The sequence below is a fragment of the Paenibacillus oleatilyticus genome, assembly GCF_018998565.1.
Lineage (GTDB): Bacteria > Bacillota > Bacilli > Paenibacillales > NBRC-103111 > Paenibacillus_G > Paenibacillus_G oleatilyticus.
The window spans coordinates 115,344-173,014 of the sequence record NZ_JAHNZO010000002.1; the positions used below are offsets into that span (position 1 = coordinate 115,344).

49 protein-coding genes and 2 pseudogenes (1 of these 51 only partly in view) are annotated in these 57,671 nt (G+C 54.3%); 44 read left to right on the forward strand and 7 right to left on the reverse strand.

Going from position 1 to position 57,671, the window contains the following annotated elements; all coding sequences use genetic code 11:
• The 8 genes from KQX66_RS03745 to KQX66_RS03780 form a co-directional block, all read left to right on the forward strand.
• Positions 1-695, forward strand: the 3' portion of a protein-coding gene (locus KQX66_RS03745) for a phosphodiester glycosidase family protein (RefSeq protein ID WP_216789931.1). Its footprint begins 112 nt before the window's first position; 695 of the gene's 807 nt are visible here — the last part of the coding sequence; its start codon lies beyond the left edge, outside the window; its stop codon occupies positions 693-695.
• 237 nt (positions 696-932) lie between these two features.
• Positions 933-1,484 (forward strand): RICIN domain-containing protein, encoded by a 552-nt coding sequence (locus tag KQX66_RS03750; protein WP_216789934.1) that lies wholly within the window; start codon positions 933-935, stop codon positions 1,482-1,484.
• 283 nt (positions 1,485-1,767) lie between these two features.
• On the forward strand, positions 1,768-2,454 hold the full coding sequence (locus tag KQX66_RS03755) for a FadR/GntR family transcriptional regulator (protein WP_216789937.1): 687 nt from the start codon (positions 1,768-1,770) through the stop codon (positions 2,452-2,454).
• Between the two features lie 302 nt (positions 2,455-2,756).
• Complete coding sequence (locus KQX66_RS03760; protein ID WP_216789940.1) at positions 2,757-4,022, forward strand: IS110 family RNA-guided transposase; 1,266 nt, start codon at positions 2,757-2,759, stop codon at positions 4,020-4,022.
• A gap of 437 nt (positions 4,023-4,459) precedes the next feature.
• On the forward strand, positions 4,460-5,782 hold the full coding sequence (locus tag KQX66_RS03765; protein ID WP_253956896.1) for an ABC transporter substrate-binding protein: 1,323 nt from the start codon (positions 4,460-4,462) through the stop codon (positions 5,780-5,782).
• A gap of 66 nt (positions 5,783-5,848) precedes the next feature.
• Positions 5,849-6,781, forward strand: coding sequence for a carbohydrate ABC transporter permease (locus KQX66_RS03770; RefSeq protein WP_216789942.1), 933 nt, complete (start codon positions 5,849-5,851; stop codon positions 6,779-6,781).
• Complete coding sequence (locus KQX66_RS03775; protein ID WP_216789945.1) at positions 6,781-7,617, forward strand: carbohydrate ABC transporter permease; 837 nt, start codon at positions 6,781-6,783, stop codon at positions 7,615-7,617. The genes KQX66_RS03770 and KQX66_RS03775 overlap by 1 nt, the downstream gene beginning before the upstream one ends.
• A gap of 11 nt (positions 7,618-7,628) precedes the next feature.
• A complete protein-coding gene (locus tag KQX66_RS03780; RefSeq protein ID WP_253956897.1) occupies positions 7,629-8,852 on the forward strand; it encodes a trans-sulfuration enzyme family protein in 1,224 nt (407 codons plus the stop codon).
• A gap of 24 nt (positions 8,853-8,876) precedes the next feature.
• Here the strand turns inward: KQX66_RS03780 and KQX66_RS03785 are convergent, their stop codons facing one another.
• Positions 8,877-9,743, reverse strand: a complete 867-nt coding sequence (locus tag KQX66_RS03785) for a helix-turn-helix domain-containing protein (protein WP_216789947.1) — start codon at positions 9,741-9,743, stop codon at positions 8,877-8,879.
• A gap of 253 nt (positions 9,744-9,996) precedes the next feature.
• On the opposite strand from KQX66_RS03785, the gene KQX66_RS03790 reads away from it, so the two are divergent.
• The 16 genes from KQX66_RS03790 (at position 9,997) to mle (ending at position 31,157) form a co-directional block, all read left to right on the forward strand.
• The gene (locus KQX66_RS03790) at positions 9,997-12,576 is read left to right on the forward strand and encodes a fibronectin type III domain-containing protein (protein ID WP_216789949.1); all 2,580 of its coding nucleotides are present in this window, start codon (positions 9,997-9,999) and stop codon (positions 12,574-12,576) included.
• A gap of 153 nt (positions 12,577-12,729) precedes the next feature.
• Entirely contained in the window at positions 12,730-13,071 is a 342-nt protein-coding gene (locus KQX66_RS03795) for a PadR family transcriptional regulator (RefSeq protein WP_438804166.1), read from the forward strand.
• On the forward strand, positions 13,068-13,625 hold the full coding sequence (locus KQX66_RS03800) for a DUF1700 domain-containing protein (RefSeq protein ID WP_216789953.1): 558 nt from the start codon (positions 13,068-13,070) through the stop codon (positions 13,623-13,625). The genes KQX66_RS03795 and KQX66_RS03800 overlap by 4 nt, the downstream gene beginning before the upstream one ends.
• A gap of 240 nt (positions 13,626-13,865) precedes the next feature.
• Positions 13,866-14,864, forward strand: coding sequence for a beta-ketoacyl-ACP synthase III (locus KQX66_RS03805; protein ID WP_216789955.1), 999 nt, complete (start codon positions 13,866-13,868; stop codon positions 14,862-14,864).
• A complete protein-coding gene (locus tag KQX66_RS03810; RefSeq protein ID WP_216789957.1) occupies positions 14,854-16,125 on the forward strand; it encodes an ATP-grasp domain-containing protein in 1,272 nt (423 codons plus the stop codon). Before KQX66_RS03805 ends, KQX66_RS03810 begins: the two co-directional genes overlap by 11 nt.
• Positions 16,122-17,126: an NAD-dependent epimerase/dehydratase family protein gene (locus tag KQX66_RS03815; RefSeq protein ID WP_216789960.1), complete on the forward strand. Its 1,005-nt coding sequence runs from the start codon at positions 16,122-16,124 to the stop codon at positions 17,124-17,126. The genes KQX66_RS03810 and KQX66_RS03815 overlap by 4 nt, the downstream gene beginning before the upstream one ends.
• A complete protein-coding gene (locus KQX66_RS03820; protein WP_216789962.1) occupies positions 17,116-18,000 on the forward strand; it encodes an MBL fold metallo-hydrolase in 885 nt (294 codons plus the stop codon). Before KQX66_RS03815 ends, KQX66_RS03820 begins: the two co-directional genes overlap by 11 nt.
• Complete coding sequence (locus tag KQX66_RS03825; RefSeq protein ID WP_216789964.1) at positions 18,000-19,343, forward strand: F390 synthetase-related protein; 1,344 nt, start codon at positions 18,000-18,002, stop codon at positions 19,341-19,343. The genes KQX66_RS03820 and KQX66_RS03825 overlap by 1 nt, the downstream gene beginning before the upstream one ends.
• On the forward strand, positions 19,324-20,475 hold the full coding sequence (locus KQX66_RS03830; protein ID WP_306665860.1) for a GNAT family N-acetyltransferase: 1,152 nt from the start codon (positions 19,324-19,326) through the stop codon (positions 20,473-20,475). The genes KQX66_RS03825 and KQX66_RS03830 overlap by 20 nt, the downstream gene beginning before the upstream one ends.
• A 28-nt stretch (positions 20,476-20,503) precedes the next feature.
• Positions 20,504-21,349 carry an SDR family oxidoreductase gene (locus KQX66_RS03835; RefSeq protein WP_216789968.1) on the forward strand — a complete coding sequence of 282 codons (846 nt, stop codon included), beginning with the start codon at positions 20,504-20,506 and terminating at the stop codon, positions 21,347-21,349.
• A 411-nt stretch (positions 21,350-21,760) separates the two neighbouring features.
• Positions 21,761-24,268 carry an excinuclease ABC subunit UvrA gene (gene uvrA / locus KQX66_RS03840; protein WP_216789970.1) on the forward strand — a complete coding sequence of 836 codons (2,508 nt, stop codon included), beginning with the start codon at positions 21,761-21,763 and terminating at the stop codon, positions 24,266-24,268.
• Between the two features lie 154 nt (positions 24,269-24,422).
• Entirely contained in the window at positions 24,423-25,061 is a 639-nt protein-coding gene (locus KQX66_RS03845) for a rhomboid family intramembrane serine protease (protein ID WP_216789972.1), read from the forward strand.
• Between the two features lie 759 nt (positions 25,062-25,820).
• Complete coding sequence (locus KQX66_RS03850) at positions 25,821-27,626, forward strand: ABC transporter ATP-binding protein (protein WP_216789975.1); 1,806 nt, start codon at positions 25,821-25,823, stop codon at positions 27,624-27,626.
• On the forward strand, positions 27,623-29,359 hold the full coding sequence (locus tag KQX66_RS03855; RefSeq protein WP_216789977.1) for an ABC transporter ATP-binding protein: 1,737 nt from the start codon (positions 27,623-27,625) through the stop codon (positions 29,357-29,359). Before KQX66_RS03850 ends, KQX66_RS03855 begins: the two co-directional genes overlap by 4 nt.
• 269 nt (positions 29,360-29,628) lie before the next feature.
• Positions 29,629-29,919 (forward strand): helix-turn-helix domain-containing protein, encoded by a 291-nt coding sequence (locus KQX66_RS03860; protein ID WP_253956898.1) that lies wholly within the window; start codon positions 29,629-29,631, stop codon positions 29,917-29,919.
• A gap of 395 nt (positions 29,920-30,314) precedes the next feature.
• On the forward strand, positions 30,315-31,157 hold the full coding sequence (gene mle / locus KQX66_RS03865) for an alpha/beta fold macrolide esterase (protein WP_216789980.1): 843 nt from the start codon (positions 30,315-30,317) through the stop codon (positions 31,155-31,157).
• Positions 31,158-31,258: 101 nt separating this feature from the next.
• Here mle and KQX66_RS03870 read toward each other — a convergent pair whose 3' ends face one another.
• The 3 genes from KQX66_RS03870 to KQX66_RS37760 form a co-directional block, all read right to left on the reverse strand.
• Entirely contained in the window at positions 31,259-32,920 is a 1,662-nt protein-coding gene (locus KQX66_RS03870) for an ABC transporter substrate-binding protein (RefSeq protein ID WP_216789982.1), read from the reverse strand.
• 130 nt (positions 32,921-33,050) lie between these two features.
• Entirely contained in the window at positions 33,051-34,034 is a 984-nt protein-coding gene (locus KQX66_RS03875) for an ABC transporter substrate-binding protein (RefSeq protein ID WP_216789984.1), read from the reverse strand.
• Between the two features lie 57 nt (positions 34,035-34,091).
• Positions 34,092-34,226 carry a hypothetical protein gene (locus KQX66_RS37760; RefSeq protein ID WP_284439777.1) on the reverse strand — a complete coding sequence of 45 codons (135 nt, stop codon included), beginning with the start codon at positions 34,224-34,226 and terminating at the stop codon, positions 34,092-34,094.
• 90 nt (positions 34,227-34,316) lie between these two features.
• Between KQX66_RS37760 and KQX66_RS03880 the strand changes: the two genes are divergently transcribed.
• The 13 genes and pseudogenes from KQX66_RS03880 (at position 34,317) to KQX66_RS03935 (ending at position 46,292) form a co-directional block, all read left to right on the forward strand.
• Positions 34,317-36,032, forward strand: coding sequence for an ABC transporter ATP-binding protein (locus tag KQX66_RS03880; protein WP_216790477.1), 1,716 nt, complete (start codon positions 34,317-34,319; stop codon positions 36,030-36,032).
• Between the two features lie 439 nt (positions 36,033-36,471).
• Positions 36,472-37,996, forward strand: a pseudogene (locus KQX66_RS03885) (endonuclease MutS2); the annotation flags it as partial.
• Positions 37,997-38,181: 185 nt separating this feature from the next.
• A pseudogene (locus KQX66_RS38655) lies at positions 38,182-38,460 on the forward strand (endonuclease MutS2); the annotation flags it as partial.
• Positions 38,461-38,464: 4 nt separating this feature from the next.
• Complete coding sequence (locus tag KQX66_RS03890; protein WP_216789989.1) at positions 38,465-39,637, forward strand: bis-aminopropyl spermidine synthase family protein; 1,173 nt, start codon at positions 38,465-38,467, stop codon at positions 39,635-39,637.
• A 45-nt stretch (positions 39,638-39,682) separates the two neighbouring features.
• Positions 39,683-40,141, forward strand: a complete 459-nt coding sequence (locus KQX66_RS03895) for a GNAT family N-acetyltransferase (protein WP_216789991.1) — start codon at positions 39,683-39,685, stop codon at positions 40,139-40,141.
• A gap of 21 nt (positions 40,142-40,162) precedes the next feature.
• Positions 40,163-41,221 carry an HAD-IIIC family phosphatase gene (locus KQX66_RS03900; protein WP_216789994.1) on the forward strand — a complete coding sequence of 353 codons (1,059 nt, stop codon included), beginning with the start codon at positions 40,163-40,165 and terminating at the stop codon, positions 41,219-41,221.
• On the forward strand, positions 41,218-41,496 hold the full coding sequence (locus tag KQX66_RS03905) for an acyl carrier protein (protein ID WP_216789996.1): 279 nt from the start codon (positions 41,218-41,220) through the stop codon (positions 41,494-41,496). Before KQX66_RS03900 ends, KQX66_RS03905 begins: the two co-directional genes overlap by 4 nt.
• A 120-nt stretch (positions 41,497-41,616) precedes the next feature.
• On the forward strand, positions 41,617-42,534 hold the full coding sequence (locus tag KQX66_RS03910; protein WP_216789998.1) for a helix-turn-helix transcriptional regulator: 918 nt from the start codon (positions 41,617-41,619) through the stop codon (positions 42,532-42,534).
• Positions 42,535-42,616: 82 nt separating this feature from the next.
• Positions 42,617-43,132 carry a DinB family protein gene (locus tag KQX66_RS03915; RefSeq protein ID WP_216790000.1) on the forward strand — a complete coding sequence of 172 codons (516 nt, stop codon included), beginning with the start codon at positions 42,617-42,619 and terminating at the stop codon, positions 43,130-43,132.
• Between the two features lie 116 nt (positions 43,133-43,248).
• Positions 43,249-43,818 carry a YdeI/OmpD-associated family protein gene (locus KQX66_RS03920; protein ID WP_216790002.1) on the forward strand — a complete coding sequence of 190 codons (570 nt, stop codon included), beginning with the start codon at positions 43,249-43,251 and terminating at the stop codon, positions 43,816-43,818.
• A 109-nt stretch (positions 43,819-43,927) separates the two neighbouring features.
• Positions 43,928-44,815 carry a type II CAAX endopeptidase family protein gene (locus KQX66_RS03925; protein ID WP_216790005.1) on the forward strand — a complete coding sequence of 296 codons (888 nt, stop codon included), beginning with the start codon at positions 43,928-43,930 and terminating at the stop codon, positions 44,813-44,815.
• 64 nt (positions 44,816-44,879) lie between these two features.
• Complete coding sequence (locus tag KQX66_RS03930; protein WP_216790007.1) at positions 44,880-45,326, forward strand: DUF6376 family protein; 447 nt, start codon at positions 44,880-44,882, stop codon at positions 45,324-45,326.
• Between the two features lie 312 nt (positions 45,327-45,638).
• On the forward strand, positions 45,639-46,292 hold the full coding sequence (locus tag KQX66_RS03935; protein WP_216790009.1) for a FusB/FusC family EF-G-binding protein: 654 nt from the start codon (positions 45,639-45,641) through the stop codon (positions 46,290-46,292).
• A gap of 114 nt (positions 46,293-46,406) precedes the next feature.
• Here the strand turns inward: KQX66_RS03935 and KQX66_RS03940 are convergent, their stop codons facing one another.
• The gene (locus KQX66_RS03940; protein WP_216790011.1) at positions 46,407-46,718 is read right to left on the reverse strand and encodes a hypothetical protein; all 312 of its coding nucleotides are present in this window, start codon (positions 46,716-46,718) and stop codon (positions 46,407-46,409) included.
• Positions 46,719-47,054: 336 nt separating this feature from the next.
• Here KQX66_RS03940 and KQX66_RS03945 point away from each other — a divergent pair, with 336 nt between their 5' ends.
• Positions 47,055-47,741 carry a protein kinase family protein gene (locus KQX66_RS03945; RefSeq protein WP_216790014.1) on the forward strand — a complete coding sequence of 229 codons (687 nt, stop codon included), beginning with the start codon at positions 47,055-47,057 and terminating at the stop codon, positions 47,739-47,741.
• 24 nt (positions 47,742-47,765) lie between these two features.
• Entirely contained in the window at positions 47,766-51,074 is a 3,309-nt protein-coding gene (locus tag KQX66_RS03950) for a DEAD/DEAH box helicase (protein ID WP_216790016.1), read from the forward strand.
• Positions 51,075-51,172: 98 nt separating this feature from the next.
• On the opposite strand, the gene KQX66_RS37250 is transcribed toward KQX66_RS03950, so the two are convergent.
• Both KQX66_RS37250 and KQX66_RS03955 read right to left on the reverse strand, forming a co-directional pair.
• Complete coding sequence (locus KQX66_RS37250; RefSeq protein ID WP_253956899.1) at positions 51,173-51,397, reverse strand: hypothetical protein; 225 nt, start codon at positions 51,395-51,397, stop codon at positions 51,173-51,175.
• A gap of 74 nt (positions 51,398-51,471) precedes the next feature.
• Positions 51,472-53,142 carry a hypothetical protein gene (locus KQX66_RS03955; protein ID WP_253956900.1) on the reverse strand — a complete coding sequence of 557 codons (1,671 nt, stop codon included), beginning with the start codon at positions 53,140-53,142 and terminating at the stop codon, positions 51,472-51,474.
• Positions 53,143-53,307: 165 nt separating this feature from the next.
• On the opposite strand from KQX66_RS03955, the gene KQX66_RS03960 reads away from it, so the two are divergent.
• The 5 genes from KQX66_RS03960 to KQX66_RS03980 all read left to right on the forward strand — a co-directional run bounded on the left by KQX66_RS03960 (position 53,308) and on the right by KQX66_RS03980 (position 57,617).
• On the forward strand, positions 53,308-54,240 hold the full coding sequence (locus tag KQX66_RS03960; protein ID WP_216790018.1) for a hypothetical protein: 933 nt from the start codon (positions 53,308-53,310) through the stop codon (positions 54,238-54,240).
• Between the two features lie 29 nt (positions 54,241-54,269).
• Complete coding sequence (locus KQX66_RS03965) at positions 54,270-54,833, forward strand: hypothetical protein (protein WP_216790020.1); 564 nt, start codon at positions 54,270-54,272, stop codon at positions 54,831-54,833.
• A 95-nt stretch (positions 54,834-54,928) separates the two neighbouring features.
• The gene (locus KQX66_RS03970; RefSeq protein WP_216790022.1) at positions 54,929-55,435 is read left to right on the forward strand and encodes a DinB family protein; all 507 of its coding nucleotides are present in this window, start codon (positions 54,929-54,931) and stop codon (positions 55,433-55,435) included.
• Between the two features lie 105 nt (positions 55,436-55,540).
• Positions 55,541-56,734: a hypothetical protein gene (locus tag KQX66_RS03975; protein WP_216790025.1), complete on the forward strand. Its 1,194-nt coding sequence runs from the start codon at positions 55,541-55,543 to the stop codon at positions 56,732-56,734.
• A gap of 118 nt (positions 56,735-56,852) precedes the next feature.
• Positions 56,853-57,617: an SDR family oxidoreductase gene (locus KQX66_RS03980; RefSeq protein WP_216790027.1), complete on the forward strand. Its 765-nt coding sequence runs from the start codon at positions 56,853-56,855 to the stop codon at positions 57,615-57,617.
• Positions 57,618-57,671: the final 54 nt, after the last annotated feature.

Consider the following 57,671-nt stretch of genomic DNA (forward strand, 5'->3'; position numbering starts at 1 on the left):
ATCCGGCTAATAAAGTTAATTTAAATGTCATTCAAACGAGCCCCGGTAATATTCAGTTGAAAGCTCTCAATCTTAGCGCTAACTTGGAGCATACTGGTTATATTGGTATAAATGGCGGTTTTTTTTCGGATCAAGTCGAAGGAACGACTGGTATGAAAAAAACACACAATATTGCTATAAATAATGGAAAACCGGTCATCGGCACAGATAAAGCCGGCAATAACGGATGGTACAATTCGGGAAACCAAGGCACGATTATTTGGGATGCGAAAAACAGAAAGTTTCTATATAAGGTGTTAAATAACGGTTGGGAAGTCAACAAAGCGGTAGGGCATACGAATTATTGGGCGCAAGGCGGAGTGTCGATGAGCCTTGGTTCGGCGAACTGGAAAGACACAATGAAAAAGGAAAAGCTGCCGAACCCGGACGGGTTAGCCCAACGAACGGCCATGGTTTATAGCGGTTCGGGAATTTATTTAATTGTGACAGATACGAAATGTACTGCCGAGGCATTTCGGGCGGCGATTCAACAGTTTTTTGGAATTAAGGATGGCTCGCCTAAAAATGATGTAAATGGGATATTCCTCGATGGCAGCGGTTCTTCACAAATGAGGGCCTATGACCATAATAATAAGCTAATCAACATAAAAGGGGATAGCAGACCATTGAATCAGATTATTACGGTCACCCCGTAACAACGACGAATTCAGAAGCAGGCAGGTTGTCATTTAAAGACTGCCTGCTTGTTTTTTTATTGCTTGTATTAATCCTTAAAATATATGTATAATTTTACCATAATATATGGTATAATATAGTAGTTTCCTAGAATATACAAATCAAGGTGGTTTATTTGAACGTACAGGCAGTCGATTCTGGAGATGTCTTGAACGAAATCGCAATGTTTCGAACATCAAAAATGAGGAGTGGTGAATGTGCTTAAGTCTCTGAAATCTCACAAAAATTGGGTGATCGCGTTAGGTATTAGCTTTTGCTTCGTGCTGCTGGCCATCGTAGGTACAGGGGCCAAGTCTGCGGAAGCGGCGGTCGACATTGATCCTTCGGCCATTTATAACATCATCGCCAAGCATAGCGGCAAAGCGCTGGATGTAAGGAATGCTTCCTCGGACGATGGCGCGGCCATCCAAACCTGGACTTATAATAATAGGGGCAATCAACAGTGGAGAATCGTTCCGACGGGCGACGGCTTCTATAAGATTGTTGCCGTACATAGCGGTAAAGTGCTCGATGTTGCCGATAACTCCTACGCGAACGGGGCGTATATCAATCAATGGTCCGATAACGGCGGGAATAATCAAAGCTGGAGCATCGAGCCCCTGGGCGACGGCTCTTACAAAATTACCGCCAAGCATAGCGGCAAAGTTCTGGATGTGAAAAACGGCAGGACTGAAGACCCGGCGTTTTTGCACCAATGGCCTTTTCAAAACACGGACAATCAAAAATGGTTTCTTCAAAGAGCAAATTAAGTTTGTTCGGACCTGGAAAACACCTGCCACAGGTGTTTTTCTTTTGCCGCAAAATTTAACCGGAGGTCTAAAAGATAGCCGTTAAGACGCCAGTAACGTTTGCAAAACTTTCTTTGCGCAACGGTTGGTAAAGATTGTATGATGGGGTTCATTTCCCGTGGATACTTGCTATAATGAGAGAGCAGCGCATGATCGCCGGACGTTTCAAGCTCAATTTGCTGTAGTCGGACGATTGGATTCTTGTGATGTTTTTGTTGGAGATAGGGAAAGGAAGAGTCGGAGCATGAAAAAAATCAACAAAGTCAGGATGCACGAAATGGTTTCCGAAGAATTGAAACAATATATTCGGAACAACGATCTGAAGAAAGGGGATAAGCTTCCTTCCGCGGAAACCATTATGAAGATTTTGGGCGTCGGACGTTCTTCTCTGCGGGAAGCCTTGCGTTACCTGGAAGCGTCGGATGTCATCGAGGTCGTCAACGGAAAGGGCATTTACGTGAAAGAAACGGCCCAGTATCAAATGTCTGCGAAAATCAATGTGGAGGACGAAAGGTCAGCTTTGCTGCAGCTTATGGAAGTTCGTCGCGCTCTGGAAGTGCTCGCGGTCGAATTGGCGGCTCAGCGCTCTACGGATGAGAATATTGAGGAAATGCGCCACTATTTGCTGGAAATCGAAAGGACGCGCGGACAGGCCAGCTCGATTGCCGATATGAAATTTCATCAAGCGATCTATAAAGCAACCGGGAATCCGATTTTGCAAAGCATCGTGGAATCGGTGTGGGAGTTATTTTCCGTATTCTGGAATGCTCCGTTCGGGCATCAGGAAATATTTCAAGACAGCTTTCCGTTTCACCAAACCTTATTCGCTGCCATCGTCGAGAAAGATCCCATGAAAGCGCGTGAGGAATTCAATAAAATTATGGATAGTATGGAGCAGTCGATCAAAAATTTTCAGTTTAATGTCATGTAATGTAACATAAAAAACCATTTAATTCCCAGTACAGCGTTTTCAATTTTGTTTCAAAGTGATGAAAGATAACAAAAGGTATTGACTTCCTCTCCTTCACCATATTATGATTTGGTTATCTCAACTGACTATATACCTGTCTGACAGGTATATAGGTGGATAGGATTCCACGGGAAAAGGGCCTCCGTTAGAATTCCTGTGAAACGAAAAATTTGGTCTTTGCAAAAAAACAAGCGCCTCGGTACGATGGGGTTGCGCACGAGGCCAGTAGCCTCAAAAACCCATCATCCAGGAGGACGCTCACTATGAAGTTTAAATCGCAGGACAAACAAAATCAACTCATTGAAAACATTTCCTCTTTACATCTGGTCGTCGGTGTAGATATTGCCCAGGAAGCTCACGTTGCTCGTGCGGTCAGCTATCGGGGAATTGCTTTGGGATCGTCGCTAGAGTTTGGTAGCCATGACGAGGGTTTTCAGTTGTTCGGCCGCTGGATTCGAGATCTACTCAAGTCTTACAAGCTGAGCAAAGTCATTGTCGGCATGGAACCTACCGGCCACTACTGGTTGAGCCTGGCTCGCTGGCTTTCAGGCCAGGGAATTGAGGCTGTGCTCGTAAACCCCCATCTCGTCAAAAAGAATAAGGAAAACCGCGACAATACCCCGTCTAAAAGCGACCGTAAGGACGCGCTTGTCATCGCGGATATGGTCAAAAACGGCTACTATTCGCCCGTACGTTTCAACTCGGAGGCATACGAGGAACTGCGGATCCTCATGGCCAATCGGGATACAGTTACGAAACGGCTTAACAGCGCCGTTAACCAGATACATCGCTGGGTGGATATCGTGTTTCCCGAACTTCGGCAGGTCTTTAAAATCCTTACCTGTACAAGTGCTCTTGCTACGTTAAGGCTGTTTCCTCTTCCGAAGGATATTAGCCGGTTAACGACAGAGCAAGTCATTGCCGGCTGGAAGCAGTATGTAAAGCGTCATGCTGGTTTATGGCGGGCCGAGCAACTTATTGCGCTGGCAAAGCGCAGCGTCGGTGCTACGCAAGCTCTGCACGCCTACAAGCTGCATTTGGGACAGCTTCTTGAAGAATACGACTTGGCAACGCGCCAACTTGAGCTTATTGAACTTGAACTTAAGCTCGTACTTGAACGCATCCCTTATGCACAGAAGATGCTTGCCATTTCGGGCGTAAATGCAACCAGTCTAGCAGGTGTGCTGGGAGAAGCAGGTGATCTAAGCGGGTATACACATGGAAATGCCCTGCTCCGCCATGCAGGACTTAACTTGGCTGAAGCCAGCTCTGGGAAATGGCGTGGAAAAATGGTGCTAAGCAAGCGCGGACGCCCACGTCTTCGCCGCTTCCTTTATCTTATGACGATGTGCATGGTCATGACCAATCCAGATGTGAGAGCCCTACACCACCACAATGTCCAAGTGAAAAAGCTAAAGAAAATGAAATCCATTATGAAATTATGCGGTAAAGTGGCAAGAATGCTTGTTGGTCTGGCTAAGAGCACCGAAGCATACAGCTCTACTAAGGTATTTCCTCAAGCAGCTTAAGAAAAGTTTCTTCATCAGTTGATGTATTCGCAGGATAGATTAAGAAGCACGGAGTATCGGGAGACGTTGCGCAAAAGGGCTCGGACCCGTTCCGTTAGAAATACCGACCTCCACCCCTTAGCTAGATGTGACGAAGGAATGAGAGGGCTTAGACCCGTTGAGACATGGGAGTGAGAATCTCTAAGGGCAACATGGAGACGTGCAGGATATGGAACTAATTAGGTGATATACTTCCCACCTCTGTTCCTGCATGCCCTTTCAGATGATGTAAGCTACCGGCCTCTTTGTTTCCTTCTTATCTGACACATAGCTAAAGGTGAAATCCTGCGAATTCATGAGCTAGAGTGAGATAACTAATTCATTTCGAGGGAGCTCAAAGGGGGCCTCAACAGACACAGAGGTTTGTCTGGAAAACAATTATGGTGGAGGGGTGCAGTATGAAGGGGACACAACGATGGTTGACCGTATCTTTGATTCCGGTTTTGGCGGCAGGGGCGTTAAGCGGCTGTTCGAGCGATGAAGCGAAGGGAACGGCGGGCGATGGAAGCAATTCGAAAACCGTTAATCTCAAGATGATCGAAAGCTTGACCAGCCCGGCAAGAACCGAAGTGATTAAGAAAATGATCGCCAGCTTTGAAGCGGCGAACCCCAACATTAAAGTCGAATTGATTTCTCCGCCTCTGGAAAGCGCGGACAACAAAATCTCCACCTTGCTTTCCGTCAAAGACGACCTCGATGTGCTGGAAGTAAGAGACGTTACCGTGAAGCAATTCGTGACAAACAAATGGATTGCCGATCTTTCCTCGTATACCTCCTCTTGGAGCGGCTACAAAGACCTGAATGCCAACTCGCTGGCTATGGCGAACTACATTGATCAAAAGCCTTATTACATTCCATACGGCCTGTACCAGAAAATGCTGTTTTACCGGAAAGACTGGTTCGATCAAAAAGGCTTGACGCCTCCGAAAACGTGGGACGACCTGTACAAGGCGGCCAAAACGCTAACCGATTCCGCGAACAACCGCTTCGGCTACTCGTTCCGCGGCGGGTCGGGGGCTGACGGCTATATCGTCGACCTGCTCCGCGACTACAACGGCACGAACGTCAACCCCGACGACGCGATGTTCCTGAAAAACGGGGCCACGATCTTCAGCACGCCGGAAGCCAAGCAGGGCATGACGATGTATGTGAACTTATACAAGGAAGGCTCTCCTAAAGACTCCGTCAACTGGGCATTTGCGGAACAGGTACAGGGCTTCGTCTCGGGAGCGACGGGAATGCTTATACAGGACCCCGATACGATCGATCCGGTCAAGCAGAAGCTGAAGGAAGGCACCTGGGCGACCGCGCCGATGCCGACCGGTCCGACAGGAGCTTCGCACTACAAAGTGGGCGCAGCCGGATGGGGAATGACGTCCTATTCCAAGCATCCGCAAGAAGCGTGGAAGCTGATTGAGTTCATTTCCAGTCCAGAACAAAATGCGATCTTCACCAAAGCGGCTGGCGTTATCCCGATACACAACAGCGCATCCGTTGACAATTACTTTAAAGAAGGCGCTTACAAGCCTTATATCGATATGGCCAACGATACCGCCCACTACATTCCGTACAAACCGGAGACGGATTATAAGGGCTTCGGCGAATGGAGAAAAGTCGTTCAACAGGATGCGCAGGGTATTCTCCTTGGCCAGATGTCGATCGACGATGCTTTGAAGAAATGGGACGCCTACTGGATCAATGAGAAGAAGCAAGGCAAATAAGCAAGCACAAGCGGGTGGCGGATAGGCATCCCCTGGCCGCCGCCTCTATTCTGGGAGGGACCATGCATGAAAAACCGGGAAGCGACGCCGTTACGGGGAGCGGGAAGGTTGTTCCGGCTGAACCGAACACAAACGTTTATTTTTCTTTGCTTGCTTCCGACCCTGCTGCTCGTTTTCGGCTTCACCTATTTTCCGATTCTCAAAGGGATTAGCGTAGCGTTTCAAAACTATTCGTTGTTCAATTTGACGGATGTTCATTTTGTCGGCCTGCAAAATTTTCGTACGGTGCTCGCCGGGGATCAGTTCAAAACGATCCTTAAAAATACGGCCTTATGGGTGATCATCTCGCTCGTTTTGCAATTCGTCATCGGCTTTTGCCTGGCGCTGCTGATGCGCAGAAGCTTTCGCGGACGCGGGGTTTATCAAGGCTTTGTGTTTTATTCGTGGGCGCTGTCCGGCTTTCTGATCGGCATCATCTGGCGCTGGCTGTTCAACGGACAAATCGGCGTCATCAACGACCTGCTGTTGAAGTTCGGCTTGATTACGGAGCGGATCGGCTTTTTATCCGATCCGAAGTGGGCGCTGTTCTCGGTCATCGTCGCCAACGTCTGGTACGGGGTAGCCTTCTTTGCCATTATGCTGCTGGCAGCGCTGCAATCCGTGCCGTCCGAGCTGTATGAAGCCGCCGAAATCGACGGAGCGAGCCGGTTCAATCAGCTGTTTCATGTAACGATCCCTTACATTATGCCGACCATCATTTCGACGACCGCGCTGCGCGTGATCTGGATTTTCAATTTTCCCGATCTGATCTACGGCATGACCAACGGCGGACCGGCAGGCTCAACCCACATTTTGACGACGTACATGCTCGATAAAATCGTCTTTTCCGGCGATTACGGGCAGGCGAGCGCGATCGGGATCATCTGCATCGCCATTCTGGCGTTGTTTACGACCTTCTATCTGTTTGCGACTAGAGCGGAAAAAGCGGGTGATTTTTAATGAAAAAACAGCTGGCTTTTGCCGGAAAGGCAGGCAAGGCGGCCGCTCTTGGCCTGTATTTGATCTTTATGGTATTTCCGTTGTATTGGATGGTCATTACCTCGCTCAAACCTCGCAACGAGATCTTTACACTGCCTTTGCAGTATTGGCCCGAACGAATCTCGTTTGAAAACTATATTCAGATCTTCAAAATCTCGAAGTTCCATATTTACATCGGCAACAGCCTTATCGTCTCACTCACTTCGGCGGCCGTCGTGCTGGTCGTGACCGTTCTGAGCGGATACGTTCTGGCCCGGTTCACGTTTCGGGGCAGCAAGCAGTTGATGATCGCCTTTTTCGTCACCCAGATGGTTCCGCTTTTTATCGGATTCAGTACGCTCTACCTGATGATGTCCCGCATGGGACTGCTGAATAAACAGGGCTCCCTGATCCTGATGTATACGGTCGGTCTCGTTCCGTTTTGCACCATTATGCTGCGGGGTTTTTTTCAAAGAATTCCGGCGAGCCTGGAGGAAGCGGCGATGGTCGACGGCTGCTCGAGGCTGGGCGCCTTGTTTCGCGTCATCGTGCCGGTCATGATGCCGGGGATTTCGGCCACGTTTATTTTTGCCTTCGTCCAGAACTGGAACGAGCTGTTCATGGCCATCATGTTTATCGACAAGGAAAGCTCGAAGACGCTGCCGGTCGCCATGAATTCCTTCATTACGAAATTTGATATCGATTGGGGATCGATGTCTGCCGCAACCGTGCTGTCCATTGTCCCGACGGTCATTTTATTCGCCATCTGCCAGCGATTCATCGTCGAAGGCTTGACGCAGGGAGCGGTAAAAGGATAGTCAAAAACAAGATGAAAGGACCGATTCCCGTGGACCCTAAATTGGATGGTCAAACCGACGAACGTACCCGAAAAAATATTATCGATCCGAGCACGCAGGTAGCTCACGATTCGCATGACGAACTGCACCGGGGCGCCGTGGTTATGCCGATTTACCAGAACAGCTTGTTCACCTTCGCCACGTACGAGGAGTTTGACCGTGCGTCTGCAGGCGCGAGCGATTCGTTCGTGTACACGCGGGGGAATAATCCGACGGTCCGTCAGCTGGAAATGCGGCTGGCTGCGCTTCAAGGAGGCGAGAAAGCGCGATGCTTCGCTTCGGGCATGGCCGCCATCTCCACCGCGATTCTGGCGAATGTCCGGGCGGGCGACCATATCATTTGCGTCGATCAGGTGTATGGACCGACGCGGGAGCTGTTGACAAGTTTTCTAACGCGGTACGGCGTCGAGACGACCTTTGTGGACGGCGCTTCGCTTGAAGCGATTCAGGCTGCCGTGCGGGCGAATACGAAGCTGGTGTATCTGGAAAGTCCCACCACCTTAACGTTCCAGCTTCAAGATTTAAGCGCCTGCGCCCGCCTGGCGAATAGCATCGGGGCCGTGACCATGATCGACAATACGTGGGCGACGCCTTGTTTGCAAAATCCGTTCGAGCACGGGATTGATTTCGTTCTTCATTCCATGAGCAAATATATCGGCGGGCACAGCGATATCGTCGGCGGGGTGCTGATCGGGTCCGCAGAGAACATCAATCGGATTAACGCCAGCGAATACTTGCTGCTGGGCGGGATTATGACTCCGCACTCGGCCTCGCTTGCGATGCGGGGGCTGCGAACGCTGCCTTTGCGGCTGGAGAAGCAGGAGCAGAGCGGGCTCACTGTCGCCCGCCATCTGGAAAGCCTTCCGTTCGTGAGGAAGGTGAACCATCCGGGGCTTGCTTCCCACCCGCAGCACGAACTGGCCCGGCAGCAAATGAGCGGTTCGAGCAGCCTGTTTTCCTTCGAGACCGACCTGCCGGCCGGGGAAATGAAGGCGTGGGCGGACCGGCTCGAATACTTCCGGATCGGCGTCAGCTGGGGAGGCCATGAAAGTCTGGTCACCGTCGGCCGGCTCGGACCCGGCTACGAGTCCGTTCCGGGCTCGCTCGTCCGGCTGTATGTCGGCTTGGAAAATCCTCAAGTTCTAATTGAGGATATCGAACAGGCCAGTGCGCAGCTTCCAGTTAAATCCAAATAAAGACAATAAAGGAATAACATTGGGTCACCCTTCTTCCAGACCAGCCTCCCGGTCGGGGGCCGAACGGACGGCTTGCCGGTATTCGCTGGGGGACAGCGTCGTGGACCGCTTAAACAGATTCGAGAAATAAAACCGTTCCAGCCCGATCTGGCTTGCGATTTTTTCGATGGATTGATTCGAATGGGTGAGCAGCCATTTGGCCCTTTCGATCCGGACCTTGTTAATATATTCGATCGGCGTGACTTGGAACAAGTTTTTGAAGTACCGGCAGAAATAGTTCGGACTGTAATGAAACGCTTCGGCCAGCGCTTTCGGCGTCAACGGCTCGGCGAGGTGCTCTTCGATATACTGCAAAATTTGATTCGACCGGCTGATCGCGGAGGAGGAGGACAGGCAAATCGACTGCGGCGGGAGCCGGTCCATATAGTACGTCAAAATTTCGTATAAAATCGCATTTGCTCTAAGCGGGGACGTGATGTCTCCGCTCTTTTGATTTGCTTTTGTAAGCTTCTCGAACAAATGCTGCATATAGGGCATGTCATCCACTTCGATATAGTACGGAAATTCGATTAGATGGGAGAGATGAAAGCTGCCGACGTTCGCGGAGAAATGGCACCAATATTTGTGAAAGGTGTTGGCGCTGATGATCGAGTACGCCAGAGGGGTGTCCGACGGCAAAAAATACAATTGGCCGGCAACGGGATAAAACTCCTGACGCTTGACTTGAAGCCAGCCTTCTCCGCCCAGGATCAAATAAAAGCGGTTGAAGCCGTCCGTCCTTAGCGGCCTCCGCCAATTCTGGGTGACTCTTTCGCAGTAGCTGGAGACCATAAGCTCCAATTGCAGCGTTTTGAAATAATTTTGAATGATCTCGTTTTGGTTTCCGGCCATATGGACTTCCCCTTTCCTAGCCAAGTATACCACGGAATGGGAAGTTAGGATATTCCATGAAAAAGTTACAGATACACATACTGCAGGGCGCCGGTTTTCGATACGATGGGGGTAGCCTCGCAATAGGGGCTGGCAGGCATAACGATGGTTAGCCTGCAGATATGGAAAGGAGGGGTCCCTGGAAGCATAAAGCCGTCGGAATCGTCCGGCGGAATTTACGATTGCAAACATACATGGGAAAGGAGTCGATCAAGTGAAAAACGAACGAAAGAACGGGTATCCAAAGCAAATGTGGCGCAGGACGGTATCTCTGCTGCTCGCCTCTCTGTTACTTGCGCTCCAATGGGTCGGCAGCGCAGGGGCGGAAGAGGCAGCCGACAGCCGGGTGGCAGCGGCCAAAGAAACCGTGGCGGAATGGATCTTCAAGGATAAAGGAACCGACGGCGTGTTCCCTGCCACGGGCGGGGTGTACAAGACATCATCGACGTTCCGGGACATCGGCACGAACACGGATCAATATACCTACGACTCGGGAGAGCGCAGTATCCGCAATCAAGGGTGGAACGACGGAACGGGCAAAAAATATTGGCTTGCCACGATATCCACCAAGGGCTTCGAGAACTTGACGCTGTCGTCCCAGCAGACGTCATCCAGCACGGGGCCGCGCGATTTCAAGGTGCAATTCAGCACGGACCAAACGAACTGGACCGACCTTTCCGGGGGCACTCTGGTGCTGGAGCAGACGAACTTCAACTGCAAAAACAACAGCTGTAAGCTCACTGACGCTCCGCTCCCGAGCCAAGCCGACGACAACGACCTGCTGTACATCCGTTGGGTTGTGAATTCGACAAAGAACGTGAGCGGGGGGACCGTGTCCAGCTCCGGCTCCAGCCGGATCAAGGATGTGATCGTCAAGGGCGACCGGAAAACCGGCGGACCGACTCCGACCTTAAGCGTGCAGCAGGCTCCTGCCAACGGAGCGAGCGACGTTGCGCCGAACGCGGCCGTCTCCGTCAAATTCAACAAAGCGATCGCTTTGAACAGCGGCCCGAGCGTAAGCATCGTCGACCAGAACAACACCTCCGTGGGCAATTTGTCCGTGGGTGTCGTCAACAGCGATACGCTGGCGATTAATCACCCGGATTTTGCCGAGGGCAAATCGTATACGGTCACCGTTCCGAAGGAGCTAGTCCAGGGAGCTTCAGACAACGTTCCTCTGACGAGTCCGATCGTTTGGAGCTTTACAACGAGAGGTGCTTCGGCGGCGGGCGCGCCGACCTTGTTGAATATGACCTTTAACGGGGATACGAAAACTAGCATCTCGTTTGACTGGTATACCGGGACGGACGTCACGGGGACCGTCGTTCAGGTCGTCGAAGCTTCCAAAGCTCCGGGCGGAAGCTTCCCCGAGCAGGAGGCGATGACCTTCACCGGTACGACGGAAATCGTGAAGACGCTGATGAAAAGCAGCGACCGAAGCTCGAATAAAACGACCTCGTTCGCCAATCACAAGGTGACGGCGAATAACCTGAAGCCGGGCACGAAATACAAGTACCGCGCAGGCAGCGGAAGGGCGGACAGCTGGAGTCCGGTCGGCTCCTTCACGACCGATCATGCGAACAATCACGATTTTCACTTTATTTATACGACGGACACGCAAGGCTCCAGCAAAGGAAACTTTGAGCTGTGGCAGGATACGTTCCGCAGAGCGATCGATCATATCGGTGATCCGAAATTCATGCTGCTGACAGGCGATCTGATCGATGACGGGGATCTGGAGGAGCAGTGGCAGTGGTTCTTGGGGATCCCGCAGAAAGAATTTGCGAACGTGCCATTTGCCCCGATCGTCGGCAACCATGAGATCGAGGATCATCCGAACAACAACTTCTACTACCATTTCAACCTGCCCAAAAGCGTCGGCACAAGCACCGAAGACGGCACGGTATATTCCTTCGAATACGGCGATGCGCTTTTCATGCAGATCAATACGCAGTACGAAGGCAAAGTCGATCCGTACAAGGCTGATGCCGGTTTTAAAGCGCAGGTGGACTGGATGCGCAACCAAGTGGCGAAGACGGACAAGAAGTGGAAAATCGTCGCGATGCACAAGGGGGCGTATTCCTCCGGGGACAACGCGGATGCGGAATCGGAGCGCGTGGAGTTTTACCGCAAATATTTGATTCCGGTCTTCGACGAATTGGGCATCGATATGGTGCTGGAAGGCCACGACCACCTGTACATGAGATCGCATCAGATGCTGGGCAACAAGGCGATCAAAGACGTTGTCGTAGACGGGCAGGGCAATGTGGTGAACCCGCAGGGCTCGGTGTATTTGATGGGTAATTCCGCGGCCGCCAAGTTTTACAAGATCAATCCGAACATCAAGGACTTCTTCTCCGTGAAAAACGCCCAGCCGAACAAAAAAATGTTCATGGACGTGCAAGTCACGGACGGCATTCTGAAGTTCACCTCGTATACCGCCGCCAAAAACGAGCCGCTGGCCGTTTACGACCAGTACAGCATCAAGCGGACGGACGGCAAGCCGGCCAAAGTGGAAAATGCCAAGGCCGAGCTGAAGAACCGCAGCGCCGTCATTTCCTGGAACGCTCCCGCGTCCACGTCCGAACCGGTCCGAGGCTACCGGATTTATGAAAAGAACGACAAAGCCGGCACGAACTGGAGCGTATACGTTCCGGCGGTGAAAGGGCAGAGCGCATACCAATATACCGTCAATAACGCGGATCCGGGCAAAACGTACGATTTCGTCATCAAAGCCGTCGGCGCAAGATCGAATTCCGACCCGTTGGAGGCAAGTACGTCTACGAATCCGTGATCTGAAAATCGCAGCCTGTGCCTGCGGCTTCTTCGATAACAGAGGGAGCCCGGGCACGGGTCTTTTTATGTGCCGGAAAAATACTCCACCAAGTACCTTGCAGAACAAAGTAGTGTGTGGTAGCATAGTAGTGGAAGGGGAGATCGTATGGATATGACGGAGTGGACTTCCCAGGTTCGTCGCGGAATTTTGGAATATTGCATCCTGCTGCTGGTTAGCAAGCAGCCGCGATACGGCTACGAGCTGGTGACGTTGTTAGACCGATGGGAGCCCCTGGCCGTGACGGAAGGGACGTTGTACCCTCTTCTGCGCAGGCTGCTTAAAGAAAACTATATCGAGTCCTTCTGGAAGGAATCGGAAGCCGGCCCGCCGCGCAAATATTACAGCCTGACTGCCGACGGACGCCTCCTGCTGGAGGCGATGTCCTGCGAATGGAACAAGCTGGACGCGGCAGTGTATCAAATTCAATTGTATCGGGGAGAGGAACCGTTATGAGTCCGAAGACAAGAGCGTACTTGGAGAAACTGTATCAACTATTGGAGAAAATGCCGGAAGACGAGCGGCTGGACGCGATCCGGGAAATCGAGAGCCATATTGCGGAAGGCATGGCGGGCGGCCAGTCGGAGGACGCCATTTTGGCCCGGCTCGGCGACCCGCGCGTGCTGGCGAAAGCGTACCGGAGCGAATATATAATGGAAAAGGGCCCGGCGAGATCGTTCAAAGACGTCATGATAATGGTCGGCTTTTATTGCACGACCGGGCTGCTGAGCATCATGGTCATCCCTGTGCTTGCCACACTTGCCGGCGGGTTTGGGTTTAGCGCGGTTCTCGTCTTCATAGCCGGATTACTCCGCACACTCGGCGTCACCGGGATTCAGATGAATCTCGGACCCGTAGAAGTTCCGACCGAGTGGAGCATGGTGGTCTCCACTATCGTCGGGGGCATCGTTGGGGGGATTGCTTACGTAAGCTGGAGAGGCCTGCGCCTATATATGAGCTTCCTTTCCGCGAGCTACAAAAAAGTGCTGCCAGGCAGGAGAGCGATGTAGCGCCGTACGACGAAATGTCCATAGTGAAGCGGGGGAGTACCGCAGTGCAATGACCGCATTCCGTGTCGGAATATGCGGTTTTTTTGCGTTTCGAAAAAGGGATACGACGGGGCTGTCGCGAATGGATAATAGGCCTCAAGAGGTATTAGACAAAGTTAGTACTATGTTCCGGCCGATTTTTCTTTACAATAAAAATATGGCTTGAATCATACACGCACACACGGAAAGCAGAGGATACGTATGCAAACTCGTCATGTGAAAATTATCGGAACCGGTAAATATATGCCGAAGCGCCGGGTCACCGATTCGGAGATGGATCGGGCTCTGGGCGTGCCGGAAGGCTGGGTAAGGAAAAAAACAAATGTCATTCATCGCCATTTCGTTGAGGACGAAACGGCTTCTTTGATGGGGGCAAAGGCGGCCTATGCTGCCTTGGAAGCGGCTGGATTGACGTTCGACGATATCGATTGTCTGGTATGCACGAGCGGGACGATGGAGCAGCCGATTCCTTGTACGGCCGCTTTAGTTCAGGAAGCGATGGGGCAGCAGCATTCCGGCGTTCCTGCCTTCGACATTAACTCGACGTGCCTGAGCTTTGTTGCCGGCCTCGATGTAATGTCCTATATGGTAGAGGCTGGGCGATACCGCCGTGTACTTCTGGTGTCGACCGAGATCGCCTCCAAAGGCTTGAACTGGAAGCAAAAGGAAAGCGCGGCTCTCTTCGGCGACGGGGCGGCGGCAGCCGTCATTGCGAAGTCCGGGCCGGAAGAGCGCTCGCGCATCCTCTCCGCTTGCATGGAAACGTACAGCGCCGGGGCGCATCTCTCGGAAATTCGGGGAGGCGGCAGCGGCCGTCCTGCAGGGGCTTTTGCTCCGGAAACAGCGGAGCATTATTTGTTCGACATGCAGGGAGAGCCTTTGTTTCGGATGGCCTCGAAGAAGCTGCCGGGTTTTATGAACCGCCTTCTTGCGGGGGCAGACTGCTCCATTGCGAACATCAAGCTGGTCATTCCGCATCAAGGCAGCGCGATGGCGATGCGGCTGCTCAGCCGCAAGCTGCGCATTTCCGAAGAGCAGCTGCTGTACATTACGCCCGATCATGGCAATACGATATCCGCTTCGATCCCGATGGGCCTGCACGAAGCGATCCGTCAAAGAAGAATCGAGCGGGGAGACCGCGTGCTGCTGCTCGGCACTTCGGCCGGACTGACGCTGGGAGGCGTTGTGCTTGATTACTAAAATGCGCGTCTCTTCGGCCGAGCGCCTTAAGGTGTTGATTACCGGCGGCCGCGCTCCGGCAGCTCTGGAGCTGGCTCGGCTGCTCGCTGCCGCCGGCTGCGAGGTGCATGCGGCCGAAAGCGTGCGGCATCACCTGTGCCGCGTGTCGAAAGCGGTCGCCCGCAGCCATATGGTGCCGGGCCCGGCACGCGAACCCGAGCACTTCGTTGCGGCGCTCGAAGAGATCGTGCGGCGCGAACGCATCGCATGGTTGATCCCGACCTGCGAGGAGATTTTTTACGTGTCGGCCGGATTGGAACGGCTCAGCTCGTTATGCCGCGTCGTCGCTCCACCCCTGGAGCAGCTCCGGCGGCTGCACAGCAAATGGGAATTCATCCGCCGGGCTCAAGAGCTCGGCTTGTCTGTTCCGCATACAGAGCGGGTGAGCACTCCGCAGGAGTGGGCCCGATTCACGGGGCGGATCGCCTCTAGCCCGGAGGAAGTATACCGGGACGGCTATGTCGTGAAGCCGGAATTTTCCCGCTTCGCTTCCAAGGTTCGCATCGTGAAGCCAGGCGGCCGGGAAGCAGGGGGGGCAGCGGAAGAGAGGACCCGGATTACCGGGGAAACCCCCACCGAAGTCCGACTGGAAGCCGAAAGCTATCCGTGGGTCGTTCAGCAGTTCATCCCCGGGCGAACCCTGTGCACCTACAGCATCGCGCATGAAGGCAGACTCGCGGCTCATGCCTCCTACGCCGCCGATTACGCGGTCCGAGGCGGGGCCAGCGTATATTTCGAGCCGCTGTACCATGCCGGCCTGCTCGAATGGGTACGGGAATTTGTCCGGATGGAACGGTTCACCGGGCAAATCGCGTTTGATTTTATCGAGACGGAGCGGGGAGAGCTGTACGCCATCGAATGCAATCCGCGGACGACAAGCGGCATCCATCTGTTCCGGCCGGAGGACAGGCTGGCCTCGGCCTTGCTGCATCCGGAAACGCTCGGCGAAACGATGATCGAGCCACAGCCGGCCTCGCGGGGGATGCTGGGGGTGCCCATGCTGGCTAGCGGGCTTACGGAAAGCCGCTCGTGGCGAGCCTTTGCGGCATGGCTATCCAAGTATGCCGGGGCCCGGGATGTCGTGTTCCGCTGGAGCGACCCACGGCCTTTTGCAGAGCAGCTTTTTCTGCTCTTGGAGCTGCGGAGAGCCGCAGCTGCCCGCAAGCAGACGCTTATGGAAGCTTCGACCGGCGACATCGAATGGAACGGAGGGACATCATGAGCAGGAATGCCTTAGTGACGGGAGGAACAGGCTTTCTGGGCAGACGGCTTGCTCTCCGGCTCCGGGACGAGGGTTGGAACGTTACCGCATTGGGCAGACAACCGGCGATCGGGGAGGAGCTTCGGCGGCAGGGCATCCGTTTCGTGCAGGTAGACCTACGGGAACGGGAGCGGATAAACGCTGCTTGCGCCGGTCAACAAGCCGTCTTTCACTGCGGCGCGTTATCGGCATCGTGGGGGCCATACAACGACTTTTACGATAGCAACGTACTGGGGACGGAACATGTGATCGCCGGCTGCCTGCAGCATCAGGTCGGCCGGCTTATTCACGTGTCGACGCCCAGCGTGTATTTCGGCAGCACCCACAGGCTGGGCGCCCGGGAATCGGACCCGCTGCCGCGCCGTCAAGCCAGCCCGTACGCCGCGACGAAGCGGCTGGCTGAGGAGGCCGTAGCGCGGGCCGGGGCGGCAGGGCTGGAGACCGTTATCGTGCGGCCGCGCGCCTTATTCGGTCCGGGCGACGCTTCGATTTTGCCGCGGCTGATCGAAGCGAATGCGGTGCAGGGGATTCCGCTGATCGGAGGCGGGAAGGCGCTCATCGACTTGACGTATGTCGACAATGCCGTCGATGCGCTACTTCTGTGCCAAGCGGCGCCAGCCGCTACTGTGGCGGGACGCGTCTACAATATTACGAACGGGGAGCCGATGCCTTTTGGCGAGGCGGTAAGCAGGCTGCTCGGGAAACTGGGCATTCCGGTCCGGTTCAAACGGCTGCCTTATGCTGCGGCCTACGGCGTAGCTGCGCTGATGGAGCTATCCGCCCGGCGGCTTCCCGGCCGGGGCGAGCCGATGCTCACCCGGGCGGTGGCGGGCATGATCGGGAGAAGCCAGACGCTGGATATTAGCGCAGCTCGAAGGGAACTTGGCTATTCGCCTAAGATTTGCGTGGACGAAGGAATGGAAGCTTTTGCTCAGTGGTGGAGGAGTAAGCATGACTTATAGACAACAGAGAGAAGACAGAGGGTTACCGATCCCCAAGGTCAAGCTGCGTTTGTTTGCGGCAGGCTATTGCACCCATCCGGAATGGGTGACGCTTCGGGGCGGCTCGCTGCGTTCGTGCCGCATTCCGGCGATATTTGCCTGCATCGAGCATCCGGCGTTCGGCGCGATTGTCGTCGACACCGGATATTCGGAGCGGTTCATCCAGGAAACGAACCGGCTGCCCGAGCGGCTGTACCGTATGATTACGCCCGTCGTATTCCGCGAGGAGGAAAGTGCGGTGCGGCAGCTTGCCGCCTGCGGGGTGGCTGCGGAGCAGGTGCAGACGGTGATCGTGACGCATTTTCATGCCGATCATGTGGCCGGACTGCGCGATTTCCCGAACGCCACATTTTTGTACGTGCCGGAGGCGTACGACGCGGTGAAGTCCTTGCGCGGATTGGCGGCACTCCGCAGGGCGTACCTGCCGGGGCTGCTGCCGGAATCGTTCGAACGACGCTCGCAGCCGATTCTCCGGGACCGGCAGATCGAACTGCCGGCGGACTTCCCGTTCTCCAGCGGCATCGATGTGCTAGGAGACGGCAGTCTGCTTGCAGTCGACCTTCCCGGGCATGCGGACGGGCAGATCGGGCTGCTGCTGTCGACCGAGCGTCACGATTATTTGCTCTGCGCCGATGCGGCCTGGTCAAGCCGGGCGATCCGCGAGAGCCGACCGCCGCACCCGCTTGCCGGGGTGGTCATGCCGAACCGTCGCCAATACCGGGATAGCTTCGAACGGCTCGTTCGGCTGCACGAGCGTTACCCGGCATTGCGCATCGTTCCCTCACACTGCCCGGAGGTCTGGGAAAAGTGGATTCAAGGAGGGGAACCGCTGTAATGCTTACCGATTCGCTGCGCATTTTATCCCGTTATTGGCTTACCCGCCAAGGACGCCGGTGGACGGACCGGACTTCGCTCGAGCGGTGGCAGGAAGCGCGCATCCGGAACCATTTGGACCGGGTACGGCGGCAATCCCCCTTTTACCGCGAATGGTGGGGGAATCGTCCGCTGTCGGAATGGCGGGAGTTTCCGATGATCGACAAACAAATCATGATGGAACAGTTTGACCGTCTGAACACGGTGGGTATCCTGAAAGAGGAAGCCTTTGCTCTGGCGCTCCGCGCGGAACAAACGCGGGATTTCACTCCGATGATCGGCGGGACGACCATCGGCTTATCGTCCGGAACGTCGGGACACCGGGGACTGTTTCTTGTCAGCCGGGAGGAACGGCTGGCCTGGGCGGGTGCCGTGCTGGCCAAGGTGCTGCCGGGATCGCTTTTCGGCAAGCACCGCATTGCTTTTTTTCTGCGAGCCAACAGCAACTTGTATGCTGCTGTAGGCAGCCGGCGGCTGCAGTTCCGGTTCTACGATCTGCTCGATCCTTTGGAACGCCATCTGGACCGGCTTCGGGAGCAGCAGCCGACTTTGCTCGTCGCGCCGCCTTCCATGCTTCGCCTGCTTGCGGAGCAGCAAAAAGTGGGGCGGTTATCGATTGCGCCCGGACGCATCGTGTCGGTGGCCGAGGTGCTGGACCCGCTCGACCGCCGGTATATCGAGGAAACGTTCGGCCGGACGCTGCATCAGGTTTACCAGTGCACCGAAGGTTTTCTTGCCGCCACATGCGCTCACGGTACGCTGCATATGAATGAAGATATCGCAGTTATTCAGAAAGAATATGTGGATTTTGAGCTGCGGAAGTTCATTCCGGTTATTACCGATTTTTCCAGAATGGCGCAGCCGATGATCCGCTACAGGCTGAACGACGTGCTGACCGAACGTACGGAGCCTTGTCCTTGCGGATCGCCGTTTACGGCGATTGACACAATCGAAGGGCGCTGCGACGACTTGTTCTATTTTCCGGATCGGCGTGGGGAAGGATGGGTGCGCGTATTCCCTGATTTCGTCAGCCGGGCGCTGCTTGCCGCCTCCGGAGACATCGAAGCGTATCGCGCCGTGCTCCATGCTCCGAACCGGCTAGAGGTTTCTCTGCAAGTCTCGGACGGCAAACGGGCGGAGACCGAAGCGGCCGTGGCGAACGCCTTGACCGGTCTGTGCGATCGGGTCGGCTGCCGCACGCCGGGGTTCGAATTTACGGTGTATGCCTTCCAGCCGGGAGACCGGAAGCTTCGGCGGGTGGAGAGGAGGTTCGGTCTTGACCTCGATGCTGCGCTTATTCGATAGGGAATCCATCGGACAACTCGAATGGCCTGATACGGCTGACGGCGGCTATGCCAAGCGTTACTTGCTTCCGCTGCTTCAACAGCCGGTTGAAAATTTCGTGCCGAACTTGTCTACGGCTCTGCATGTGCTTCAGTTGAATGACAACGTATTGCCGTTAACCGTCAATGAGACGGAGTACGATAATTCGTACGTCTGCTCTCCATATACCCACTACGTCAGCTATGCGAAGCAGGAGTTGTACCTGCTGAAGTCACGCCCGGTACAGCTTGCGCTCGGCGGGCTGCTTTCCGCCATAGGCTGGCTGCTGAAAGGGAGCGGCTTCAACCGTGCGGTGCACGTCAACAATTGGCTGCTGTCGACCAATTTGTATCCCGAGCTGTCTGACGAGGAAATGGAGGATACAGTCCGTTACTTGCTCCGTTCGTTTCCGCAGCATACGCTGATTTTCCGGTCCCTCAACCGGACGACGAACGCCACGATGATAGATGCGCTGGAGAAGCTGGGCTTCCGCATGGTTCCGAGCCGGCAGGTCTATCTGCTCAAGCCGTCGGACGATGCCTGGATGAATGCCAAAGCCCGCTGGCTTCTGAAGCGGGACTACGGCCTGCTGGACAAACACGGCTACGAAGCCGTTGGTCCGGAGGAGCTGACGGAAGCGGATATGTCTCGGCTGGCGGACCTGTACCGGGCGCTTTATTTGGATAAATATTCGTATCACAATCCGCAGTTCGGAACGAGCTTTTTCAAGCTGGCATGGCAGGAAGGGCTGCTGGAGCTTCATGCGCTTCGTCACAAGCCGACGGGACGCTTGGATGCGGTGCTCGGCTTCTTTTGCCGCAATGGAGTCATGACCACACCGATCTTCGGCTACGATACGTCACTTCCGCAGGAGCTCGGTTTGTACCGCATGCTGTCGTCGGTGCTGATCGGCATTGCCCGGACGAACGGCCATCTGCTCCATGAAAGCTCGGGGGCCGCGCAGTTTAAGCGCAACCGCGGAGCGGTCGCGGATATCGAGTACAGCGCCGTTTACGACCGTCATCTGCCCTTCCGCCGGCGTTCCGGCTGGATGCTGCTGCACAAGACACTGAACGGCATCGGCATCCCGCTTATGAAAAAATATAAATTTTGAGACAGGAGCAGGGGAAGGAGGGATTTCGATGGACAACGTCCAGCCGGTAGCCTTGGTCACAGGCGCGTCCAGCGGCTTCGGGTTGTTAACGGCGGTCGCGCTTGCGCGCGCTGGCTACAGAACCGTTGCGACGATGCGCAATCCGGACAAATGCGAAGCGCTTCAGGAGCATGCGGAGCGCAGCGGGGTGCAGGAACTGATCGATATCATGCCTCTGGATGTTACCGATCATGAGGCGATCGGCCAAACCGTCGGTTCGATTGTCAAAACGTATGGCCGGATTGACGTGCTCGTGAATAATGCCGGTTTTGCCGTCGGCGGTTATGTCGAGGAGGTACCGATGGAGCAGTGGAGACAACAGCTAGAGACGAACGTTTTCGGCGTGATCGCCGCGACCCAAGCCGTGCTTCCGCATATGCGGGAGCGGAGATCCGGGTACATCGTCAACGTCAGCAGCGTCAGCGGACTCAGCGGCTTTCCCGGCTATGCGCCTTACAGCACGTCCAAGTTCGCCGTGGAAGGCTTCAGTGAGTCGTTAAGGCTCGAAATGAAGCCCTTCGGCGTTAAGGTCGTACTCATCGAGCCGGGCGCCTACAAGACGGACATTTGGCAAAAAGGCTTCGCCTCCATGTGTACCTCCGAAGCTTCGCCTTACCGGCATTTGCTGGAGAAGGTGCTGCGGTACTCGAAGCAAGCCGCCGCTACCGCCCCGGACGCGACGGAGGTTGCGGATACCATTGTCCGCGTCATCCGGTTGAAGCATCCCAAGCTGCGTTATCCGCTCGGCAGAGGGGCTAAACTGAGCCTGGGGAGCAAGGCGCTGATCCCTTGGCGGTGGTACGAATCGATTGTGCTGCGTCTGCTCAACAAATGAAGCGCATAAAGGACATAAGACAAGGCCGTTCCTGGTCGGAGACGAATCCGCGGGAACGGCCTGTTTGTTTGCCGGCATCTGTTCTGGCCTAGATTCCGCGTTCAGGGTGACCCACTCCGTATACTTCATTTAAAACTCTAAAGCACGTGTCGAATGTTTGGAGTGAAATAGCTTATTTAAAGGGGATATAAACTCTTAAACCTTTGCATTTGCATCAATGTAGTATGATGGGGTTGAAGCTCGAATGAGGAAAGGAGTCGAACGATCATAAAGATAACGATCGCAGCCTGTCTTGCCGGTGAGCCTGTATTAAATGGGGAGAGAGCATCCGTCGGCAAAGGCGCTGCATGGAGCGGCGCGTTTGTAAAAAAAGATACTCGCCTGCAAGATCAACCTAAAGGAGGATTATAGTTGAAAGAAGCCATCTTGATCCAAGGCGCCCGTGAAAATAACTTGAAAAACATCTCGCTGACGATTCCCAGAAATCGATTGGTCGTCTTGACCGGGCCATCCGGGTCCGGGAAATCGACGCTCGCGATGGATACGCTGCAGAAAGAATGCCAGCGGCAGTATATGGAATCCATGGGCATGGTCACGGATTCCATCAGCAAGCCGAAGGTCGATTCCATCGCCGGATTGTCTCCGTCGATCAGCGTAGGGCAGCACGTCACGAACCGCAATCCGCGGTCGACGGTGGGCACCGTAACGGACATCTATACGTATTTGCGGCTTTTGTACGCCAAGCTCGGGGAGCGGCCGTGCCCGTCGTGCGGCGCGACCGTTCCGCCTTCGTTCGAAGAGGCGGGCGGCTTGAGCGAGGAGGACGAAGCGTCCGGCCAGCCGCAATACGTTCGCTGCCCGAACTGTACGGCCGAGCTTCCCAGGCTGACGATGGGCCATTTCTCGTTCAACAAGCCGGAGGGCGCCTGTGGAACATGCGACGGACTCGGCAGCGTAGCCAGCCTGAACCAGGAGGCCGTCTTCGACGAAGAGCTGAGCCTGCGCGGGGGATGCGTGACTTTGTGGTACGAGTCCCTGATCGATTACCAGAACAGCATTCTGCAAGCCGCTGCCAAGCATTACGGATTCGTCTTCGATCCGGATCAGCCGTTAAAAGAGTACGGCCAGGTTCAGCGCGATTTGTTGTTCTACGGCGTGGAAAGCGAAGCCTTCCTGCGGCACTTCCCGAACGTCCAGCCGCCTAAAATGGTCGGCAAAGGGAAATTCGAAGGCGTCGTTACGAGCTTGTGGCGCCGCTATCTGGAAAAAGACGGCAACCCGAACGGCTCCGCGTCCGTAGGAGCGTATTTCCATCAGCAAACGTGCACCGAGTGCCAAGGAACTAAATTAAACAAGGAAAGCCGCCGGGTGACGGTGCGCGGAGCGTCGATTGCCGAGGTATCCTCTTGGTCGCTGGATGACGTGCTGTCGTGGCTGAACGGTTTGCCGGGAAGTTTGCCGCCGGCCGGACGAGAAATGCTGGAGCCGGTGCTGAACGATTTGCCGGAGCGGCTGAAACGGGTGATCGATGTCGGCTTAGGATACTTGTCGCTTCATCGGCAGACGGTGACGCTGTCCGGAGGGGAGGCGCAGCGAATTCGGCTCGCTTCCTTGCTCGGGTCCGGTCTCACCGGGGTGCTGTATATTTTGGACGAGCCGTCGGCAGGGCTACATCCGCGGGATACGGAAGGGTTAATACATGTCCTGAAGCAGCTTCGCGATCTGGGAAATACGGTGCTTGTCATCGAGCACGACGTCGAGGTAATGCGTGCGGCCGATCATGTCATTGACATGGGTCCTGGGGCGGGCACTATGGGCGGAACCGTCGTCGGCGAGGGTCCGCTGGAGGCTCTGAAGCTATGCGAGAGCTCGGTCACGGGCGCTTATTTGCGGGACGAGAGCCGCTTGGCCCCGGGGCGGGTCAGAAGGCGGGGCAACGGGAGCTTCCTGAAGATCCGGGATGCCTATGCGCGGAATTTAAAGCACATTACCGTTTCGTTTCCACTCGGCTGCCTGATTTCGGTGACCGGCGTGTCCGGTTCGGGAAAGTCGACGCTCCTGTTCGACCTTCTTGCGCCGGGCGAGCAAGCGGGAAAACGCGAAGGCTGCGGAGCTATTACCGGTCTGGAGCATATCGGAAACTGGATTACGGTAGACCAATCGCCGCTCGGGCGGATGCAGCGTTCGAACATTGCGACGTATACCGAAGTATACACCTCGATTCGGAACCTGTTCGCCAGCTTGTCGGAAGCGAGACGGAACAAGCTGACATCGAAGCACTTTTCGTTCAACACGCCGGGTGGACGCTGCGAGAACTGCCAGGGACTCGGCGTTTTATCGCTGCACATGCATTTTCTTCCGAATCTGGAAGTGCGGTGTCCCGCCTGCCGTGGCAGAAGGTTCCAGGAAGAGGTGCTGCGTGTTACCTACAAAGGCTATACGATATCCGATCTGCTCGATATGACGGTTCAAGAAAGCCTGTCCATCCTGAAGGATCAGGACAAAATGTCCAGAACGATTGAGCTGCTCTGCGAGGTGGGGCTCGGATATTTGCAATGGGGCCAGTCCGTCGCGACGCTGTCGGGCGGGGAGGGGCAGCGGATCAAGCTGGCCAAGGAGCTGAGCAAAAAAACGAAGACCCACACGCTCTATTTGCTGGATGAACCGACTACCGGCCTGCATCCCGGCGATGTGCGGCAGCTGCTCGTTTTGTTGAATAAACTGGTCGATGCGGGCCATACGGTGATGGTGGTCGAGCATAACGTGGACGTCATTCGCGAGTCCGATTGGGTCGTCGATCTCGGCCCGGAAGGGGGAGAAGCGGGCGGCTCGCTTGTCGCAGCAGGCACCCCGGAGGAAGTGGCCGCATGCGAAGCTTCCCACACCGGCCGCTTTTTGAAGGAAGCGCTGCGCTTGTAAGGTGGCAGGCAGGACGTCCCGTCACAAACCAGACCGTACAGGAGGAGGTGCCGTCGTTCGGGCATCTCCTTTTTTTATGCCCGATTTCACAATATGCACAGAAGCCGCTATAATTAGGAGATACTTTTGCATCGCAGGGAAGGGAAGCGAGTACATGTTTGCGCGTAGGGAAAGCTTAGGTCAATACGTTCGGCTTTATCCGGTGACAACGGCCATCATCTTGATTCAATTGCTTGTGATGGCGGCGATGGAGTGGTACGGATCGTCCCAAGACAGCGAAACGCTGCTCCGTTTCGGCGCCATGTACGGCGTTCCAGGCATTGAGCCGGCACTGTGGCGCTATGTGACGGCCATCTTCGTACATATCGGGTTCCAGCACTTGCTTTTTAACAGCTTCGCCTTGTACGTGTTTGCCGCTCCGCTTGAGCGTATGCTGGGCTCCTGGCGCTACGCGGCGTTCTATCTTGCAAGCGGAATCGCCGGGAATGTGGCGAGTGCCTGGTTCCATTCGGACCCCTATATTGGAGCGGGGGCGTCCGGAGCGATCTACGGCATATACGCCGCTTACTTGTACTTATCGGTATTCCGGCGCGATCTGATCGATTACCAGACGAAACAAACGGTATGGACCATTGTGATCATCGGCTTTGTTTATTCCTTTGTCGTCCAGAATGTCGACGTTTATGCTCATGCCGGCGGCTTCGTCGGCGGTTTGGCCGTATCCGCACTGATGACCTTGTTCGTCAAGCGGAGACGGCGCAGAGAGAGCTGGGACGAGCCCGGAGCGGAGTAATGCAGCGGGCTCGAAACCCTGGAATAACCTGAATTGGTTTGGGAATAGAGGAACGCCGGTGCGCTAAACGGAGTTTGAAGAGGGCGATGGAAGTATAGCGGAACTGGGGAGCATTTAAGTGTGTCGAAAAATGTTAATGCTCCCCATGATTGGCCTAATAGCGCATCACAGGTTATCTATTTTGAGCCATTCGACGATTTCGGCCGGTATAGCGCATCTCAGTTCCCCTAAGCTTACGAGCCTCGCATCAAAGACGGAGCTTCGTGCACCGTGAAGTGAATTTGCCTCTCGGGGGGCACACAGGCCCACCGATTTAGACCGCTAGTTCAATCCAAAAGGTCAATCCCAATAGTCCCCCCTCTAAAATCAGTCTTCTCACATCAATCTCCGAAAATTTAGAATCCCCAGCTTCTTCAACCTTTCACATTAACCCGAAAATAACGGCTTCTGAGCACAATACAAGGTTTCTTGGCAAATTAGAAGAACTATAGATCATTTCGGGAGCTACGCAGGTGGCTCGTTAGCTTCTTCGATCGAATGCGCTTACATATACTACGCTGCAGCTCTTTTTCACCGTTTACTTTACACCCCCCACGAAAAACGAATAATGATTTGCCTATACGCCTTCCTCGTACTCCGCTTAACAACTTTGCGAGTTATCCGTAGAACCGCATAAATAATCCGTCCTCCGGGAGACAAAGAAAAGCCCCGGTGATAATCTTTATCAATGAACGGGTTCAACGAAGGGGAGGGGTACATGTGAAGCAAAAAAACGGAATCGCAAGACTGCTCGAGATTGCGGGCGAGAAGCGTGGGCTGCTGATCGTTTCCGGCATTTTGTCGGCTCTGAGCGCGGTCTGCATGCTGATTCCTTACGTATCGGTATATTTTATCATCCGCGAGCTGTTGGAGCATGCGACGAATCCGGCTTCCTCCGACGGACCGTGGATGATCCGCTGGGGGATCATTGCGCTGCTAGGGCTGCTGGGAAGCCTGCTGCTGATGTATGCGGGAGGGATGTTCTCCCACATGGCGGCGTTCCGGATCTTGTACGGTCTGCGCGTCAAGCTGTCCAACCATATCGGACGGCTGCCGCTCGGCTGGCTGAACGGCACCTCGACTGGCGTCGTGAAGAAGACGCTGGAGCAAAACGTGGAAAAGGTGGAGACCTTTGTCGCGCATCAGCTCCCGGATCTCATTCATGTGGCGGTGACGACCCTTGTACTGATCGTCGCGATGTTTGCCTTGAACGTATGGCTGGCGCTGGCTTGCCTCGTTCCGATTGCAGCCGGTTTCACCGTACAGATCCTGCTCTCGACGGGAGAAAAGTCCAAGAAGAACGTCAAGCTGTATTACGATTCTTTGGAACGGATGAGCGGCTCGGCGGTTCAATATGTACGGGGGATGCCGGCGGTGAAGGTGTTCGGACAGACGGTCCATTCATTTCGCAAGTTTTACGACGACATGATCCGTTATCGCGATTATTGCGTCAAATTTACTGATCAATTTCAGAATGGATTCCTGATCTTTAAAGTCATTCTCAGCTCGTTTGCGGCGTTTATCCTGCCGGTCGGCGTCTATCTGCTGGCCCGGGACCCGGGCAGCGTGGCGTTCGCTTCGGTCCTGCTGTTCTTTCTGATCATGGCCCCGGGCATCTCCGCCCCGATGTTCAAAATTATGAATATCAGCTCCTCGCTCCGCGATATTAACGAAGGGGTCGAGCGGATTGACCGCATCTTGGCGGAGGAGCCGGTAAAGGAGCCGGCGAACCCGAAAAAACCGGACGCGTACGACTTGACGTTCCACAGCGTCTCCTTCTCCTACGGGGCGGAAGGCAAATCTTCCCGGAGCGAAGCATTATCCGATCTTTCGTTCAACGCACGGCAGGGCAAGGTAACGGCGCTGGTCGGCCCGTCAGGCTCCGGCAAGTCCACGGTCGCCAATCTCATTCCCCGATTCTGGGACGTGAGCCAAGGAAGCATCCGCATCGGAGGCGTAGACATCCGGGAGATAGCCTCCTCCGATCTGATGAACACCGTTGCTTTTGTTTTTCAGGAAACGTTCTTGTTTTACGATACGCTTTACAACAATATCGCCGTCGGGCGGCCCGGAGCGTTGCCGGAGGAAGTGTACGCCGCAGCGAAGGCGGCCCAGTGCCATGAGTTTATCGGCAGGCTGCCCCAAGGCTACGATACATTGATCGGGGAAGGCGGCGTGTACTTGTCGGGCGGCGAGGAGCAGCGAATTGCGGTGGCCCGGGCGATTTTGAAGGATGCGCCCATTCTGGTGCTGGATGAGGCCACTGCTTTTGCCGATCCCGAGAACGAGTACGAGATGCAGCTGGCGCTTAAGCAGTTGATGCAGGGAAAAACGGTCATCGTGATCGCGCACCGGCTTTCTTCAATCCGGGATGCCGATCAAATTATCGTGCTGAACGCCGGCCGGCTCGAAGAGCGGGGAACGCATGAGGGACTCGTTGCCGCGAACGGCTTGTACTCCAGAATGTGGAAGGCGTACACGGATGCGGGGCAATGGCAGATCGAGACGGGAGGAGTGAGGGCATGAGTCTGCTTCATAACATTACGGCGGGCCAACCGAAGAAGCTGATCAAGCCGGTACTGTATACCACGCTCGCCAACCTGATGGCGATCGCGCCTTTTGCCCTGCTGGTCGGAGGCGCGAGACTGATCTTCGAGCCGTTCGTTCATCCGGGCGCGCCACTGGATGTAGCGGGGCTTTGGTGGGTGTGCGGGGGCATGGCGGCTGCGCTGATTGTTTTGTTCTTGTGCGAAGTGCCGGCATACCGTGCCCAGTTCCGGGGTGCTTACGAGACGGCGGCCGAAGGTCGCGCTCAGCTGGCCGAGCATTTGCGGAAGCTTTCCCTCGGCTACTTGAACCGACGCGACCCCGGCGATTTGGCGAACATGATGATGGGTGATTTTACGCTGGTGGAGCACGGCATCTCGCATCTCGTACCGCAGATGCTCGGCGCCCTGGTTATGCCGGTGCTTGCCCTTTCCGGGCTCTCCGTTCTGGACTGGCGCATGGCGGCCGCCATGTTTGCCGCTTTTCCGGTGGCGATTGCGCTGGTGCTTCTCACCTCCCGCATTCAGCGGAGGCTGGGGGCGAACCATATGCGGGCCAAGATCGACGCCGCGAACCGTCTTCAGGAATATTTGAACGGCATCCGGGTCATGAAAGCTTACAATATCACGGGCGAGCGTTTTGTCCGACTGGAAAAATCGTTCAAGGAACTGATGCGCCACAGCATCCGGATCGAAGGTCTGCTTGGGCCGATTGTCCTGAGCGCCATCGCACTTATTCGCGCCGGACTGACCCTGATGGTGATCGTAGGGGTTCATCTGCTGCTGGGCGGCAAGCTCGACGTCATGACGCTTGTTACGTTTTTGCTCATCGGAACGCGGATTTTCGATCCTCTCTCGACCGCGCTCGTGAACTATGCGGAGTTCCGCTATCATGAGCAGGCCGGCGAGCGTATCGTCCAATTGTTGAAAGAACCGGGTATGACGGGCAGCGAGCTTCCTCCCGAAGAGCACGACGTCGAGCTGCGGCAGGTCACCTTCGGTTACAACGAGCAATCCACGCTCAAAAACATCAGTGTCCGGATGCCTGCCGGTTCGTTCACTGCGTTGGTCGGCCCGTCGGGAAGCGGGAAGAGCACGATTCTTCGGCTGGCCGCCCGTTTCTACGATCCCGTCGAAGGGAAAGTCCTGCTCGGAGGGCAGGACATGCGGAGCATGGACCCGGAAGCGCTGCTGCGCAAGGTGTCGATGGTGTTTCAGGACGTCTATCTGTTCCAGGATACGATCGGCAACAATATCCGCTTCGGACGGAGCGACGCGACGCAGCAGGAGGTGGAGGAAGCGGCCCGGCTGGCCTGCTGCCACGAGTTTATTATGAAGCTGCCGCGAGGCTATGATACGATGGTGGGCGAGGGAGGCAGTACATTGTCCGGCGGGGAAAAACAGCGGATTTCCATCGCACGGGCGATTCTGAAAAATGCGCCGATCGTCCTGCTGGACGAGGCGACGGCTTCCCTGGACCCGGAAAACGAAGTGGAGATTCAGCGCGCGATCGATCATCTGGTTCAAGGGAGGACGGTGATTGTCATCGCGCATCGTCTGAAAACGATAAAGAATGCCGACAACATTATCGTGTTGGACAACGGCCGTGTGGTCGAGCAGGGTCGGCATCACGACTTGCTGCAGCGTGAAGGCTTATACGCCCGGCTCTGGCATTTGCAGCAGCAAACCGGAGGCTGGAGCATCTCTTCTTGATGGGCGACGTAGTTCAAGCTTGTGGATAAACCCGAAGAATGAAGTAGGGGGATAGTCGTTAAGAATGGAAATATGGAAGAAGAGAGGGGTACTGGAATATTAAAAAGATGGTAGTCTATGGGAGTTTAGGCCAATCCTTGTAGCTGGTACTTAAATATTTTTCAACCAACCATTTTCCATTGTCATAAATCATTATTATAGTATCTGTGTAAGTTGCATTTTCGCCAGTTTTTTTAACTGTTTGCACAGTTCCGGAAGGGAAGTACCTTTTGCTGCAGACGCTGGCCCATCCGCCAAGCCTTCTTGCCTTATCGCGCAAAATCAGCCTCAACGACTACAACCTGAAGATCGGCTTTAAGGAAGTGTTCGGGATGACCGTCTTCGAATTCGTCCGCCAGCAGCGGATGGAGAAAGCCATGCTGCTGCCGGAAAACGGCACGCTGAACGTCAGTCAAGCCGCGTCTCTAGTAGATAACTTCCGCCATTTTGCCGCCTTCTTCAAGAAGACGTATGGCGGGCGTAAATCCAAGCGATTATGCAGAGATGTTGCAAAAACTTGAATGCCGTGTTACGATAGGATAAATTTAGCAGAACGGAGGGTTACGTATGTTAGACAATTCCAATTCCGGCGTACTTGGGTTCACTAATTGAATAGTGCTCAAAGGCTCTGTCTGTGTACAGAGTGATCGGGATTGGTCTGCCTGCATATACGGGTAACCCTGTTTAGTTATACGCAATATGGCTATCAGAGGGAGGGACGAATCGGCCCTCTTTTTGTTGTGCCCGCAAATCGTAATACAAAGGCCAATAATCCAGTCGTTGAAGACTCCCCTGATTTGACGTACGTCGGAACGGGGAAGGTTCTTCTTGAGGGGATAAGTACGTCCTTTTCCGATGACTCCTGCACCGGCAGCAGCCTGTGTTTTTATTTTTAAATCTTGGGAGGAATCAGACTATGAGCGAACAGATGCTGCGAATAGACGGAATTGAATTGTGTGCCGAAAGCTTCGGCAATCCAGACGACCCGGCCGTTTTATTGATTATGGGAGCCACCGCATCGATGATTTGGTGGGAGGACGAGTTTTGCCAGCGTCTCGCGGATCGGGGAAGGTATGTGATCCGCTACGATAACCGCGATGTCGGGCGTTCGACGACGTATGAACCGGGGCAGCCGGGATATACCTTGGAAGATATGGCGGACGATGCGATTCGCGTTCTCGACGGGTACGGGATTTCGCAGGCACACTTTGTCGGCATGTCGCTCGGCGGACTGCTTACGATGCTTGCGGCGGTGCGGCACCCGCAAAAAGTGTTGACCGCTACGCTAGTAATGACGTCGGCTTTCGCGCCAGGTTTGCCGCCGATGGAGGAAAAGGTGGAAACCTTCTTTGCGGCTGCGGCCAATGTGGATCTGACGAACGAGCAGGCGGCCGTCGATCAGACTGTAGAAAAATGGAAAATCTTAAAAGGCTCCAAGCATCCGTGTGATGAGGAGAGAATCAGACGTCTGGCTATCCAGGAAGTCAGGAGAGCGAGCCGCTTGTCCAGCATGTTCAATCACGGCTTGTTGACAGGCGGGGAATCGGATATCGCCCGGGTTCACGAGATCGAAGCTCCGGCACTGGTCATTCACGGAACGGAAGATCCGATTCTGCCTTACGAGCATGGAGTGGCTCTTGCGAAGCAAATTCCGGGAGCCGTCCTGCTCACGCTGGAAGGGACCGGGCACGAGCTGCACCGTGACGATTGGGAGCGGATGATCGACGCGATCATCAACCACACGGCGAGAGCGCAATAATTAGGAAGCGGCAGTTTGGAGCTGGATTTTCGGCTCCGGACCGCCGCTTTTTGTTTCATATGCTCGGCACCGGTACCCCACTTGCGTCGGTCGGGCTGATCCTACGAGGTTTTGTTAAGCCACCGGGGCAGCACTTCAAGCAGCTTCGCTCTGGTGAAGGCATCGCCGAAGTTCCATTGCGCGGCATCCACCAGATGGACGCGGCCGTTACGAACGGCGGGCAGACTGCGCCAAAGCGGGCTGCGCATCAGCTTCTTCGCCGCTTGTTCCGACTCCGGGCTTGCGGGAAGCAGCATGAAAATACGGTCCCCGGCATATGCGGGCAGGCTGGCTTCGGTTATTTCCGAAAACCCTTGGCCCGCATTCAGCACTTCCTGAATGTGACCGGCAGGTCGAAAGCCGTAAGGGTGATAAAGCGCCGACGAAAGACCGACGGCTCCCATAACGAATAAGCGCTTGCCATGATCGTAGATAAACACGGAGGCCGTTTCTCCTGGTTCGATGGTGGAGCGAAGCTGCTGCCACATGGCGGCTGCTTTGGTGTTGTAGGCTTTCAGCCACCGCTCCGCTTCGCGCGTTTTTCCGAGCCAGCGGCCGAGTGTCTGCAGACGATGATCGAGCGGCGCAAACGAATTAAACGTCAGCGTGGGAGCGATCTTCGCAACGCGGGCATACTGCGCTTCGTCGGAGCTGGCCAAGATGATCAAATCCGGCTTCAGCGCCGCAAGGATGTCCGTCCTCATCGGAAATCCAATGTCGTGCACGTCCCGCAGCTTGTTTTTGAATAAGGATTGTTTATAGAAAGAAATGCCGCCGCCGATCGCTTTAATACCTAGCGCCAGAAGGTCCCCGAACGTTTCCCCGTAATAAATGATCCGCTCCGGCCGCTCGGGAATTTCGACCTCGTGCCCCGTCCAATCCCTGACCAGAACGGTACGGCTCGCCAGACGGGCATACTGCTTCGGGGTGATGCCCGTCGTTTGACGAAAGCGCCGGTTGAAATAGTACTCGTCCCGAAAGCCGACTTGCTGGGCAATTTCCCTTAAAGGGGCTGTCGAAGCGAGCAGCAATTGCTTGGAGCGGTTAATCCGCAGCTCGGTCAAATAATCGAGCGGCTTCCTGCCGGTCAGCTCCTGGAAAATCGGGGTGTACTGCCAGTGCGGTACTTGCGCCAGACGAGCCAACTGCTTGACGGTGATGTTATCCATGTAATGGTTCTGTAGGTAACGGACCGTGCTTTCGACCGCCTGCGTCGGGCTGAGCGGCTGCTCTGAATGGAGATTGTGCTCGATGACAAAGCCCAGCAGCTCCTGAAACCTCAGCTGCTGCTTGAACCAAGCGATATCGCACGGATCGGGCCGGCCGGCATACAGCTCTTCCGTTAGCCGGACAAGCCGGGAGAATGGATACGCGGTCAGCTCGCGGCGCTCCGGAAAAAGCTCCCCGGCAAACGTTTCGTGCGAAGTGCTCCCAAGGCGAACGGCCGTGAACGTGATCTTGTAGAAGCGGAGCGCGTCGTCATATTCGTTCTCCAGTTGATACGAAGCTCCGGGAGCGAATAAAAAGCACCTGTCCGGAGTGAAGTGATAGCGGCTGTCGTCCGCATCCAAGCGGCCTTGTCCGGCAGTGATGATCAGCATCGTATGGTGAGCGGCCGTTTGTGTCCCGGATTTCCATCCGACCGGCCGATAGATTTGCTCGATATCTGATAGGTGAAACAGCAGGGAGCGCAGGGGAAAGGCGTTCGCCGATTCGCAGCCCAATCGTTCATTCCTCCTTCCTAAATTGAGAATGATAATTATTATCAATTAAATCTATTGTATAAAAAAAAAAAGAAGCTTTTCAATGACAGCTTGAAAAGCTTCCGGGAACCTTCCGCATAAATCGGTGATCTTATTTCCGAAGCATTCTAGGCAGCTCCTCCAGCATCCATTCCCTTGTCGAGGCGTCGCTGTCGGATTTTGAAATATCGATCGAGTAGACGCGGCCTTTCTTGACGGCAGGCAAATCGAGCCAAATGCGGCTTTTCATCAATTCGTCTGTCGATTTGCGCGCGTCTTCCAGACCTGCCGCCGGAATGAGAATGAAAATCCGATCTCCGGCGTACTGCGGCAGAAGCTCCGGCGAGATATGCATGAACCCTTGGCTGCCGTTCAGCACTTCCTGGATCATCGGGGTAGGCTTGAAGCCCTTGGGATGATACAGCATTTGCGGAAGCCCGGCGCGCGCCATGACAAACAGCCGGTCGCCGGGATAATACGTAAACACCGAGGCGGTTTCACCGTCTTTCATGCCATCCTCCCGGAGCTGCTTCCACATGGCCTCCGCTTTTGCATTGAAATCGGCAAGCCACTGCTTGGCCTGCTGCTGCTTTCCGAGCAAATCCCCCAGCAGCGCAATACGCTCGTCCAACGGGGCGAACGTATCGAACATGACGGTGGGAGCGACTTTGGAAAGCTGCTCGTATTGCTTCGCGTCGGTGCTGGCCACAAGGATCAAGTCGGGCTTCAGCTCCAGCACCTTTTCCAGATTGATTGGAAAGCCGACATCTGCGGTAGGCTTCACCCGGTTTTCGAAGACGTGATCTTTGATCGAAGACAACTGTGCGCCGACGGCGTCAACGCCAAGAACCAGCAAATCGCCGAATGTCTCTCCCGCAAAAATAACGCGCTGCGGCTGCACGGGAATTTGCAATTCGTTGCCTTTGTAATCCGTGTACTTGCGTGTAGCGGGCGCTTTGGTTTCGGCCGAGTCTGCGGTTTGTCCGGCCGAAGCGGGAGGAGCTGCGGTTGGTGCGCCGCATGCCGCCATAGCCAGCAGTGATCCTAAGCTAAACATGATGACGAACAGATGAATGACTTTTCTTGCCGCTTTCATGAGGTTACCTTCCTTCGACAGGGTGTAAAAGTTATAGATAATGATTCTCATTATCGTTCAGAAACCATCATATAAGGAACCTGTCCGGCACTCAATGGACAAACGAAAAACGGCCGCTTCTTTTTGTACAAAAACTTCGGACAAGCCTCTTGCAATTTGTACAAAAAAACCGTTGCGTTTGTCCATTGCCATCTCTAGGTAAGCCACCTACAATGAGGTGTGGTAATGAGAATCAGTCTCATTTGCCTCGGCACGAAAGTATCGATAGAGAGAGGGTTGCCTATGCTCCGCCGTTTTTTTGCTTATTATCAACCATATAAAGGGCTGTTCCTGCTGGACTTCTCCTGCGCGATCATCGCGGCGCTGCTGGAGCTGGCTTTTCCGATTGCCGTCAACCGGGTGGTGGACGATCTGCTGCCAAGCGGCAAATGGGAGTGGATTTTGTGGGGCTGCATCGGCCTGCTCGGCATTTATGCGGTCAGCGCTGCACTGCACTACGTGATGACGTATTGGGGGCACATGCTGGGCATCAATATCGAAACGGATATGCGCAAGAAGCTGTTCGATCATGTACAGAAGCTGTCGTTCCGCTTCTTCGACAACAACAAGACCGGGCATCTCGTCTCCCGGATGACCAACGACTTGATGGACATCGGGGAGATCGCCCACCACGGCCCCGAAGACTTGTTCATTGCCGTCATGACGCTGGCCGGAGCGTTCGGGATTATGCTGAACATCAATTGGCAGCTCGCCGTGCTGACCTTTATTATCATCCCGCTGATGATCTACTTGTCCCTGTATTTCAGCCAAAAAATGTCGCGTGCTTTTAAGCGCATGTTCGCCGACATCGCAGACTACAACGCCCGGGTCGAAAACAATATAAGCGGCATTCGCGTCGTGCAGGCGTTTTCCAACGAAAAGCATGAAATCGCCCGCTTCGCGGAAAACAACATCCGGTTTCGGTTGACCAAGCTGCTGACTTACCGGATCATGGCGTGGAATTCGTCGATCAGCTATATTTTGATGAAGCTCGTTTCGTTGTTTGTGCTCGTCTGCGGCACGTGGTTCGTGATCCAGCAAAAAATGTCGTACGGGGAGTTCATCGCTTTCGTCATGCTGTCCAACGTCTTCCTCGGGCCGATTCAGAAGATCAACTCGGTGATCGAGACGTATCCGAAAGGCATTGCGGGCTTCAAACGATATCTGGAGCTGCTGGAGACCGCCCCGGATGTAGACGATGCGCCGTATGCGCGCCATGTCGGGCATCTGAAGGGGGATATCCGTTTCAGCGGCGTGAAGTTCGGCTATGAGAACAAGGAGAAGGTGCTGCAGGACGTTCATCTTACTGTTCGCGCAGGGGAAACCGTAGCGCTCGTCGGCCCGTCCGGCGCGGGCAAGACAACCTTGTGCAGCCTGCTGCCACGGTTCTACGAGGTCGACGAAGGAAGCATCACGATCGACGGGATCGATATCCGGCAGATGACGCTGCAATCGCTGCGCTCGCACATCGGTATCGTGCAGCAGGACGTATTTCTGTTCGATGGGACGATTCGCGAAAATATTGCGTACGGCAAGCTGGGAGCGACGGATGAGGAGATCTGGGAGGCAGCGCGCCGGGCGCAGCTGGAAGAGCTGATCTTGTCCCAGCCCGAGGGGCTGGATACGCTGATCGGCGAGCGCGGGGTGAAGCTGTCCGGCGGGCAAAAGCAGCGGCTCTCGATTGCCCGCATGTTCCTCAAAAATCCGCCGATTCTCATACTCGACGAAGCGACATCGGCGCTTGATACGGAGACGGAGGCGGCGATTCAGCAGGCGCTAGCCGAGCTGTCGGAAGGCCGGACGACGCTGATTATTGCCCATCGGCTTGCCACGATAAAGAACGCCGACCGGATCGTGGTGGTTGCGGACCAAGGCATTGCCGAGCAGGGCAATCACGAGCAGCTGCTGGCTGCGGAGGGGGCTTACAGCCGCTTGCACCGGGCGCAGTTCGGGGCATGACGGTTGAGGCGACGACCGGCATTGACCGGCTTGAATCCGCCAACACGAGCTGCGAAATTTTACAGCACTTGACATTCAACGGGGAAGTAAGGTACAGTAAAGTTAATTGTTACCTAAGGAGAGATTTTGATGTCGGTGGTCGTTCTTAACTAATCAAATTCCATAATGAGGTTTCTGGAAATTCATGGGCAAATTTTGCTAATAAGCAAGGTTTATTTTTTCATGGGTTTACGGTCACCTTGGAATTAGTTAAGAACAACGGATATCATACAATGCCATAGGTACATGCCTATTCATTGCGCCTATCATCCGTGCTGAGTTCAGCGCGGATTTTCTGTTTTATCGGGCGCTTTTGATTAGGCATGGTCCCAAAAGGGCAGAGAATGACGTACGTTCATTCTCTGCCCTTTTTTTATTTTCTTACAAGGAGAGATCACTCATGAATGAAAAAGCACTGCAACGTCTGGAATACGGCAAAATCAAAGAAGCTTTGGCAGAATATGCCGTATCGTATCTGGGTAAGCGGCTGATTGCCGAGCTGCTTCCGATAACGGCGAAGTCCGTCGTGCGGGCGAAGCTGGACGAAACGGCGGAGGCAAAGTCCTTGCTTCAGCAAGGCGCAAGCGTTCCGATTCCTTCGCTGGAAGGCATGGAAAATATTTTGGACCTGCTGGGAACGGGATACGTGTTCAGTGAGAAGGACTTCATGCACATGCACCAATTCCTGACCAGCTGCGCGCAGCTCGTGAGGTATATGGCCGCGAAAAGCGGGATAGCCCCTCACATTAGCTCCTACGCGGCTTCCATGTATGCGATGGATGCGCTGAAATCGGAGATCGAACGGTGCATCCGTCACGGGCAAGTCGCCGACTCCGCCAGCAAGGAGCTCATGAAAGTCCGCAAGCGGCTGGCCGTATTCGAGGAACGTCTGAAAAGCAAGCTGGACTCCTTGATGAGCCGCCACCGCTCCATTTTGCAGGAGCATGTTCTCAGCACGCGCAACGGACGGTATGTGCTGCCGGTCAAAAAAGAGCACCGCAAGCTGGTGAAGGGAACGGTGCTCGACGAGTCGGCGAGCGGCCAAACGGTCTATATCGAGCCGGCCGAGGTCATGACGATTCAGTTCGAGCTTACAGGGCTGAAAGCGGAGGAAGCGCGGGAGGAGCTGAAAGTGCTGAGCGATTTGACCGCACTGGCGGAAAGCTGCGAGCAACAGCTTCTGACAAATATTGAGACGGTGGGCACCTACGATTTCATTTTTGCCAAGGCCAAATATGCTCTGGCTATCGGAGGCTTCAATGTGGAGCTGAACGACCAAGGGATCATCGACCTGCGCGAAGCGAAGCATCCGCTGCTGAACCGGCCGATGGTTCCCTTGAACTTCGTCATCGGACGGAGATACAAGTCGCTGATTATTACGGGACCGAATACCGGAGGCAAGACTTTAACGCTGAAAACCGTCGGTCTGCTGACCGTCATGGCGCAGTCTGGCTTATTGGTTCCGGTACGGGAAGGAAGCTTGCTTTCCGTATTCAACCATCTCGCCGTCGATATCGGGGACGGACAAAGCATCGAGCACGCGCTTAGCACCTTCTCCGCGCATATCCGGAACGTCAATGAAATGCTGCAATTTGCCGACCGTTCGACGCTCATTCTGATCGACGAGATGGCTTCCGGGACCGATCCGGGGGAAGGCGTCGGCTTGTCGGTGGCCATTCTGGAAGAGCTGCACCGAAGAGGATCGACGGTGGTGGCGACGACCCATTTTACGGAAATCAAAAATTTTGCCGACGTGACGCCAGGGTTCGAGAATGCCCGCATGGAGTTCGATACAGACACGCTGCAGCCGCTGTACCGGCTGCGGATCGGGGAAGCGGGCCAGAGCTACGCCTTCCTGATCGCGTTGAAGCTGGGCTTGCCTGCCGGCCTCATTGAGCGGTCCCGCGAAATTACCGCGCGCGGCTTGCCGGAAAGCTTGCCGCAGGGAACACAGGCCCCCGGGCCTGAGCCGGAGCCGGACGAAGCCTCCGCGGCGGACATGGATGATTCGCAGGAGGAAACAACAGCGGCGCATGCGTCTCGGTCTTCATCGGAAAAGGAGAAGGAGCCGGAGGAAGACGGTGAGCCAGTTTCTGTGGGTCCCAGAAGCTTCCAGCTCGGCGATTGCGTGTATATCGCTTATTTGGGCCGCACCGGCATTGTGTTTGAAATCGAGGATTCCCGTGGCAATGTCGGGGTGATGATCCAGAACCAGAAGTTCAAAATCAACCAGAAGCGGCTGAAGCTGCACATCGAGAGCAAGGAGCTGTATCCGGACAATTACGATCTGGACATCGTGTTCGAGACGAAAGAAAACCGCAAAAAACGCAAGCTGATGGGCCGCAAGCACGCACCGGGCGTTACCATCGAGACCAAATCGGAGGAATGATCGGATGAAAAATTATGTAGATGAAATCAGTGCGAATGTCCGTTTGGAAGAAGGTTCCGCCGTCATCGAGCAGCTTTTGCTGGAATGCTATTTCAGCCCGGGCATCTCGACCAAGGAGCTGGCGCGCAAGACGCTGCTGCCTGTTCCCGTAGCCGCGGCTATCAAGAAAGAGCTCGTCAAAGCGGGCGCACTGATGCAAGAGAACGGGACGCGATGCAGCAGGGCGGGAACGGCATGGATTGAGCAAGAGCTGGGATACGGCGGAATAAACAGGAGCCTGTACCTGAAGCTGACGGCAAGCGATGCGGACTGGAAGGCCGAGCTGGCCGACGTGCTAAGCGAGCTTCAGGAAATTTTCCGCTTACGGCCGCAGGTGGACGTTCGGATCGATCAATCGAAATGCACCGCGGAGACAAGTTTGCGGCGCGCCGTCCTGTGCTTGAAGCAGCAGACGTTGATCGGAAAGCGCGTGCTCTGCATCGGCGACGACGATCTGGTCAGCGTGTCGCTGGGCTTTTTGCTCCGGAAGCTCTTCCCGGAGGCGGAGGGAACGCATTCGAGGACAAGGATCGACGTTGTCGATATCGACGAGCGGTTCCTGAGCTATATCGGAGAAACCGCAGCTAGGGAGGGGCTGCCTATCCAATGCAGGCGCTGGGATTTGCGGCACCCGCTGGCCGAGGAATGGCAGGGACAATATGACTGCTTCTTTACCGATCCGCCTTATACGCTGCAGGGCATGACGCTGTTCCTTTCCCGCGGCATCAGCGGCTTGAAGAAGAGGAAAGGTGCTCCGATCTTCTTGTCTTTTGCCCATAAGTCGCCGGAGTTCATGCTGGCGATGCAGCGGGAGTTCGTGCGGATGGGGCTCATGGTCAGCGCCACGTTCCCGCGATTTAACGAGTATGAAGGCGCGGAAATGATCGCGAACCGGAGCCAAATGATCGTGCTGAAGACGACGGAGCAGACGCGTTCCGAATACGCCGGCGCTTTCGAAGATGCGCTGTATACGGGGGAAGTCAAGCGGACGCTGCGCACTTACCGCTGTCAGCAGTGCGGGGAGGCGGTCTACGTCGGCTTCCAAGGCGATATGCCTACGATCGAGCAGCTCAAAAATCAAGGGTGTCCCCGCTGCAAGAACGATACGTTTCAATTGATCGAAAAAAAGAGCGTATAAACAAACTTGCGGCGAATTATGGACTTAAGAGGAGAAGAAGACAAGATGCATATCCGACCGATAGAGCAGAACGATTTGGCCGCGGTGGCCGAATTTGAGAAAGAAATTTCCGTCATTTCGTTTGGCAGCGAGGCGGTAACCGATCTGGAATTCCACCGGCGCAAGCTGGAAAAAGCGATACCTCGCGAACAGGAAGGCATGCTCGTTCTGGAGCTGGAAGGCCGGGCGGCCGGCTGGCTCTGGATGACGCTCAAAGAGAATTTTGTGACGAAAGAAAATTACATCCAGTTCAAAAGCTTTTACGCCGCCGAATCGTGCCGCGGCTCGGAGGCAGTCACGGCTTTGTTCGAGGCGGGGATGGCTTTTGCCGGAAGGCAGAAAGCCCGGCGCATCGTCGGGCATGTACACGTCGGCAACCTGCCCATGCGCGTGCTGTATAAAAATTACGGCTTCGCGCCGACCCATCTGACGATGGAGTACAAGGTGCAGGATCAGGAAGCTTAGGGCTGCGGAGGGCAGGGTAGCATGATCAAATGTTTGATATGGGATTTGGACGAAACGTTATGGCATGGAACGCTGGCCGACGATGAAGAGGTGTCGCTGCGTCCCGGCATTCGCGAGGTGCTGGAGCAGTTAGACGGGCGCGGCATTTTGCAGAGCGTAGCGAGCCGCAACGACCATGGGTTGGCCATGGAAAAATTGGAACAATTGGGAGTCTGCCGTTATTTTCTGTACCCCCAGATCGGTTGGGGGGCGAAGGCGGAAGGCATCCGGCGGATCGCAAGCGAGCTGAATATCGGGCTGGATGCGATAGCGTTCATCGACGACAATCCGTTCGAACGCTACGAGGCGGGAACGTATCTGCCGGAGCTGACCGTCTACAGCGCGCATGAGGCGCTGGAGCTGGTCGGATACCCCGAGTTCCGAGTCGGGAAGCCGACGAGGGAGGCAGGGAAACGCCGCGAGATGATGCTTTCCCGGCTGGAGCGGACAACGGCGGAGCAGCGCTTCACCGGGACGCGGGAAGACTTTCTGCGTTCCTGCTTCATGGAGCTGGAGGTGCGCACTGCACGCGAGGAGGATCTCGACCGGGCCTTCGAGCTGGCAGCGAGAACGAATCAATTCAATAATTTCGCGGAGCGGATGTCGGAGGACGTCGTCTGCTCTTACCTGGAATCGCCCACGAAAGGGCTTTATGTCGCGGAGCTGAAGGACCGGTTCGGCGACCACGGCATTGTCGGGGCAGCTATGCTGGACTATGAGGAGGAACGGCTGGACATCCGGTTGTTCTGCATCTCCTGCCGCATCGAAGGGCGCGGCATTGGAACCGCGTTTCTCGGGACGGTGCTGAAGCTGGCGCGGCAGGAGTATCCTGCGATGCTTGAAGCGGTTTGCAGCTACCGGTCCACAGGCCGCAACCGGCCAGCGCTGATGCTTTTGCAGCTGCTGGGGTTTGCCCGGAAGGAGAAGCAGGAGCATGATTCGATCTATGCCCTGCCGTTGCCGTTCGCGTATTGCGCACCGGATTGGATTGTCGTGAAAACGGAACATTTTAAGCAACTGGAAGGGAGAACCTTAGGATGAATCGAGAAGAAATGGAACGGAAGGTTACGGCCATCGTCGCTCAATTGCTTGGGACGACGGAAGTGGAGCGGTCTACGCGGCTGCTTGGCCCTCAGGGCGTGTTGGATTCCGTTACGGTGGTCCGGTTGATCGCCTGGCTGGAGCAGGAGTTTCAAGTAGCATTCGATGAGGAGGACCTGACGATCGAATCGTTATCGAGCATAGACCGTATCGTCTCGTTTATCGAGGAGAGCGGGAGCTTGCCGCACGGGACTCATTCCGGACTGGAACATTGAAACATCGAAGAGCCGACGTCCCATATGGATGACCGGCTCTTTTTGCCAATCCCAAGATAAGCAAGAAAAAATGTGTGATACAATAATGAATACGAAATGGACTAACGGGCGGGGATACACATGAAATTGGAACGATTGGTTTCCATTATTTATAAGCTGCTGAATCACGAAGTTTTGTCTGCCTCCATGCTGGCTGAAGAGTTTCAAGTTTCCCAAAGAACCATCTATCGGGATATCGATGTGATCTGCGCTGCGGGCTTCCCGGTCGTATCGTATCAGGGAACGAAAGGCGGATATGGCATGATGGACGGATACAAAATGGATAAAAGCCTGCTCGGTTCGTACGATGTCAATTCCCTGATTACCGTGCTCAGAAGCCTCTCCACCGTGTTTGAAGACGAGCGTGCGCAGGGGACCATCGAACGACTGCAGACGATCGGACCGGAGCATCGGACCACGAGTCTGTCCGTGGACTTGGAAACCCGCCGCACGGAGCCCGACGCGCTTCGTCATTTACGCTCGGCCATTACCCGGCGAAATATCGTCCGCTTTGATTATATCAATGTAAAGAATGAACGTACGACGCGTGATATGGAACCGCTGCGGCTTCATTTTAAATATCGTAATTGGTACGTTTATGGGTTTTGCCGAACACGAAGGGATTATCGGGAGTTCCGACTATCCCGGATGTTGAACTTGTTCCTGACTCAGGAAACTTTCGAGCCGCATCATGAGGTGCCGGAAGAGGCTGCTTTGTCAAACAAGCGATGGCAAGATCAGTTGGAGGATGTGGTGATCCGGGTGTGGCCGGAGGCATTGGCGGAAGTGATGGATCAGTTTCACCAGGCTGATAAGCAATTTCATGATGATGGGAGCATGACGCTGCGAATTCCTGTTTATCAGCCATTGCAAGCACGCTGGCTTTGGACAATTCTGCTGAGTTTTGGCAGCGGCGCCGAAGTTCTCGAACCCCCTGCACTGCGTCGCATCGTAAAAGAACAGCTTCAAAATGCGCTCAAACTTTATGCAGATGTATGACAGACTGTTGTCATACATCTTTTTTTATTATTACTGCAGGAACAAAATCAAATCCATGACAAGTCAAAAGGAGACGATCCAAATGAATCACCCGGTACAAATGTTCGACTACCATGCATGGGCTACGCAAACCCTCTTGGGACGAATCAAGGAACTCCCGCCCTCGGTGCTGCAACAAGAAGTAAACACCTCGTTTCCCACCATTGGCGAAGCGTTCGCGCATATGTATGCGATCGACAAGTGTTGGCTCCAGGTTCTGAGTGGTACCAGTATGCCCAAGGCGCTGGAAGAGTGCCTTCCACTTCAACAAAAAATACTTCGGTACTCTGTCGATGACTTCGCGAATGCCTTTAGTGAATTAGCGGAGGAATACAGAGCATGGTTCCGAAACCAAGACGACTTGGAGCAAATGATTGCGCTCGAGAATCCGTACGCCGGAACACGCAACACTCGATTATCGGAAATTGTGCTGCAAACGGTCAACCACGGTACTTACCACCGAGGGAATATTTCGACCATGCTGCGCCAACTGGGCCACGCATCCACGATGAACGATTATTCACTTTTTTGGTATCAGGAATCTGCGGAATCCATGTAATCTCTAACGTCGAAAGAGTATTTTGATGATACAAAAAGGTCGATATTTCCGAGAACGGAGAAATCGGCCTTTTTACAATGACTCTCCATACCTGGAAAGGAGAATGTAGTTTATCTATGGAAATTGAAAATCTAATTCCAATAAAATCGCGAGAAGATTTGAGGGTCTGGCTACAGGAAAATTGTAAGACTGAAAAATCGTGTTGGGTAATTGTTCGTATGACGCCCAATCCGGAAACGTTGCTATATTTGGACGCGGTCGAAGAATCTCTGTGCTTCGGATGGATTGATGGAATCAAAAAGAAAATGTCTGAAACGGAGCTGGCGCAGAGACTGTCTCCCAGAAGCAAAAAAAGTTCATGGACGGAATTGAATAAAGAACGTGTCCGCCGCCTCGAAAAGTTGGGGTTAATGAGGGAAGAAGGAAGAAAGGTGCTTCCAGATATGGACCACGATTCTTTTAAAATAGATAGGGCTATAGAGCAAAGGCTAAAAGAGGAAAAGCAAGTATATGACAATTTCATGGCATTTCCAGCTCTTTACAAAAGAGTTCGGATCGATACGATACAAAGCGTTAAAAATCAGCCGGAATTATTTCGGAGCAGATTAGATAAATTTATAACAAACACTAGAGATAATAAAATGTACGGTCAATGGCATGATCATGGACGCCTGCTAGATTATTAAGATACCAAAACATGATTAGAGACGATGTTATAATGAGGATTGAATTTACATAAATGTAACTATTGTCTGATGCTTTTGTGGGAGCTGCAACCAAAAGGAGTGTTCGATAATGACAACCTCAAACAGCGAGACGGCGCATCATCGCGTGCAGTCTGCCCGACGCGGGCTTACGGTCTTTTTTGCTTTCCTCGTTCCTCTTTCATGTCTGGGGTATTGGCTGACTCTCCATGACGTCAAATGGGTGCTTTTTCTGATGTGGACGCCCGCTTTGGCGTCTTTATTATCGCGTTTGCTGCTGCGCGAGGGTTTTGCCGACATTTCCCTCCGCCTGGGGGGAAAACGTACTCTTAAATTCATACCGATCGTGCTTCTCCTGCCGATAGCGGTCGATCTGGCGGCCTATGGTATAGCATGGATGTCCGGACTTGCGCAATTTGCCGCGCCTGCCACTTATTTAACCGCTTCTCCCATCGTCCTATTCATATTCCTCCTGTTGGCAAATGCAACCCTCGGAACGATTCAAGGCTTGATTGGAAGCTTTGGCGAAGAAGTGGGGTGGCGCGGCTACATGCTCACACGCCTGATCGATGCCCGGGTACCCCGGCCTGTTCTCGTAAGCGGACTGGTATGGGGCGTGTGGCATCTGCCGCTCATGGTAGCCGGAGTGTATTACGCCGGTCCGTTTCTTCTTTTGTCCATCTTGCTTTTCATGGTCACGGTCACGTCCTTCGGGTATGTGATGGCGTATCTCCGTTTGACATCGGGAAGTATTTGGCCGGCCGTCTTGCTGCATGCCTCATGGAATGCCATCACCCAAAACGTCTTTGACCTGTTTACCAAAGGGGATTCGGCCTTGCTGTGGACGGGAGAGTCTGGTATTTTCGTTGCACTCGCTTTGCTCGCAGTGGCGTTCATTGTTTCGAGGAAGCCGTGGACGATCATTCGAACCCTTCCCGGAAAAGGCGAACGGTCGGTTCAGGAACCGCTGTCCTTATAATTTTTTTTGAAACCGGAGCCAGCTTAGATCAGTATTACCTTGTAAAAAGTCGGAGGTCCGGAGGATGAAATTGAAAATCGTGCTTTTGCTTGTGCTCGCGGTTGGTCTGTTGTCAGGCTGCGAAATTATCGACAAAGTAAATCATTCAATAAATTATGTGGAAGAAGCGACCAACTTCATCGATGATACTTCGCGGTTTGCGGAACAATTGCCGACGCTTGCCAGGCAGGCGGTCACCGATCCCGAAGCCAGAACGACATTGAAGAATGAATTGACCGGTATGAAGGAACGGATCGCAAAATTTAACGCGCTTCAAGCCCCTGATTTTGCCAAAGACGTTCATGGGCAGCTGGTCGGGTATAACGAGACGCTGGCGAAGGAGATTAACGGTTACCTGGAGAAGATCAACAACGGCGCCATCGACTGGAAGGCGATTGAGGATTCCCGGTTCATCGACACGCTGAATCAGGTCACACAAAATCTGGATAAAGTGAAGAGCTTAACTCCTTAAAGCGGTAAAGGATGTCGTTCACATGAGGTGAAGGCATCCTTTTTGTATCGAAGGGAATGGAATAAAGCCTTGTTCTTGCTACAGACATTCGTTTTGTTTATACTAATCGTAAGTTAGAACGAGGGAGTTGGTACGGATGGCAATTCGCGATTGCCGGATTGGCCAGTCTCATGCAAAGCCTTATTTTTAGGGCGATACTTTGCATGGGCGTAAAAGGGAGCAACATAAAATCGCCCGAATGAGCAGCTATCGTTTCTAATAATATGGCTTTGCACCTTATTTTCAATCTTATAAAATAAGGGGCTGACCTCCATGTGTGGACCATTTATTAGAAACCATCAGTATAACGATATCAAGAAGCAGGCAGGGAACCTGCAGCACGCTCTTAGAACGATTGCCGATCGGAAGGTATTGGAATCGGTCAGGCAAGGTACGGCAGCCAAAATCGCAGAGCTGTTTCCCGACGCTTCCGGCCTTCAGAAAGAGCTGCTGGAAAGCATTGTCAACTTAGAAACGTCAGAAGACTTCCATAAGTATCTGCGAACGTTAGAGCCGTATATCGTGGAATTTCCGCATATTACGGAAAAGCAGATTCAGAAGCTGTTTCCCAAAAATAAGAAGCTAAAGATCCCTAATTTAACCGAGATAGACCGTCGTTACGTCACTTATCTCAGTTGGATCGATATCTCTACGAATAAATTGTTCATCGTATACCATTTAAACGGGCAATTTGTCGGTCTAGAAGGCAAATATACTCCGACCAACAAAAGGAGTTTTTGCTTCATATGCAATCGGTATGAAGATCTTGCTTTATTCTCGGCGATAGCCAAAAAAAGGCCGGCGAAAGCTTCAGCCGATTATTATAAAGCGGTTGGCAATTATTTGTGCATGCATGGTCAAGACTGCAATAAGAACATTACGGATGTTTCATCTTTGGAGAACTTTATTAACACGGTTATAGGCTAGACAAGAAACCATTGGATCTGCGGTTTTTTCCGGATTCAATGGTTTTTTTGCTAATTCGATCCGTAAAATAAAGGACGCAAACACTTTTCTGTGTTTACGCCCTCTTCGATATCGTTACTTCTTATCGTTCAAATAAAACGCCCCATTCGGCAGAGTAGTTTCTTTATGGACTACGACGAGCCCGACACCTTCAGGAATATAAGCCACTCTCGAATCGCCGGTGATCACATAATCCCCCGGAACCAATACCCCGTCTATATTCGTTACCTTTACAGTAGTCGTGAGGTTCAGATTAGGAAAGGTGATGGTAGTCGTCGGCGGGTTCGCTGCCGGTTCGTCCGGCGTCTGGGCGAAAGCTGCCACCGGTAATAGGAAAGCCGAGCACAGGGCGAGTACCGTTACTTTTGTTTTCAGCATGCTCTTCATACGTAAAACACTCCTTTTCTTTGCGGTTGTGTTCCCATGTTCTGGTATCGGAACCAGCTAACCAATAGTTACCCGTATGGATTATTTTTGAAGCAGGAGAAATGCATTTTTTTCAGCCCAATTTCGGGGATGGTCAGGTCCGATAGCGTACTCGTTCTTTTGGCGAACGGCTGTTCTGTGGTATAATCGCTCTAACAACCTACACTCATTTTGCACCCTGGATGTTTGTTTTACGTAATTATCTTACAAGAGTTAACGCGCCGCCGCGCATTTCGTGCCTTTCTCGAATGCAGCCGCGGCGCGGGCTGCCAGTAGACGTGACAAGGGGGCTCTAGGATGAACGCGGATTGGACTATAGCGGACGAGGCGCTGCGCAGCATCACGGTAACCGGCAGCGAACGGAATGAACCTGTGATCGTATCCGGCGATTCGGAAGAACTTCGCTGCATCGGCATCGGAACGGATGCGGCCGTGTTCACCTATGATCGGACGCCGGGCTTTGCGTTTAAAATCTACTCGGATCATGCGCTTGCGCTCGGGAAACGGGATATGGAGAAGCACGTGTACGAACGGCTAGAAGGGATTCCTTATTTTCCGGTATATTACGGGTGTGGAGAGCGCTATCTGGTCATGAGCCACGAATCCGGAGTCACGCTGCTCGATTGCTTGTTGGAGGGCATTCCCGTACCGGAGCAGGTGATCCGCGACGTGGAAGAAGCGCGCGAGCAGGTGCGCAGCCGCGGCTTGAATCCGCGCGACATTCATCTGAAAAATGTGATCCTGCAATCGGGCCGGGGCAAAGTGCTGGACGTATCGGAATATGCGCTGGAGGGAGACGACCACCGGTGGGAGCATCTGGTCTGGGCGTACCGGGTCGTTTATCCCGGCATTGAGGGAATCAAAATTCCCGCCTGGGTGCTGGATGCGATCAAGAACGGCTACGCCAGACTCGATCAGGCGAATCTGAGCCTTGACGATTTCGCCCAAAGAGTCAGTCAGTTGTTTTCCAAGTTTTTGAAATAGATGAAGTAAGGAAGGTTTCAGGCGATGAACGCACCGTTGACACCACGGGTCATTAAATCGTTGTGCGGCGAGCTCTCCTACAAAAAGGGAGAAGCCTACTGCCGCGCCGGAAAAGTGGCCTTCACGCATTGCGATCCCGAAGCTGCGAGCTACGAAGCGACGGTCGGCGGCGCCGACAGCTGCCGAGTAACCGTCGAAATCGGGGATGAAGGGGAGGTAAAAGCGGAGTGCACGTGCCCCACCTTGGGCTCTTACGACAAATACTGTAAGCATGTCGCTGCGGTGCTGCTGTATATTCACGATACGGAGCAGGCCGGCAGCTTGCCTGTCGGGCGGCTTCGACCGGAGGATGGATTATCTGCAATGCCTCCGTCAGGCGGAGCGGCAGCAAGCGCCTCCGCGATTCCCGCGGGAGATCTCCGGCTGACGAGCAGCGTGTTAGGACTGTTCGTTGGCAAGCCGGTGATTCCGACCGGTTCCCGGCCGCGCTTCGATACAAGAACGCAGCTTGAAGTGGAGTTTACTTGCGCGCCCTTTGCTTACGGTTACCGGAAGTACATGTTCGGAATCGAGCTTAAGGTAGGGCCCAAACGACTGTACATCGTACAGAACATAAGGGAGTTTCTGGAGCGGGTCGAACGGAGACAAGCCTTCGTATTTACCAAGCATTTCACCTACGATCCGGAACTTCACAGCTTTAAAATCGAGGACGACGCCATCCTTCGCCAGTTAATCCAAATCTGCCGCAACGAGAGGCTGTACCGCGAAACGTCGAGTGCGTTTGCTGCCGTTCAGCTCATCCGGATGAGCGGCGAGCGGATGCTGCTGATTCCTCCGTTCTCGTGGGAAGCGCTGCTACCCTTGCTGGCGGCGGCTCCTTCCGCACAGCTTGAGCAGGATGGCCGGATCTATGAGGGAGTTCGCATCGCCGACGAGCCGATCCCGCTTCGCTTCGATTTCGACCAAGCGCCGGAAGAAGGCTATCGTTTGGACGTCTATGGGCTGGACGAGATCATTGTTATGGAAATGTACGGGCTGGTGCTCGCCGAGGGGAAGCTGCTGAAACTGCCGCCCGATAGCAGCCAGCGCCTTTCGGAGCTGAAACAAATGCTGGATTCAGCCCGCACGCGCCAGCTTCGGATATCGGCGGATCAGATCGAGCCTTTCATCGAGAAGGCGATTCCCGGTCTGATGAAGCTGGGAACCGTCCATGTCGCCCAAGCCGTGTCCGACCGGATCATGCGCATATCGCTGAAGGCCAAGCTGTATTTGGACCGGGTGAGGGACCGGCTGCTCGCCGGGCTAGAGTTTCATTACGGTGACATCGTCCTTAATCCGTTGGTAGAGGGAAAAACTCAGCGTGGAGAAGGGCGAATTCTGGTGCGGGACGGGGAGAAGGAGCGGGCGATTCTCGAGCTTATGGAGCAGAGTGCCTTCGTCAAAACCGAAAGCGGCTATTTCCTGGATGGCGAAGACGAGGAATACGAGTTTATGTACCGCGTCTTGCCCCAGCTGGAAAAGCTGGTCGAGGTATATGCCACCTCCGCCGTAAAAGTCAGGCTTCATACGGGCCACGTTCCGCCGAAGATCCGGGTAGATGTAGATGAGCGGATCGATTGGCTGGAAATTAAGTTCGATATCGACGGAATTCCGGAAGCGGAAATCCGCAAAGTGCTGAAATCCTTGGAAGAGAAGCGCAGATACCACCGGCTGCCCAACGGCGCGCTCCTGCCGCTGGAAAGCGAGGAGTTTCAGGAGATCGTTCGCTTTATGAACGAGATGGGTATCCGCCAAGCGGATGTGAAAGGAACGGAGCTGCGCCTGTCGGCTGTCCGTGGACTGCACCTGATCGATGCTCGAGAGCAGGGTCGAGCCCTCAGCCTGGGCAAGTCGCTTCGTCGGCTCCTGGAAAACATGCGGAATCCGGATAATCTGGATTTTCCGCTGCCGGAACGACTGACTCCTGTGCTGCGGGATTACCAGAAATATGGATATGGCTGGCTGAAGACGCTGGCTCATTACCGCTTCGGCGGCATTCTTGCCGACGATATGGGGCTGGGCAAGACACTGCAGAGCATCGCCTTTCTCGTATCTGTTCTGCCGGAGATTCGAGATCAACGACAGCCCGCGCTGGTCGTCGCTCCCGCGTCTCTCCTATATAATTGGAGGAACGAGCTGAACCGGTTCGCGCCGGAGCTTCGGGCCGTTATTGCCGACGGCAGCAGCGCGGCACGCGCCCGCGTACTGAAGGAGCTGTCCCATGCGGACGTCGTCATCACCTCGTATCCGCTGCTGCGCAGGGATATTGGGCGTTATGCCGGGCATACGTTTCATACGCTCATTTTGGACGAGGCCCAAGCGTTCAAAAACTACGCGACGCAGACGGCGCAAGCGGTGAAGGCGCTCCGGGCCAGATACCGATTCGCGCTAACCGGAACGCCGGTCGAAAACTCGCTGGAGGAGCTGTGGTCCATCTTCGACGCGGTGTTCCCCGAGCTGTTCCCGGATCGCAAAGCTTTCGGCGAGCTGTCCCGCGAGATCGTGGCGAAGCGCGCCCGTCCGTTTCTGCTGCGGCGGGTCAAGAGTGATGTGCTGAAGGAGCTTCCGGAGAAGATCGAATCGCTGCAAGCCTCGGAGCTGCTGCCGGAACAGAAGAAGCTGTACGTGGCCTATCTGGCCAAGCTGCAAAAGGAAGCGTTGAAGCATTTGGACGCGGATACGTTTCAGCAAAACCGGATCAAAATTTTGGCGGGCATCACCCGGCTGCGCCAGCTGTGCTGTCATCCTGCGTTATTCGTCGAAGGGTATACCGGAAGCTCGGCGAAATTCGAGCAGCTGCTGGAGCTGGTGGAGGAATGCCGGAGCGCGGGGCGGCGGATGCTGGTTTTCTCGCAATTTACCGAGATGCTGGGGCTGATCGGGCGGGAGCTCGGCTATCGGGGCGTACCGTATTTTTATTTGGACGGCAAAACTCCGCCCGCCGAGCGCGTCGAACGCTGCCGCCGGTTTAACGATGGCGAGCGGGATTTGTTCCTGATCTCCCTAAAAGCCGGGGGAACCGGGCTGAATCTCACCGGAGCGGACACGGTCATCCTGTACGATCTGTGGTGGAACCCTGCCGTAGAGCAGCAGGCTATGGACCGCGCCCACCGGATTGGGCAGAAGAAGGTGGTCCAAGTGATCCGCCTCGTCACCCAAGGCTCGGTAGAAGACAAAATGCACGAGATTCAGCAGCGAAAGAAACATTTGATCGACGATGTCATTCAGCCGGGCGAGGAGGGGCTGTCCGCTCTGACGGAACGGGACGTCCGGGAGCTGCTGATGCTGGATTGAGCAGGCTTTTGCGATGGAACTTGGAGGGAAGGCACATGAAAGGGACCCGACGCCGATGAGGCGAAGGGTCCTGTTTTATTGGGTTGGGCGATGGTTCCTTATCGAGCCGTCACATCGAAGTCCTGCTCAAAGATGATGCGCTCGCCGACCTTGTATACGGCAGTAAGCCGGTTGATTCCGGGCTGCAGCGGCTTCTTTAATGAGAGGTCGTATAGCGCCCGATCCATGCTAAGGGAAAACAGCATTTCTTCCGATGCAACGGCCGCGCTGGCGAACGAATCGGATAGCGTATCGGAAGAACGGTCATACACATAGATTTTCAATCGGTTGCCGACTTCGTTCGGTTGCAGGCTTCCAGCATCATAGCATAGGGCGGATAGATGCAGAAGGTTCCCTTTCACCTCGGTGGGAGGGTTAAAAGCGCCAAGCGTATATTCGGCAGAATGTAGCAACCCTCACTATGATTCGGCGTAACTTCGGTCGAGGCGCCGAACAACGTTCTCATCTCGTCAATCCTCAGATCCGGCGCTTCCTTATCTGCGGAAGCGACCGGAGCCGCCGATAAAATGACGCTGCGGCGGGGTTCGCCTTTCCACGAAATCGCAGCCTTTTTCTCCCCGGCCTTAATCCGGAAGGAATAACCCGAAGGATGGGCGAAGGTCCATCCGTTCTCCCGATCTGGACCTGTAACGGTGTACTGGTACATTTTCGCCACAACGCCGGAATGGAAAAACAGCTCTCTATCGTGCTCATATCCTACTTTTGCATCCCCAAACGTAAGCGCGTTATCTGTCTTGTATATAGCTCCCTTACGGCTTATCTCCCCGGAAATTTGCATATCCTGCTCACGTCCCGGAAGCTGAAGCCGGTCACGGGTAGGGTTTAGGTTAATCCATGCGTTTCCAAGGAAGGTGGGGATTTGAAACCACCGTGTTCCGTTGGGGGCCGTCCAGGCTGCGGAGGCACGAATCTTTTGCGGGCCGAGAACCCCGTAGTTCAGCAGCTGAGAGCTGTCCGGATATTGGTAAAGCCATGTTTTATCCGACTGCAGATCGATTTCGGTGTTGTCCGGCTTGGCGTCTTCCGGATCTGCATAGTTGGGATTGAACCAGCCTTCGCCTTCGTTTGCCCGGACATGATACCAGGTTCCTTCCCAGTCTCGGACCGGATTCGCTTCGATTTTCTCAAAAACGGTTAGCGTCTGGGGAGCGGCTACATTGGGCTTACCGCTATAGGGAGACGGCGAAGGATACAGAGGTGCCGACTGCCGCCTTGTGATCGTCTCGTTCGCTTCCGTAGCAAACTCGCCCGGATAACGTGTCCATCTTGTTCCCTCCGGGGTCTCCACTTGATAGAAGCTGCCTAAGGGAGATTGGAATTCTCCCGTCTCCGTGAATATCTGATCCCGGATCTGCCGATGGGAGGCTGAAGAATCCGCGACATGGTTCCACAGGGGAACGCTGCTAAATTCGGCGCCCCCATAATATTTTTTCTTAGTATGGCTGTAATAAGAGCCGATTTGCTTGAGCGGAAGCCGAATCCATTGGTCACCGAGCCAGGACGTACGGATTTTCAGCCATTTTAATTCGTTTTCGTCATGCTTCGGACTGTAAAACCATTGCTTCTCCGCTCCGACTACCTCCACTTGCTGGGGAGACAAAACGGCGGAAGGCTGTAGCTGGGTACTGGCTTTGGTATAGATCGCCGTATTTTCCATTAAAGTGATCTTCGGGGGAGGCGGCACGTCAATTTTGCCGGGATCGACCTTGATCCATTTATCACCAAAGGTCGTATGTATCTTCCACCAATTCGGCATTTCCGCCCAACGCGTTTCGGCTTCGATGACTTCAACCGTTTGCGGGGAGAAGGCTCCCTCGGCTTTGTTCACCAGCGCGTTCGGAATGACATAATACGGCGTATCTTCAAGTAGCGTCAATGTCCGAGGAATGCGAATGGCATCGGCAGGCTCCGTTGGGGTATCCGCATATTCCGAGGCGTTCCCGTGAGCGGCCGCGGCCAGCAACAGGCCTATTCCCATAAGGAAGGCCAGAGTTGATTTGTTGCGCATGCACCGTCTCCTTATTCATTTTGTCAATTTGCTATAATACCATATTCTAGCAGCTTCCTGAAGCGGAAGAAACGTTTTATTCGGCAAGCGCTGTCAGTTTTTTACAAGAACTGCGTCTAAGTTCATGTTTGCATCAAAAGAGCAGGAACGAGGAGATGACATTTGTTGAAACGAATTTTCCTTACATGGCTGAGCGCACTGCTGATGTTGTCCATGCTGACAAGTACGGCGAAGGCGGAGGGAGACACGGTTCAGGTTCGCATTGCTGGTTTTCCGGTGAAGGTCAACGGCCAAATCGTGAATAACACGCAGGTTGCGTATCCGTTCGTGGTGTACAAGGATATCACTTATGTGCCGCTGAACTGGGGCTTGATTCAAGAGCTTGAACTGGATGTCGATTGGAGCGAGGAAGAAGGTCTGAAGGTTTATAGAACTTGCTGCGCCACCTCTTATGGGAAGTATCCGGCGCTGGAAAAGAGCAGGCTCACGCAAAATCCGGCGACCACAAACTCGCTCACCCGCTCCTATTCGGCGAAAGTGGCTTCTTATCCTATTCAAATATGGGGCCACCAGATCGATAACGGACAAGAGCCGTATCCTTTTCTGGAATTCCGCAATGTAACGTATATGCCGCTGACCTGGAAATTTGCCCATATGGCGCTCATGATGGACTTGCAGTGGAGCAGCGAGGAAGGCCTGGCCATTTGGAGCGGACAGGACGCGGTGATGCGGCAAATCGTTTATGACGACGCCGAGGCGCTGTATATTGATGCCCACCGGGGAACAGGCGGAATGCTCGCGGTGCTGAAGGTGGACAAAACGTTTCAAACGCACCCGGTATGGCTCGACCCGCCGCAGGCCGATGCGATTCGCGAGAAAGCCAAGCAGGCGGCAGAGACGCAGGCAAGTGAAGGGAAAAGCGTAGTGATCCAGCGGGATGGCGATAATTTGTCTTACGCAGGGCTGCCGCTTGGGCCGGTGCACGACGACGATAAAATCAATATGGCGGAACCACGCTTCAAATCGAGGGGACGCTGTACGATATCGACAGTAGGCGGAAGCTGCTTGCCGTATATTCCTATTTCCCTCTGCCTGTGAAAGGCCCGCCGCCGTACAGCCGCTATCAGTTGTTCACGATTATTGACGGAAGCGTACGCAAAGTCTCGAACTATCCTTATAAGCCGCAGCGCGTCCTAAAAAATAATGACGGCACCGTATGGATCGCGCGGGATCGGATGCCTTTTCGGGGTCTTTATTATGGCGGTTCCGCGCTGTTGGCGCTGATGGACCCGGAAGGGAACATACGTCTTGCCAACGAAGTGTGGAATGAACAGGACGTAAGCCCTGTCGGGCTCGGAAGTCCCACGAGAAGCGCTGCGGACCGCGACGGGCGGATGGTTGTGCGGCTATACGGGCAGCCCTTTACGGAAGAAAAATCCATTGTTTATGGGGCGGGAGGGCCATGGATGCCGCCTGTCGAACCGTTCGATCCGGACAAAGACGGCTTTTATGAGGCAACACCGGAGCTGAAGCTGAAACGTCTTGCGAAGGCTCCGGACCGGCAAGACGACCTAAAGCTGTATCGAGACAGCCAAGGCGACATCTACACGATTCACCGGCACAGCAATACGCTGACGAACTGGACTCAGAACCGCTCCAAAACTTGGGCTGATTTGGAACTGCTGAAATAAAAATAAAAAGTGCTTTATGCGAAGTATGCCACCCTGTTGTCATACTTCTTTTTGTATACTAACCATATAATCCAAAAAACAAAGGGGAATCACTTATGTCAAATGCCGTAACGATGTATGAGTACCATGCGTGGGCGAATCAAACGATGCTTAACCGGTTGAAGGAGCTTCCGCAAGATATATACAAGCAGGAGATTGTAAGCATTTTTCCATCCGTATCGAAAGCAATGGCTCATATATATACCGTTGACAATTCATGGCTGGAGATCGCTGCCGGCAAAGCAATGAAAGAAGCGATGGGACAGGCGGAGCAAGTGACGAAGGAAGCGGAGAGGCAGAGCATCGAGGGGTTACAGGCGATGTTCGCCGCTTTGTCCGAGCGGTATAGAGCATTCTTCAGAGAGCAAGCCGACCTGGAAAAGGCGATCGTACTAGATAATCCGTACGCCGGAATCCGGGAAACCCGTCTATCGGAAATCGTTATGCAGGTCGTGAATCACGGGACGTATCACCGCGGCAATATTTCGGCGATGCTGCGTCAGATGGGGCATGCCTCGGTCATGACGGAGTATGCCTTGTTCTGGTATCAGAATCGAGCCTGAGGCAGGCTTGCCTGCTGCCAAGCCGTATCATGAAGTTTCATAAACCTTCGCAACTTTCCTGTCTGCCGCGCGTCTGTTACAAAAACAGGAAAGGATTGACATTGGATGAGGAAAGCCTTGAGGAAGCTTGCCCCGGTATGGGCCGCCATGCTGCTGATGCTGCCCGCCACAGTGAAGTATCCTGTCGCCGCTTACGCTGAGGAGCCCCAGAGAAGCTTCGTGATTATCGGTGAGACGGACCTGTACGCTCGGGAGGGAGGCGGCGGCCGTTCGCTAGGCTCGATTTCGCCGTATCAGAACGTGCTGCTTGCGCCTGGCGCGCCATTCAATTTATTCGATGAGCGGAAGCCGGAGGAATGGCTTAAGGTGCGGACCTGGCTCGGAGACCGGTGGATTCGTGACGACGAGAGAGTGCTGTACGGGACCTACGAGGAACGGAAGAAGACGCATACACTCATCGGCACCACACGGTTGTTCGACCGCCCTGACGTCGAGACGGACACGGGGCAGTCGCTGGCCCCTCAGGAAATTGTGACTATCGCAGAGCTTCGTTACGGACCAAAATACGTGATCAAATCGCCGAGAGCTCACGTACAATCGGGCATATGGTACCAAGTGGAAACAACATGGATGGGGCCGAAATGGATTCATAGTCCTGCTCTTATGGAGAATGTTTATGCTAAATCCGTCGATTATGATCTGAAGCTGACAGGCGCCGAAACCGCCTATGAAGTGCCGTATGAAGAGGGGAAAGGGGAAGCGGTGGAACCTGGCGTCGTACATGCGCTTGCCAAATGGCAGTATTCGCCGTATGCCTTCACTGTGATCACCTGGTACAAGGTCCAGCTTCCGCAAGGCGAGCGGTGGATCAAGCCTAAAAATGAAGTGCTGGAAGATTATAAAGCGCTGAACGAGACTGTGAAGCTGACCACGAAAACGCGATATTTTGAGGAACGGATGCCTAGCTATGATCGGAATGTTTGGTTGGAGCCGGGAGCTTACAAAGCTGTGCAGAGCGTAGGCGAATGGACGCAGCTGGAAACGCCGGCAGGCTTGAAGTGGGTAAATCTGAAGCGGGCGCTATTGGAACGGCCCGAGGGGATCGTGCCGATCGAAGAGACGGTGAAGCTTACGGCCGAGACGCAGACGTATCGGTTTCCTGCGACCGGTGAAATGGCCCATCTTAAAGGCTTCTTTTCCCCGCAGGAGGTGCAGGCGTTCGAGAAATGGACGTCGCCGGAAGGCGCGGTCTGGTATCACATCAAGACATTTAGCGGCACCGAGTGGGTGAAGCAGTAGGCTGCGGGTTTCCCGGCTGCGGTTCGATGAATGAGAGAGCAACATAACAAAAACCGCCTTGTGCTATAACTAGGATGAGCAGGGGAACCTGTTAATCGAGCATGAGGGGTTGGAAAATATGGGGAATTTGCAAGGCAAGGCAGCTTTGGTGACAGGAGCAAGCCGGGGGATCGGACGCGGCATCGCGCTGCGTCTCGCGCAGGAAGGGGCATTGGTCGCCGTACATTATGCCAAGAACCGGGAGGCGGCTGAAGAGGTCGTTCGCGAGATTCGGGAAAAGGGCGGGGCGGCTTTTGCGGTTGGGGCGGATTTCAAATCGGCCGACGGCGTATATGAACTGATGGGAACCATGGATGAAGCGCTGCGGGCACGCACGGGCGATAACCGCTTCGATATTCTCGTGAACAATGCCGGAATCGCGCAAACCGCCTTCATTGAGGATTTGACGGAGGAGCTTTTCGAGGAAGAGCTGGCCATCAACGTCAAAGCGCCGCTGTTCCTCATCCGGGAAGCTTTGCCCCGTCTGAATGACGAGGGGCGTATTATCAACATCTCGTCGTCGGTAACGCGGGTGGCTTTTCCCAACCTTCTCGGCTACAGCATGACCAAGGGAGCGATCAACACGATGACCTTGGCCTTAGCCAAACAGTTGGGAGCGCGTAATATCACCATCAATGCGATCATGCCCGGAATCACGGATACGGATATGAACACCGCAACCTTGCAGGACCCGGAGGGGCGGAAATTTGCCGCCGGTCTTTCGGTGTTTGACCGGTGGGGGCAGCCGGAGGATCTTGCGGACGTTGCAGCTTTCCTCGCTTCTCCCGACAGCCGGTGGATTACCGGCCAGTGCATCGATGTCAGCGGAGGCACGCATCTGTAAACATAAAAAAGCCGGTCCAACACGTCCATCCGTGTTATGACCGGCTTGCTATTT

Bases quoted from the DNA above. Each gene is read 5' to 3' on its own strand.
- KQX66_RS03755 (WP_216789937.1), top strand. From the start codon at position 1,768: ATGAAAAAAATCAACAAAGTCAGGATGCACGAAATGGTTTCCGAAGAA.
- KQX66_RS03760 (WP_216789940.1), top strand. From the start codon at position 2,757: ATGAAGTTTAAATCGCAGGACAAACAAAATCAACTCATTGAAAACATT.
- KQX66_RS03765 (WP_253956896.1), top strand. From the start codon at position 4,460: ATGAAGGGGACACAACGATGGTTGACCGTATCTTTGATTCCGGTTTTG.
- KQX66_RS03770 (WP_216789942.1), top strand. From the start codon at position 5,849: ATGAAAAACCGGGAAGCGACGCCGTTACGGGGAGCGGGAAGGTTGTTC.
- KQX66_RS03775 (WP_216789945.1), top strand. From the start codon at position 6,781: ATGAAAAAACAGCTGGCTTTTGCCGGAAAGGCAGGCAAGGCGGCCGCT.
- KQX66_RS03780 (WP_253956897.1), top strand. From the start codon at position 7,629: ATGAAAGGACCGATTCCCGTGGACCCTAAATTGGATGGTCAAACCGAC.
- KQX66_RS03785 (WP_216789947.1), bottom strand. From the start codon at position 9,743: ATGGCCGGAAACCAAAACGAGATCATTCAAAATTATTTCAAAACGCTG.
- KQX66_RS03795 (WP_438804166.1), top strand. From the start codon at position 12,730: ATGACGGAGTGGACTTCCCAGGTTCGTCGCGGAATTTTGGAATATTGC.
- KQX66_RS03800 (WP_216789953.1), top strand. From the start codon at position 13,068: ATGAGTCCGAAGACAAGAGCGTACTTGGAGAAACTGTATCAACTATTG.
- KQX66_RS03805 (WP_216789955.1), top strand. From the start codon at position 13,866: ATGCAAACTCGTCATGTGAAAATTATCGGAACCGGTAAATATATGCCG.
- KQX66_RS03815 (WP_216789960.1), top strand. From the start codon at position 16,122: ATGAGCAGGAATGCCTTAGTGACGGGAGGAACAGGCTTTCTGGGCAGA.
- KQX66_RS03820 (WP_216789962.1), top strand. From the start codon at position 17,116: ATGACTTATAGACAACAGAGAGAAGACAGAGGGTTACCGATCCCCAAG.
- KQX66_RS03825 (WP_216789964.1), top strand. From the start codon at position 18,000: ATGCTTACCGATTCGCTGCGCATTTTATCCCGTTATTGGCTTACCCGC.
- KQX66_RS03830 (WP_306665860.1), top strand. From the start codon at position 19,324: ATGCTGCGCTTATTCGATAGGGAATCCATCGGACAACTCGAATGGCCT.
- KQX66_RS03835 (WP_216789968.1), top strand. From the start codon at position 20,504: ATGGACAACGTCCAGCCGGTAGCCTTGGTCACAGGCGCGTCCAGCGGC.
- KQX66_RS03845 (WP_216789972.1), top strand. From the start codon at position 24,423: ATGTTTGCGCGTAGGGAAAGCTTAGGTCAATACGTTCGGCTTTATCCG.
- KQX66_RS03855 (WP_216789977.1), top strand. From the start codon at position 27,623: ATGAGTCTGCTTCATAACATTACGGCGGGCCAACCGAAGAAGCTGATC.
- mle (WP_216789980.1), top strand. From the start codon at position 30,315: ATGAGCGAACAGATGCTGCGAATAGACGGAATTGAATTGTGTGCCGAA.
- KQX66_RS03875 (WP_216789984.1), bottom strand. From the start codon at position 34,034: ATGAAAGCGGCAAGAAAAGTCATTCATCTGTTCGTCATCATGTTTAGC.
- KQX66_RS37760 (WP_284439777.1), bottom strand. From the start codon at position 34,226: ATGGCAATGGACAAACGCAACGGTTTTTTTGTACAAATTGCAAGAGGC.
- KQX66_RS03880 (WP_216790477.1), top strand. From the start codon at position 34,317: ATGCTCCGCCGTTTTTTTGCTTATTATCAACCATATAAAGGGCTGTTC.
- KQX66_RS03890 (WP_216789989.1), top strand. From the start codon at position 38,465: ATGAAAAATTATGTAGATGAAATCAGTGCGAATGTCCGTTTGGAAGAA.
- KQX66_RS03895 (WP_216789991.1), top strand. From the start codon at position 39,683: ATGCATATCCGACCGATAGAGCAGAACGATTTGGCCGCGGTGGCCGAA.
- KQX66_RS03900 (WP_216789994.1), top strand. From the start codon at position 40,163: ATGATCAAATGTTTGATATGGGATTTGGACGAAACGTTATGGCATGGA.
- KQX66_RS03905 (WP_216789996.1), top strand. From the start codon at position 41,218: ATGAATCGAGAAGAAATGGAACGGAAGGTTACGGCCATCGTCGCTCAA.
- KQX66_RS03910 (WP_216789998.1), top strand. From the start codon at position 41,617: ATGAAATTGGAACGATTGGTTTCCATTATTTATAAGCTGCTGAATCAC.
- KQX66_RS03915 (WP_216790000.1), top strand. From the start codon at position 42,617: ATGAATCACCCGGTACAAATGTTCGACTACCATGCATGGGCTACGCAA.
- KQX66_RS03920 (WP_216790002.1), top strand. From the start codon at position 43,249: ATGGAAATTGAAAATCTAATTCCAATAAAATCGCGAGAAGATTTGAGG.
- KQX66_RS03925 (WP_216790005.1), top strand. From the start codon at position 43,928: ATGACAACCTCAAACAGCGAGACGGCGCATCATCGCGTGCAGTCTGCC.
- KQX66_RS03930 (WP_216790007.1), top strand. From the start codon at position 44,880: ATGAAATTGAAAATCGTGCTTTTGCTTGTGCTCGCGGTTGGTCTGTTG.
- KQX66_RS03935 (WP_216790009.1), top strand. From the start codon at position 45,639: ATGTGTGGACCATTTATTAGAAACCATCAGTATAACGATATCAAGAAG.
- KQX66_RS03940 (WP_216790011.1), bottom strand. From the start codon at position 46,718: ATGAAGAGCATGCTGAAAACAAAAGTAACGGTACTCGCCCTGTGCTCG.
- KQX66_RS03945 (WP_216790014.1), top strand. From the start codon at position 47,055: ATGAACGCGGATTGGACTATAGCGGACGAGGCGCTGCGCAGCATCACG.
- KQX66_RS03950 (WP_216790016.1), top strand. From the start codon at position 47,766: ATGAACGCACCGTTGACACCACGGGTCATTAAATCGTTGTGCGGCGAG.
- KQX66_RS03955 (WP_253956900.1), bottom strand. From the start codon at position 53,142: ATGCGCAACAAATCAACTCTGGCCTTCCTTATGGGAATAGGCCTGTTG.
- KQX66_RS03970 (WP_216790022.1), top strand. From the start codon at position 54,929: ATGTCAAATGCCGTAACGATGTATGAGTACCATGCGTGGGCGAATCAA.
- KQX66_RS03975 (WP_216790025.1), top strand. From the start codon at position 55,541: ATGAGGAAAGCCTTGAGGAAGCTTGCCCCGGTATGGGCCGCCATGCTG.
- KQX66_RS03980 (WP_216790027.1), top strand. From the start codon at position 56,853: ATGGGGAATTTGCAAGGCAAGGCAGCTTTGGTGACAGGAGCAAGCCGG.